This window comes from Sediminitomix flava, assembly GCF_003149185.1.
Lineage (GTDB): Bacteria > Bacteroidota > Bacteroidia > Cytophagales > Flammeovirgaceae > Sediminitomix > Sediminitomix flava.
The window spans coordinates 1-57,671 of the sequence record NZ_QGDO01000010.1; the positions used below are offsets into that span (position 1 = coordinate 1).

Here is a 57,671-nt window from a genome sequence, read left to right on the forward strand (position 1 = left end):
TAAACCTCCTTCTTGTTTGACTACTAAAGTAAAGGCTGACTACGTAAATGAATTACGGTCTACTACATTGGGCGACTTAAGTTGAGATACCTATAGATATATTTAACAAATAGTAAGAATAGTTAAAAATTACAGAATACTATTTTGATCATTCTAAGTAAGAAGGTAACTTTTAGTTGGTCTCATACTTATCAACATTTCTGCTTATGGATAAACTTGTACTGAAACTCGATGCTACCATTGGTTACTTGGTGATAGGTATTAATCGGATGTATAAAGAGAAAGGTAGTATCTATAACTTCCCCTACAATGCCAAAAGTATTTACCCAAAACAATTACTAAAAGGCTTTAACTCACTTTTGGAATTATGTTTAATTGCAAGAGTTAGACCTCCTAATAGTTTGCATGAGCTTATTTTTGAATGGGTTGAAGACTGGATTTCAAAATGGCCTATTTTTGAAATACATGAATTTGAAAAAGAACATTACAATTATTCAATTCTTTCAAATGGAATCCTAAGTGAAGAGGCAATAGAAATAGTTTATGAATTTTCTCACGTATCAGCTATTGAAGATGAATTGAACACCTCTTCGTTCATTAAGGAATTAAGAGCATCCTCACAAGATCAAGGGATGTTTGAAGCTTATCGAATTGTTCGAAAATGGATCATAGAAAACCCATATATGAGTGAAGAAACTTATCTCAAACTCATCACAAGATTTAATAAATACGAAGATCTCATTCGAAAGGCTTATCAGAAAGTTGAAAAAGGGATAACTTATAACGTTTGCCCAAACTGCCACAATATCATGAACACCTACATCAATGAGCGATATCAATGCGATTGGATTGTATGTAGAAGGAAAGACAGCGGCAAAAAGAAGCCAAAAGAAGAAAAGAAGGTCCAATTTATACTAAAAAGAGCCTTTAAAAAATTTATTCAAAGACCTGGGTTGATAGAACTAGATTTGTATGATTCATTAATCGACTTAGGCTATAATGTAGAACTATGGCCACATCTAGATACTTATGATTTAAAGGTTACACATTCCGATAGTGAGTTAGCAATCGATGTCAAAGACTGGATGAACCCCAAAGCACTGGCGGCTCAATTAATTCGTCCTTCTACTTTCCTAGCTCCACAGATTCCTTTCTATATTTTAATACCCAATCACCATCGAGAGACATCTAATTACATCGGTATTGTAAAAAAGAATAACCGACCATTTTTCGAAAACTCTAATAATCAAATCTATTTTGTTAATGACTTTTTGAAGCAATTACCCTCTTTATAGAAATATGATTCCAGAAAGATATTATCAAGCCCTAGAACCATTTTTCTCCAAAACAAATGGTCCTTTCAGAAGAAAAATAAAAGACTGCTACTATTTTGAAGTAGCTCTCTACTTATTAGACCTATTAGAAATCTCAGACCCAAATGGCTTTAGATCTCTAATGAGCGGCTATCAATTTCCATGCTTAGATTTAGATAATTGGAAAGACTCAAAGCACTACGAGCTTGTTACTCGATTGCGTTACAAAAGAGAATTCAATAGGATGAGCAATAAATATGAATGGGAAAAAAGAATCAAAGAATATCAAATTCTTCCTAAGATCATTCGCAGGTATGATATTACAGACTCCATTCAGAAATTAGAAACAAGTATTTGCCCTGACCGTGAAAGCTTATTTAGAGAAGAACTTAACAGTATCCCAAAGTCAAACTTAAGAGAAGTTAAATTTGCTGAAAAAGGCAAGCAATACCATGTAAAGTATAAAAAAGATAAAAAAATTGATGTCAATATTCTAGACCATCATATAAGTACACAAAGAATCGCCCAATTAGAATTTGAAAATGAAAATCCTAAATCGTTTGATATAAATTGGATTGAACTTGAAATTATAGCACGGTGGATAGACAAACGCTTTGAAGAATTAAATTTACCCTCTAGGAATTATAATACTAGGTTAGAAAAAATACGATTAAAAATTTACAACAACTCTTCCGAAACCTTTGAAAAGACTCAAATTTTATCCTTAGAAAATGTAAGTCATATGATTGGGATGTTGGGTTCTGGAAAATCAACACTCATGGATATTTTAGCGGTCTACATTGCACAAAAAGGATGGCATATCACTTTAGTAGTCAATGATGTAATAGATGCTTTAAATAAATGCGACTTTTATTCCAAGCTTGGGCTTTTGGCTAATCCAATATTGAGTACACAAAAAGAACGTAAACTTGAACACCTCAGAAGAGCATATCAAAGCATTCCACAAGAAGAATACAATAGTCATAAAGCCTTCGAATGGCTGAATACTTCCTGTGCTTTAAATCTAGATGATGAAAACGGTCAAGGTCTTGATGTTTCTCATTATCCATGTCAAGACTTAAGCCGGATTGAAAGTGAAAAGTCCAAAAGATATGTTTGCCCCCTTTATGCACAATGCAATTTCCATTCATTAGAACATAACCTCTCAAAGGCAAATATTTGGGTAATTACTCCTGCTGCTCTTTTATACTCAAGACCCTCACCTATGGTAAGTCCTACTAGGTTATATTATTGGGAATTGGCTTATCAGAAATCTAGTCTAATTATCTTCGATGAAGCAGACCGAGTTCAATTGCAACTTGACAATTATATGTCCCCCTCCGAAACCTTAGTAAGTGATGGTAAAAGTTGGTTGGATCAATTACATAAAGAGGTTAATGATCTTTTACAAAAAGGACAACATCAGAAATATTTGGTAATACCAGATTGGGTAAAGGCTGTCAACCGTTCAATGGAGGCCTACCGACATTTACAAGAGTTTCTTGCCATGGATTTTGTTAGTAATAGACTTCGTAAATATCCTTTTTTCTCCTCTTATACTATTTTATCTTCTGTCGATCATTTATGTAAGGGAAAAGAGTCAGATGATACTCAAGAATTATCCGAGTGCTTTGCTAAATATCTGGCGACAAAGGAGCCCATGAAAAACATTGATTTTGAAAGCGAATTACAACAACTGACCGTGCACCTCTTTGCTGGAGAAGAATTTTCTGACTTAGAAGTAGAAGTTTGGAATTGGCTATCCAAACAGGCTGAACTTAACAAAGTATATAAAACCTCATTTGAAGAGATTGATGTACGAAAAGAAATCGTGACTTACTTATGTATTGCTTTAATCATAAGGGTATTACAGTTTAATCTAAATCGGGTAATTGTCGATTGGGGAAGTGCTCAAGCTACATTCCCAGAACTTAAAGAACTCTCTTCAGATATTATGCAGAGTTGGCAAAGAAATTTAAGTGCTAGTATCCCAAAGTCTCCTATTGGAAATATCATCGGCTTTAAATATATCTTAGAAAAAGAGAAACAAGTCAGAAATAATGTTGGTGATTTGCAATTTATCAAGCTATTGGGAATGGGGAGATATTTTCTAAGCCACTTTAGTACCCTAAAATTGGATAGTCATCAATTGAAAGGGCCTGCTACCTTATTACTTTCAGGGACAAGCTCTTCAGGTGAGAGTCCAAGTTATCATATAAATCTTCCCGTAAAGTACATCTTAGAAAATCCTGATTACAGCAAAAGCTTAGATATAAAATTTCACTTTGAATTTTTCAGAGATCAAGAAGGGAAAAGTATCAAGGTATCTGGTCTACATGGCCCCTCACGCTTTGATGCCTTAAAAAAATTACTAAACTGCTTATTTGAAATTAATGAAGGAGAAACTTTATCTCTCATCAAGAAAAGACTTTTGAATTTAGAACAAGGAAGGCAAAAGATTTTGTTGGTCGTTGGTAGTTATGAAGAAGTACGAATAGCTCTTCAGCATTTTTCAAAGATCAAGCATAATTTTGAGAGACGCATTGTTGGTTTAGAAAAAGATGGTTATCATTCCCTAGAAAATGTTGAAGATCAATATATTGGATCAAGGTTTATTTCCAGAGGCAAAGTAGATCGCTTTAAGGACTTTGATGCCGATGTATTGATTGCCCCATTATTAGCTCTTGAGCGTGGGCATAATATTTTAAATGAAGATCATAAAGCAGCTTTTGGTGCTGCCTATTTTTTAGTACGCCCCCACCCTATTCCATACGACTTAAATTTAGGTGTTCGAAGGTTAAGTAAGTGGGCTACTAAACAAAGTTCAAATCGTGGGTTTGGTAATGGAGTATCGTATATTGATATTCATAAGAAGTTTACAAACCTTGCATACCAACGTTGGTATGCCGTAATGAAAGATAGTAATACCTTATCAAGGCTACCTGATCATGAACGTGATGAAATTGTTTGGGATTACTTAGTCACGATTTGGCAGCTTATCGGACGTCTAATCAGGGGTGGAGTATCTTGTGAGATCCGTTTTTGTGATGCGGCTTTTGCCCGTATAACCTCTGGTTTAGATAAACCAAAAGGACAAACTTATGATGATAGCTCTACAAGTATACTTCTAAATTTCAGGTCAATACTTTCTGATTTTTTTTCAGAAAAAAGTGAGGCTCCAAAACAACAAATAACCATTACAAAGGCGATGTACCGCCCTTTATATAAAGCTCTTTTAAATATTTCTGGTATCTAACTTTTTAATCAAGAGAATAATGACAAATAACCCGAAAAAAGGTCAGCCAATGGCATTTCATTTATTAGATGACTGCCAAGAACTAAAGCAAGTTATATGGACACTTCAATTTCCATTAGAATGGCAGGGAATTCTAGATTATGTAATACATAAAGAAAAGGATAGTGAATCTAACAAAAGGTTACCTATCCGATCTCTCAATCAGATCTTAAAATCCCTTATTCCCAATATCTTCGCCACCAATGATTATACTGAAACCGTTTGGCTCTACTGTAAAGAGCCTATACCAAATGATTTGCTTTTAATGTTTGTGCAAATTTGGGTGAAAGCGTCTTTCAAAACACATCCGTTGGTCTTAGTTTTAGATCGCTTAAAAGCAGATGATCTCCAATGGGAACCACTAGATGTAGATTTTTCTAATTTGAACACATCTATGTTTCAGAATGAGAATAACCACAGGATTCCAGATTATATATTTGATACCCTGCCTCATATCATTGCAAATTACTTAGTACAAAGCACTCATGAGAAGTCTTTGACCATTTACGACGATCCACTTAGATTCAAAAAGATTCATTCTGACAATAGAAATGTACAATTGGTATCTTGGCCTCCACTATACGATATAGGCTACAAAGAGGGAAGATATTACTATAGCTACTATATTTCCTTTTCTCTATACCTTAGCCCTTATCAAGAAAAACCTGAAGTGGTCATGACATCGGGGATCAAGCGCTATCTATCAAATAGATTTCAGGATACATATAGTAAAAATAAACGAAGTGTCATTATTGATCCGAAAATGAATTGGCCAGTAAAATTATCTGACCCATATTCACTCTGCTCCATTTCCTATAAATATGATCACGATAAATCAGAAGTTGTACCTGATGGCTTGTTCTTGGAAATTCTTCAAATGCTTCAAGAAGACCAAAAGAGTAATAGCATCCCCGATTACCAAACCATTTTATCAAATGTAGATCGTTATATAAACCGTTATACCATTGTGTACAAAGACAATGAAAATGCACATGGAATCGGGAAAGGCTTAAGTCCTGCTGATCGTAAAAATATATTTGAACCTGTACGAGATCGACTAAATAGCATCATGAAACCCACTCCCGCTCTACCGGTCATCACATTAAGAAAAAACCTGATCACAAAAAAAGAGGCCTACAATCCTTTTTTTAACAAAAAAGCTGATGTTGATTTGCATCAACAAAGAGTTGAGATCGTTAAGAATGTAAGAAGCGATTTTCGTTTAAATGTATTGATGATTAATAATAGCAGTCCATTACGTCACACTATAGTAGATGAATTGATTACACTTTTTGGAGGACAATGGGAGGAAGAAAGCAAAACATTTACTTCAAAAAATTTATCTATCACCCTATCTTTTGAATTGATAGGGGAGATTATAGAAGGAGAAGTCAAGTCAACTCCAGAAGTTAAAATACAAAAAGAGATTATTCGAAAAGCGAAAGAACAGGCCTTAAAACGATACCAAGGTTTTAACGCATGTATTATTGAAATCTTACCTCCAAAGCATTACTCGGGAAGAATTGATCCTAAAAATGGAATAAAAGAAGGTTTTGCCAAAGCTGGTTTACTTAGCAAATTTATCATTCGTGATGATGCCAATATCAACCATAAATCTAAAGCTGCAATACTTGCCTTATTAACTCAGCATGGGGTTACCGTTCCCAAACTCAATTTCATGTTGCAAAACAACGATAATTCTTTTCCTAAGCTAGAAGAATATATTGGAGTGTATATACTTAAAAGGACATTCCCATGTTTAGTGAAGGTTAATACTATTACAAGAGAGGTTAGAGTCAAGACCTTATACGGAAAGAAAGGCTGGAAAAAATATAATAACGTTCTTATTGAATTAGCTCATTACAATTGGGAAAAACACAATGAACTTGTTAACCCAATACAACTAAAATCTGAATTTTCGAGATGGATAATAGAAGAAATCAGAAACATTCAGTCAGTATCATTATGGATGTGTCTTGCTGAAAACTTAAGATCTACTTGGAAAATACTTCAAGACCAAAACTTACCATTAGATCATATCGGAGAAAACCCGACAGAGTTGTACCCGATTGCTGAACTCAATACTAAAGTCCGATTGATTAGACTTAGACATTCGGAAAATTGTAAGATTATGCCTCTAGACATTAACGATGAAATTAAGCGAGGAAAAGGTGGAGGAATATATATAAAAGATGAAAGAATATTATATACTGTGGCACAAAGTCCTTCAACGGATCGCAGCAATATGGCGACTACTCGAAAAGATAATATTAAAGATAATCACCAACTCCAGCAACCTTTAGAGATTGCTTTATTTGCATTACAAGAAGAGGATAAAAAAAATGTTGATCAAATCCCCTATTGGGCCGAAATTATAGAGCGACTTCGTAAAGCAAATCTAGCATTTGGAGAAGCGACTATTTTACCTCTACCCTTACACCTCGCAAAAAAAATGAACGATTATATCTTTAAGTAAAATGTTCGAGATATTCATTAACCATCTACATCTCTAGTTTTATCAGTACTCCAAGCTCTAAACCTCCTACCCGAAAGTATCTACCTCAATATTTTTTCCTACTACTAAGGATACTCTTGTTGTAGGATTATTGAAATACGACCTTAAATCCGTTTTATATCACTGATACTTATGTCAGGATATATATTGTATGAACACAAACATATTCTTTACTTTAATAATTCAATACCTTCTAAACTACAGATTTGAATTATCAGCTTTCTAAAACACGTTGGATACCTCATTTTAAAACATGATAATGAGGTTTAAATAACCATAATATATGTACTGTTATACATGTTAACATATAATGTTCTTTTCTTTATTCATGATTAAAAAGTCAAAATACTTGATTTTATCGCATCACTAAAGTTCTGTCTGTACTGAAAGTACAACGTCTCCCCCCTTTATTGAAACATATAAAAAAGGAGTCCTCAAATGAAGACTCCTTTTTATAGACTAAAAAGAGTATTGTATTATTTCACATCAGATAAATTCAATAATTTAGGGATGTCCCATCTTGGTTTATAAGAGTGATATTTCTTTTAAAAACTACAACTTCTTAAACATCAACATGTCTTTCATGAATATCTGTACATGATAAGCTTGTGATGGTTCTTGCTAAGTTTATGATCCCAACCGCTTCAAAGCATAAGCCATCATATAATGCCGACATTAAAATCTTTGGATTTGAATTTCCATTAAATGGATTATTGCTCATTAAACTCGTAAACGCAAGACTTTCCCCCAATGAGGTCAAGACATTTTGAGATGTTTTAAGACCTAATTCAGCTCTGTCGTAGTTCTTGTGCGTAGATTTTTTTAATTCTTTATCTCCTTCAACTGCCAGATAAATAAAAGAAGCCAAATGTGCCAATCCTGCTATTGAAGTAAGTGCTGTTACTGCCTTCTGTCCTTTTTCATATTTATTATAGGTACAAACGAAGCCTGCAATATCAAGAATATTTAAAGTCCATTGACAGCACCAAATAATAAATTCTATATAAGCTGAACTTCCCTTTTTCGGGAATGAATCCAAGCCTACATACCAAGGTGAAGAAATGGATTGGGCAAAAATAGATGAAGATATAATGGTTCCTGAGAAAAAGCGTTGAACTTCATCAAATGGAATATCTTTCTTTCCAAAAAATTTATCTACCTCTTCTCGATAATTTCTTGAAACCACATCGTAAGGCAACAAACAACGATTAGCCATAAAATCTGCTGCCCCTATATTCATGTAAGCATAAGAGTAGAAGAAACCAAACACATGACTAATTACGTATGATGCTTTTTGGGCACTTTTACTTGGTGAGGATACTTCTACTTCCTCCCCCATCATAGCCGACATCATCACTTGACTTAATCGCATATCAGGTATTGAAAGATAATTGGAATACGCCTCCAAAGATACCTGATAGTCCTCGTTCTGAATATCATTTTCTGTTGATACGAATGGCGATAAGGCTGTACCTGTTTTAATCAGGGTAAAGAATTTATAACCTAGCGTAGATGGTACTGCTCCCATTAATGACACCAGATTCAGATAGGTCAGAGTAGAGCCTGTATTGATCACTTTTTCATATAATGGCGTGATCAGAGGTAGATTGATTCTCGAATTCATTATATCAGAGATTTTCTCTACCATGGTTACGAATAACTCTATTCCGGCATTCAATGACTTTAGAAGCATACTTTTCAGAGATGACGAAACAGCTTCCATAGTCACCTGCATGGTTTCAATTATACCACCATTACCTTCTTTGGACTGGAACAGATCATAAATAGGCATTAGAGCGTCTGTTACTTCATCTGGTTTTACGATACCTTCTATCTCATTAATGAACTCCTGAACCACATCTTCAAGCTCTTTTGAGATTTGTATGCCAGCATCGACTCTGCTCATTGCATTGGTGATCTGACTCATAAACCAGTTTCCTTGAGGAGTATCTCCATAGTACTGTTTATCTTCATCATTTTGAGGAGCATTTTGATCTTCACCTTCCATTCCAGGATTTCCGTATTTGGCATTCGCCTGATTTCCATCATTAACACCATCATTATGAGTAGACTGGAATACATCTCCCTCAGGTACAGCAGGATCTTCATTCAACACACTCTCATTGAGGCTGTCAAAAGCAAACTTGGATTTTCTGATAACATCAGGAAGTCCCTCTAGAGTAGTATTAAACATTTCTATAGCGGCTGTCTGGGTATTCAAGATATCTTGCCAGCAGAAGAAAGAACCAAGCCATTCAAACAGGTCTCTAAAGAATACTTGTACATGAGCAAAAACACTTTGCAATACATCAAAAGCATCTTCTACTAAATTGATAAAGCCTTCCCAAACATAGGTTACCTTCTCTTTTACAAAAGTTACCGTCGCTTTAATTCTCTTGAAAAGACCTCGTTGATGTTCTCTAGCTTCTTCAACAGTTTCAATTGTGATAGATTCACAATTGTCTGTCGATAAGTTATTATTGATGGAGGCAAAAACATCCCCAAACTTACTTTCTATCGGTTCGGGACTATCAGATTCAACCGAATAATTAAGGGGTATAGTCGGATTATCAGGGTGACCGTATATTCCTTTTTTTGCATTGGCACTCGCTATTTTTACTGTTTCAGCATCCAGTTGATGGAACTTCACTCCTGCACCTTTCACAAACTCAATCTGAAAATTATAATCCTTGCCTTGCGGATTCAGATACCTTAGTTCTTGTGCGTGCTCATGCGTAGTATAATGTACCTGCTTTCGGTTACATCTTGGACTAATCTGTGGACTCAAATCAACTCTTCGGCTTGCTTCTTCCGAAGGCATTGACATCTCCATTACATTATTTACAGCATCAGTAAATTCATCATCTACTACACTTTTATCTTTAAATAAATTGGAAGTACTGCCGTCTTCATTTTGTTTCTGAGCGTGTTTTAATTCATCTGTATTAATGTACTTGAGGTAATCCTGAATTTCCCCATTTGGCTGAACAACCAACACATCATCATTTTCCATAAAATCAGCCCACACTTTCATCTGAGAAGTATGCAGATTGGTAGCTATTACCGTAAATGTAGCCCGACCATTTCCATTTGTAATCATAGATAGAGGCTTATCATTTGGTGACAGATAATACACAATACCATTGACATCTACTCGGGTAGCATCATCCAAAGGAAGGAAATGTACTTTCTGACCTGCTACTCCGATTCCATTCAGATCACCGATGGTTACTTCCGAAGTATAAGATTCAAACTCTTCAGGTGTATCTAGATCAGCATCAGTGACCTTGTTAATTGTTTCTCCTTTGTAGTCTTTAGACCATTTATCTGAAGCTAGAACTACCAAGTGAGCGTCTTGGGTCGCACCAAAACATTGAACCCATCTTCCTGTCCAAGGATTACAACCCAATGAAAGGTATTGTATGTTTTTAGCAACCTGCTCATGAGACCATTTACTATCTGTTTTCAGATTGTACTGATAGGCTTTATGGTCATTATCAGTAACGAACAGACTCAATACATAAGAGGTATCTTTCTTTTTGGATAAAGCTACCTGTGCATCAGAAATGTTGGAAGCAATTTGGGTAGTCTTAGATTTCCCCGAAACGATTTGAGTATAACTCAGGTTTCCATAATAATCTCTTACAAACACCTCATCTTCAAAACGCTTGGGTACGTTTACCCCATAAACTGATTTGTAGTGATGATCATTATTTTTACGGTAATATTTTTGAGGGTTTTTATTACCATAAAGGTAAAAGCGAACAGAGTAATGCTCATCTTTTGTCTCATCTTGAATAGAGGCAAAGAAGCCATCACCTAAAGAGGTTTTCCCTATCGAAACATCAAAGATTTTATCATAATGATTGGTCAATTCCTTTGATGAATGATCTCCCTCCCAATCAATTGAAATGACCTGACTTTTTCTGTCACTGCTTAAAGTGTATGAAGCTAAAAGGCGTAGTTTTTCCTCTCCTTCATAAGAAATGATTCCAGCAACAATTTTCCGATAGTCAGTATCACTAGCTAATTGGTATACATAGGTCCACTCAAGGTTTTCCATTCTTCTATAATAGATTCTCCGATTGTGATCCATTATGAAAAATACAGTCTGACCATTCACATCTGAAGCACTTGTGATCTGATCAACCTTGATGATATTGTTGTTATCGTCTCTTAAATCCCATATTTCAGGAAGGTACACATCATCGGGAGTAGCCTCAGACTCAGAATAACGGTGCACACATCCATTACTACTTTTGATACTACCCACATGAAAATCAGGCGTTCCATCTTCATTTGCCTGACTGTTTCCTACGGTTAAATAATCAATATCATCAATCGCTTTCGAAGGAAATTCTTTTGGTATATAGATAGGTACTTTACGCCATTCTGAAGTAATAGCTTCTCTTTGTAATTCTGTGATATAGCCATTGGTATTCATGACAAAAACACTCACAAAATCTTTAGTGACAATGGACTGTACTTTCGAAATACTGTCCATAAATGGAATTGCATCTTTCCAATTGTTGCTACTGCTTGGGGTGGTATATGAATGCAACAATTGGTTTTGATCATTTACCCCAAATGCATGCCATTTGTCATCCTTGTAAGTCTCCCCTTTTACATTGACCTCTAGATTGGGTTGTACGATCGAAAAGTCAGTTATTTCAGATTGATGACTGAAAATCGTGTATTTCTTACTTCCGATCACATCATACAAACCTCCTTTTTCTGTCATACCAAAAGTTTCCGAGTAATTTTTTGAGGAAGTTGGAGGTGCTTGTACTTTGTTATAGTAGCTGTCTTTTTGTTTATACCCCAAGGTGACACCGTCTTTTGACTTTCCATCAAAGAAGGTCAGCTTGTGTTCACCTGAAGAGTCTTTGACAGATGCCCATACACCATCTTTAGGGTTTCCATCTTTGTCAACACCTGCCCCCACATTGATACAATAAATCTTACAGACGTCATTGGAGATATCACTCCAATCACTTGATTTATTCTTCCAATCAATCTGTTTTACTTTACTTTTATTGGTACTGTTGTAAGAAGCCATCAATACCAGTTTATTGTTCATGGCACCACAGCTAAGGTATTGGTGGTCTGCTCCACTAGGAAATTTACCTACTTGATACCAGCTTGAAGTCCCATTCTTTTGAAAATAAACCTGATACTCATTACTGCTTGTGTCTTTTGCTTGTACAAAGACTACCGATTTGCCATCTTCTGGGTCGATGCCACAAACTATTTGTTGCACATCCAGATTAGAATTATCAAAACTCAACTGTTCTTTGGACCAACCGGTGTCACTTTTGATGTTTTTGAAAACATGATAGACCTTGTTCGAATTACCATCCGAAACACCGTACAAATGAATTTGAGATTTACCTTGTTCACCCACTTCATGACCTACGGCGAACATACTCCATGCGCCTAGAGGGGCTGAAGGGATAGCATAGTTTTGCATCAGTTGCGCATTCGCTGAGATGGTTGCGGGTTGGTTGGGTCTAGAATTACTAGTAGACATTTTTTAGTAGATTTAAATAGTTAGTATTAAAAAAGACTGCTTTCCTGTAGAGGATTGGGTTTATTTATGCTCACAGTCTCTAAAAAGATTCTTTTTTACCTAAAAAGTATTAGCAGTTTTATACAAAACTAGCATTTACAATCGGATAGACAAGATGAAATACTAAATAAAAAAACGCATTTAGTTACCTTTTCATATCTGTTCTAAAAGAAGATTAACCTTCTAATAAAGCTAAAATGTACATACTTATAATCAATATTTAGTAGTGAGTTTTACTTTCACTCTTATTAAGATTAAAATATCTTCTTACAATCATTAAGATAGCTTTTGAATAATTAGAAGTAATACTACTAATTTGAGTTCAACACCAAAAATTAACTATGAAAGAAAGTACTTTTTTTTAAGAGCTATTTACTCAGGATAAAATTCCTGAATTTAAAAAACATAACAAATGTTCATCCTTTTAGTTAGGCGATTTAAAAAAACACTGCCATTAATTATTTATTTTTATACCTAACTAACAATATTATTGATTTGATCATCAAAAAAACCTCTTTTTACGTTCTTATACCCTTTCTTTCTCTTACGACTCACATCAATGTTATAAGCTTGCTTTAATTTACTTTTTGAATATTGCACAATTTCCTTATTGCTTGATTTATTGGGAATTAAAACTTTACATTTGTGACAGAGGATTCCGGATAACTCAATAAATTTTTAAAACCAATTCACTGCTTACTAATTTTTGATCATATGTTTAACAATAGTTTCAATAAGTAAAAATTGAAAGTTTATCATTGTTATTTTTTATGATTAAATAGATACAACCGACTTACAGAATACTCACTTTTAAAAACTGAGGTCTAAAATTACTTATTGCTATTGGTACTATATGATTGATCGTTTGAAGTAGCTAAAACTATTTTAAATCCCCGCTTAACATGCAAAAATGTACCTTAAGGCTAGTTTTATCACTAGCGATGGCTTTCTATTTTTTTTCAGTTAATGCACAAACTGCTTCTGAAAAAGCTATTATTACACAAAAGTATAATCAAAAAAAGCTAAGCACTTTAAAAGAAACATTTAAGAAAAAGGAAATTGCTACACGAGAAATTGCTTTTGCAATGGCTCAACAAAAAGGTTGGAAAAAGCTTAAAGTCAATTTAGACGGAACAGTAGATCAGCTCGTTGGAGTAACAACAGATGGCTCTCCAATTTACTACAGTCTCTATAATGCTGATGCAGCAAGGTCAACGAGAGCGAATCACTTAAACTCTGGCGGCTCTTTAGGACTAAATATTGACGGTCAGAACATGACTGCTCATGTTTGGGATGGTGGACCTACTCGCCCTACTCACGTAGAATTTGACGGTGCAGGAGGAAATAACAGAGTGACTATTAGTGATGGTGTAACCTCATTAAATGGTAATAGTTTCCATGCACAGCACGTAACAGGGACCATCGTTGCATCTGGTGTAAGAGCTGACGCAAAAGGTATGGCTCCTCAAGCAAAGGCAAAAACATATGACTGGAATAACGACTTATCAGAAGCTACTGCTGAAGCTTCAAATGGTATGTTAATCTCCAATCACTCATATGGATATAGAGCGAGCTTGGTTCCAGATTGGTATTTTGGAGCTTATATTGATGAATCTAGAGATTGGGATATCTTAATGTTTAACTCACCTTATTACCTGATGGTTGTTGCTGCAGGTAATGACGGTAGTGACAATTCATCTAATGCAAGTCCATTAGGAGGAAATTCTGCATTCGATAAATTGACAGGCCATTCTACAAGTAAAAACAATATGGTTGTTGCCAATGGTCAAGATGCGAATGTAAATAATGATGGAACACTGAACAGTGTTATCATTAATAGTGGAAGTAGCGAAGGCCCTACAGATGATTTGAGAATCAAGCCTGATATTACAGGTAACGGTACGGGAGTACTTTCTACTTATGATAATAGCGATAATGCCTATAATTCTATTTCAGGTACTTCAATGGCATCGCCAAATGTTGCGGGTTCATTATTGCTATTGCAACAGCATTACAAGAATGAAAGTGGTAGTTTCATGAGATCTGCAACGCTAAAAGGACTTGCACTTCATACTGCAAATGATGCTGGAATAAATGGTCCCGATGCCGTGTACGGATGGGGATTAATGAATGCAAAAGTAGCAGCACAAACAATTTCTGACAATGGCAATGCATCTTTAATAGAAGAGCTCACACTCAGCAGTGGACAATCATACTCTATTAATGTAGATGCCGACGGTGTAAATGATTTAATGGCTTCGATTTCATGGACTGACCCTGCAGGTACTGCAAATACTGGAACTGCTAACTTATCTACACCTGTTTTAGTAAACGATTTAGATATCCGTGTAACAAAGAATACATCATCATTCTTGCCTTACAAATTGACTGGTGTAAACTCAAATAGCCAAGCTGATAATAATGTAGACCCTTATGAAAGAGTAGATGTCGTAAATGCTTCTGGTTCGTATACAGTTACCGTAACTCATAAAGGTTCATTACAAGGTGGGTCTCAAAATTTCTCACTAATCGTTACAGGATTAGCTGGTCAAGCTGAGGAGTGTGTTGCGACTACTCCAACATCTTTAAGCATAGGTCAAGTTACGGACAAAAGTGCTTTTGCTAGCTGGTCATCAGTAGGTGGAGCATCTTACGATTTGAGATACAGACCAACTGGAGGAGCATGGACTTCTGTTTCAGTATCTGGAACTTCTTATACTTTAACAGCTTTAGCAGCAAATACATCTTATGAAGTTCAAGTAAGAAGTAAATGTACAGATGGGACAACTTCCTCTTATACATCTATTGAAACTTTTACAACTTCCGATACAATCATTGAGTATTGTGCTTCAAATGGTAATAGCGTTAGTGATGAATACATTGGAAATGTAAGTATAGGCTCAATAAACAATTCAACAGGAGCCAGTGCTAGTGGATATGGAGATTACACTTCTATCTCAACTCAATTACCAAAAGGGCAATCTAGTACTATTTCAGTAAGCCCTGTTTGGACTGGAACACAGTATAATGAAGGGTACAGTGTTTGGATTGACTTTAACCAAGATGGTGATTTTGACGATAGTGGAGAACAGGTTTGGACAAAAGCTGCAAGTCAAGATTCTCCAGCGACAGGTTCATTTACTGTACCATCAACTGCACTTGAAGGAACTACTAGAATGAGAGTTTCTATGAAATATAATGGTATACCAACCGCTTGTGAGTCGTTCTCCTATGGAGAGGTAGAAGACTATACTGTAGAAATCATTCCTGACGATGGAAGTGGTGGAAATCCTAACCCTGGTGTTACATATTGTGATTCTGAAGGTTCAAATGATTCATTCTTCTGGATAGATTTAGTTGAGGTTGGTAGTATGAGTAATTCTACCTCAAGAGATGGTGGTTACGGTGATTACACTTCTCTAAGCGGAGCTGAATTAGGATTTGGTGATAACACTATTAATTTCAGTGCAGGTTACAGCAATACGAATTATACGGTCTATTGGTCAGTTTGGATTGATTTAAATAAAGATGGAGACTTCGAAGATGCTAATGAATTAGTCATTCAAGGTTCATCAAACAGTGCTGGAACGCTTACCGCAACAGCAACAGTACCTACAACTGCTTCAGCTGGTGAAACAAGAATGAGAGTAGCTATGAAATATGGTTCTGTTTCTACTCCATGTGAAACCTTTACATATGGTGAAGTTGAAGATTACACTGTAAATATTGGGGGTACAAGTCCAGCTACCTTCACTAGTTCTTTTGCTCAAAGTTTGAATAGCAATTCGCTTTCAGCATTTACAGAAGAAACAGTATTCCCTAACCCTGCGAATCAAAAAATTCAGATTATTGCCCCTTCTTTTGATGATGAAATATCAACTGTAAAGGTATATGATTCGAAAGGAAGTTTAGTCAAGTTCCTCAAGGTTAGTGAAGTTCAAGATGGTATTGACATTAGTTCATTGAATGAAGGTGTTTATCTAATCCGTCTTCAAAATGAATTAGCAACCAAAACATTACGATTTATCAAAAGCAATAAATAGTAAACAATTAAATAAAATTTAAAGATTGTTGATACATTTTTGAAGTATCAGTAATTACTTTCTTTACACCCTCACTTTGGTTAAGTGAGGGTGTTTTTTTCGAATCATAATCTTTTAATCAACTATTTTTCATCAATATGAAAGAAATAAACTATCCCTTTTTTAGAAAGTATTACAGACTTTTTTAGAATCTGCAATAGGGGCTTTTAATTCGAAAATTAAAATGTATTTAGTAGATTGAGAATTAGACTGATTTTATACTAATTTTAAGAGAACAGAAGGCATGTTACACAGTTTTTTCACACTAGAATCAGCCTTTAACAAAACTAAATCAATTATTACTAATCAATTTTTATGAAATACTTTTTAAGCATCGCTTTTTATTTTCTTGTAGCATTTACCTATGCTCAAGAACAATCAATTTATCAAAAGCCTCCTCAAGAAATCTTAGACTTAGTAGACGTTCCAAGAGCCCCAAGTGTGCTGCTAGATGACAGTAAAGAAAATATGATTTTACTGTATAGAAATTCTTATAAATCTATTGAAGAGTTATCTAAAGAAGAACTTAGACTTGGTGGATTAAGAATTGACCCTAAAACTAATATTGGTAGCAGAGTTACTTATTTTAACAACGTTAAAATAAAGAAGCTCAATAAAAAAGGAGCTGAAATTATACAAGTAAAAGGGTTACCAGAAAACCCAAAACTAACCAATTTCAGTTGGTCACCAGATCAAAGTAAAATTGCTTTGACCAATACATCTTCAGATGGTGTGGAAGTATGGATTTTTGATATTGAAACAGCTTCTGTCTCAAAAATTACAGATGCTAACTTGAATGCAAATGTAGGAAATGTGATCAACTGGTTCGAAGATGGTCAATCTTTATTGGTTAAAATGGTTCCTGCCAATAGAAAACCACTTATCGATACTAAAACTGCAGTTCCTACTGGCCCAACGATTTCAGTGAACGATGGAAAGAAAGCTCAAAACAGAACGTATCAAGACTTGCTAAAAAATAAAAATGATGAACATAACTTTGAGCAATTAGCATTGTCCGAATTATATAAAGTTTCACTAGATGGATCAAAAGAAAAATGGCTAGATGAAGATATCTACACTAGTATTAACTTTTCGCCTGATGGAAATTATGTATTAGTTGTTTCAGTTGAAAAACCATTCTCATACCTAGTACCTTACAGACGATTCCCATCTAAAACGACTATCTACACTAAAGATGGAGAAAAAGTTGAAACGGTCTTGGAAGTGCCACTTATTGAAGACCTTCCAAAAGGTTTTATGGCTGTGAGAACTGGTAAAAGAAACTTTGGATGGAGAAATGATAAAGCTGCCACTTTAACTTATACTGTAGCACTAGACGGAGGTGATCCAAAAAATGAGGTAGAGTACCGTGATGAATTATTTGAATTAGAAGCACCATTTAATTCTGAAGGAAAAAGCATTTTAAAAACCATCAACAGACTTTATAGTGTAGAATGGGGTACTAATGATGTGGCCATTGCACAAGACTATTGGTGGGATACTAGAAATACAAAATCTTATATTTTCAACCCTTCTAATTCAGCTCAACAACCTGTCCTACTTTCAGATAGAAATTACCAAGATAGATACAGTGATCCTGGAAGTTTTGTTACAGAGAGAAATGACATGGGAAGCTGGGTTTTAACTATTGAAAATGGAAACGTATTTTCTATTGGTGATGGATTTACTGAAAAAGGACAGTTTCCATTTGTAGATCAGCTCAACCTTAAAACACAGAAAAAGAAAAGAATTTACCAATCTGAATATACTGACAAGATTGAGGACATCAGAAACTACGATCCAAAAAAGAAAGAGCTTTTAGTAAGAATCGAGTCAGCTAAAGAATACCCGAATTACTATTTTAGAAATTCAAAAAATAAGAAATTAACGCAAATTACTTCTTTTGAAAATCCATTCAAAAGCATTCAAGATGTTCACAAAGAAGTAATTACTTATAAGCGCGAAGACGGTTTAGAGCTTTCGGGTACTTTGTATTTGCCTGTAGGTTACGACAAAGAGAAAAAGGAAAAAATGCCAATGATTATGTGGGCATATCCTACGGAGTTTAAAGATAAATCTAGTGCTAGTCAAAGCACCAAAAACCCGAATGAATTTACCTATCCATACTATGGCTCAATGGTTTATTGGGTTACAAGAGGTTATGTTGTGCTAGATGATGCCTCATTCCCTATTGTAGGTGAAGGAGATGAAGAGCCAAATGATTCTTTCAGATCTCAACTTGTAGCTAATGCAAAAGCAGCGATTGATGCAGTTGATGAAATGGGTTACATTGACAGAGAAAGAGTTGCTGTAGGTGGACATAGTTATGGTGCATTTATGGTAGCTAACCTTCTATCCCACTCGAACTTGTTTGCTGCGGGTATTGCAAGAAGTGGTGCTTACAACAGAACACTAACTCCATTTGGCTTCCAAAGTGAGCAAAGAAGTTATTGGGAGGCTCCTGATGTATACAATACGATGTCTCCATTTATGCACGCAGATAAAATGAATCAGCCATTATTACTGGTTCATGGAGAAGCTGACAATAACTCTGGAACTTACCCAATGCAAAGTGAGCGTTATTTTAATGCATTGAAAGGCTTGGGTGCAACAGTTCGTCTAGTTATTCTACCAAAGGAAAGTCATGGTTACCGCTCTAAAGAGAGCATTCTTCATCTATTGTGGGAACAAGACCAATGGTTAGAAAAACATGTAAAAAACAAAAAGCCGATAAATAACTAATATTTGAAAGGCTTACAACCGAATTATATAGCACTATTGAGTAGATCATTACTCAATAGTGCTTTTTTTATTTAGAATGTTCTATAGTCGGTTTGTAAAAAGAGATTTTTTCTTTAAACACGTACAGATTAAAAGACAGCTCATTACCTGCTTTTTAACAGCTTGGCAATCAACCTAAGTAAATATTTTTCACCAAATGAACATTATTTTAAAATAATTCATAAATTCAATAGTGTTTTATTAAAAATATTTCATTTGATGTTTTTTTAGACATTCACTTTTTACTCAATATATATTTTGATTGAAGAGAATTAAAACATTCATCAACTATTCAATTTATCAAGATATTAGGTAGAGACATACATATTATTTGAATTTCAAATACATTTTTTCAAGTAAAAACTTAGTCAAAGAGACTTTGATTTTTAAGAGTTTAAATGGTTATCAAAATGAAATCGTCTCTATCAGATTACACAAGAAATTAGGAGCAAATGAGATCATATTTTTTCTATTCTAAATCTAGAATATAACAATGTATAAATCACTCCTAAATATCTTGAATTCACAATAACTACTTAAGCATTAGCTATTTTTTGCATACAGGTCTATACACCTCTTTCAGAATTAATTAAACAGCTGATTTTTAAGGTACTAATTACAAGAGCTTAACAGGTAAAAATAAATAAAACTCAAACATTAACTAATTAGTTTTGAAAAAGATAACTATCATTTTACTCTATCAAATTGTATTGCTTTTTAATGTTTTCGCACAAGAGGGAGATGCCAAATTTAAGAATATCGGTCTAGAAGATGGTTTATCTCAGAGTACGGTGTTTGCCATACTCCAAGACAGTCATGGTTTTATGTGGTTTGGTACAGAAGACGGACTTAACCGTTATGACGGCTATGAATTTAAAGTCTACAAGTCCGATCCTTTAGATAAAAATAGTTTAGCAAACAGCTATATCTATTCCTTGTTAGAAGACAAGAACGGGAATATTTGGGTAGGAACACGAATTGGTGTGACGAAATTTGATCCACAAAAAGAGATCTTCACAAGATTTATTCATAATCCTAACGAGACCAATTCCATCATAGATGGTCGAGTACTCGCGATACTTGAAGCACAAGATGGTAAATTATGGTTTACCATGAATAATGGTGTCAGTGTTTATGACCCCGTGAAAAATACCTTCAAGAACTACTACGATCAAAAAGATTTACCTTCTAGGTATGTGAATAGTATTCTCCAAACTAAAAATGGAACAATTTGGCTAGGAACTGACGAAGGTGGTTTGTGTAAGTTTCTTCCAGAATCCGAGAGTTTCTTGACCTTTACCCCAGACCCTTCTGATAAATATGCGATTAGTGATGCCGATGCTTTTGCCTTATACGAGGATAGTCAAGGTTTTTTATGGGTAGGTACTTATGGTGGAGGTTTAAATAAATTTGATCCTGAAACTGAAAAGTTTAAGCATTTCAGATTTGATGAAAATAACCCACACTCTTTATCATCAGATATCGTTTTTGACATAAAAGAAGATAAATCGGGGAGTTTATGGGTAGCTACAAGAGGTGGAGGAATTTCAGTGCTTAAAAAAGGAGAAAAAGACTTTACGGTTTTCAAAAATATTCCGACGTCAAATAGCAGTTTATCTCATGATGAAGTTTGGGCAATTCATATTGATGAAGCCAATCTCATTTGGCTAGGTACTGGAGAGGGTATATCTATTTACGATCCTAAACAATATAAATTTGAACACATACGACCTAATGAGGCTGATCCGAACGGATTACCGCATAGTTTTATTTGGGATGTGTTAGAAGACTCTGAGGGTACTCTATGGGTAGCTACCAATAATGGTTTCACTAAATATGATCGTGAGAAAAATACTTTTAAAGTTTATAAGCACAATTCTGAAGACCCAAAAAGCATTTCGTCCAATAGAGTGAAAGCCATCATAGAACAAAATAAAAGATATCTATGGTTAGCTACCAATGGCGGAGGAATCTGTAGAATGGATAAAAAAACAGAAGAGTTTTTAACTTTTACGACTGATAAAAATAATCCATCTAGTTTAGCGAGTAACCAAGTTTGGGATCTTTTTAAAGAAGGTGAAGATATCTTATGGGTTAGTTCTAATGTGGGTTTGAATAAATTCAATATGAAAACCTTTGAGAACATTGTTTACAGTCCGAATGCCTCAAAGCCAGAATACCAACTAAAATCTTATGGAGCTGAGGTTACATTTATCGATAGTGATGGAATTATGTGGATTGGCTCAGAAAATGGTTTGAACAGGTACGATCCTCAATCGAAAACCTATAAGATTTATAAACATGATGATGACGACCCGAATAGTTTGAGTGAAGACTATATAAACTTCATTTATGAAGATAAAAAGAAGAGATTATGGATCGGAACTGGAGGTGGTTTAAACCTGTTTGAACCTAAAACAGAGTCATTTAAGACCTATACAGAAGAAGACGGATTACCTAACAATGTCATTTACAATGCGATCGAAGACAAAGCTGGAAACCTTTGGTTAACCACTAATTTAGGGCTTTCCAAATTCAATCCAGATGAAATGACTTTTAGAAATTATACGGCAAGTGATGGGCTACAAAGCAATGAGTTCAACCGAAATGCCTATGAGGTTCTAAGCTCTGGTGAGTTTATAGTAGGTGGTGTGAATGGCTTTAATATTTTCCATCCTGATAGCATCAAAGACAGCGATTATGTTCCTCAAATCAAGATTACACAATTTGATGTATTATATAATTCAATAGGTGCTAAAGATAAAATAAATGGAAATATTATTCTAGATAAGTCCATCAATTATACCTCAGAGGTAGATTTAAATTACGCTGAAAATGTCGTGTCTTTTGAGTTTTCTTCTCTTCATTTTGCCCAGTCTAATAAAAACAAATACAAGTATAAATTAGAAGGATTTAACGATAATTGGGTAGAAGCAACCGCTAACCAAAGAAGAGTTACTTATACCAACTTAGATCCAAAAGAGTATACTTTCAAAGTTTTAGCTACAAACAGCGATGGCGTATGGGTAAAAGAACCTTTGGCAATCAATCTTACCGTACATCCTCCATTCTGGATGACTTGGTGGTTCAGAATTACAATAATTATGGTCTTTTTGGGAAGTGTATACAGTTGGTACAGCTATCGAATGAATAAAGAGCTGAGACAAAAAAGAGAGCTTGAAATCAAAGTTGCTCAGCGTACAGAAAAAATACTTATTCAATCGAAAGAATTAGAACAACAAGCTGAGGAATTAGCTGTACAGAGAGATTATCTGTCAGAAAAAAATGAACTGATCACTCAAAGTATTCGATATGCCGAAACCATTCAGCAAGCATTTTTGCCTAGTAAAGATAATTTAGCAGAACTTTTTGCTAATTACTTCTTATTCTTCAAAGGGAAAGATTTAGTTTCTGGCGACTTTTACTGGGCATATAAAACAACTGATTTTACTTTTATTGTGGTCGCTGATTGTACAGGTCATGGTGTACCCGGAGCTTTCATGTCTATGATCGGTACGAGTTTGCTTAACAAAATTGTAAAAGAAAAAGGAATATATGATCCAGCTCAAATCCTAGAAGAATTGAAGCTTCAAGTAACACAATCTTTGAGACAAGAAAAAGGTGAGAATTCAGATGGTATGGATGTTTCAATTTGTCGAATTGAAAGCATGGGAGATGGAAACATTCAGGTAAACTTTGCAGGTGCAAAATCTACATTGCTTTACTTTGCCAATGATGAAATGCACCGTTTGAAAGGTGATAATATTCGAATTGGTGGGATTTGGAGAAATAAAGATGACAAGAGTTTTTCAAACAAAAAGTTCTTCTTACAACCCAATGATACTTTATTCTTATTATCCGATGGGCTTGCAGATCAAAATAACTCTGATTCCAAAAAATTTGGTTCACAAAAAGTCGAAGAGTTACTTATTTCATTTGCCAAAAACTCAGACTTTAGTTTATGTGAAAAATTACTAGAAAATGAGCTAGATAGTTTTAGGCAAACAGCTCCACAACGAGATGACATTACTGTTTTTGGTATGAAAGTTTAATTCGTTTTTCTTAATTAAGAACGTTATTTTTCTCCATATTTCCAGTCAAAAGTACGCTGGGAATATGGAGTTTTTTTTATCCTCAAAAAGACCTATAAAATTCCGTACGTAAAAAGGGGGCTACATTAGAAATCAGTGTATTTATATATAGGAACAATACTAACACAATGATTTTTTATGAAAACTACAAAATACTTTTTGGCGATAACTTACTCAATTATTTGGATGCTAAGTGCATGTACCTCTAATGAAGAAATTCAACGAACTAAAGTCAACTTAGGTGGAAGTTGGCAATTTGTCATTGACTCGCTCAATACTGGAGAAAATGCCGATTGGGCTAAGATAGGTCTTCCAAAAAATAAAGTTCGGGAGGTCAACGTACCTCATACATGGAATGTGGAAAAGGGCTTAGAGAAATACTGGGGAACTGCTTGGTATGAAAGAAACTTCAATATTAATAAGAAAAACCTTTCAAAAATTCATCGCTTACAATTCGATGCGGTATATCATGATGCAATTATTTTTGTAAACGGTCATCGAGCTGGTTCACATCTGAATTCTGGGTATAATCGTTTTTTTGTGGATGTTAGCCGATATTTGAAGGAAGGTGAAAACCGTTTGACTGTAAAAGTAAATAACTCTATGAATCGCTCAAACATCCCTTTTCAAAATAGCTTTGATTGGGCAAATGATGGTGGAATTTATCGAAATGTCTACTTAGTATCAACCGCAGTACAAGGAATCGAGAACGTACAAGTATCGACTTCCTTTAAAGAAAATAATGGTACAGTAAAGTTCAAAGTAGACTTCATTTCACCAGAAGCACTATCGCAAGGGGGTATCTCTCTTAAAGCAGTAATCAAAGAAGAAAATCAGAAAACAACTAACATTATTTTTGATGATGAGCTAAAAGTCAAACTACAAAATGACTCTTTTGAAAATCTTATAGCTGTAGAAGATATTCATTTGTGGCATTTTGACAATCCCAACTTGTACAATCTTACATTATCGGTTTTTGAGAATGGCATAAAAAAAGATGAATACTCTACAACTTTCGGTTTTAGACATATAGAAGTAAACAAAGATAGCTATGTTCTCAATGGAGAAGAAGTCCGATTGGTTGGTGTAGAATGGATGCCTGGTTCAACCTTAGACCGAGGAATGGCAGAAAATTATTCAGATTTTGAGAAGAATCTAAAACTCATGAAAGAGGCTAATTGTATCTATACTCGCTTTCATTGGCAACAGGACGAATATGTTTTAGATTGGTGTGATCGAAATGGAATATTGGTACAAGAAGATATACCTTATTGGGGTGTTAATACACCTATGTCAGATACACTTTTGAACAATGGTCTTTTTCAGTTGCATGAAATGATTCAAGATCATTATAACCACCCTTCAATTATTGCATGGGGAATAGGAAATGAACTTTCAAGCCATCAAGCAACTACTACGGCTGCTTTACAAAAACTATATACCCAAGCCAAAACATTAGATGCTACCCGACTTGTAAATTATGTTTCTAACCAAACGCATTGGGGCTTTCCTAGTGAGAATGAAATGCTACCAGATGTTTCTTCTTCATTTGATATGATGATGTTCAATGAATATTTTAGCACATGGTACGGACAATCACTAGACTCTGTTCCAAATGCTTTAGAACGAATAAAACGTGAATATCCTCACAAACCACTCACAATCGCAGAATGGGGAATCTGTGAACCTCAGTTTAAAGGAGGTGATGAAAGACGTAGTTCTGAGATGCTTCAACAAATTCAAATGTATGGAGAAGCGGTAGGTGTAGCTGGTGCGATATACTTTTGCTTAAATGATTATCGAACACATATGGGAGAAGATTTCACGTATAATTATCCTCAAAGAGTTCATGGTATATGTGATATTCATTTGAATAAAAAGCCTTCTTTTCAAAACCTGAAATCAATAAGTGCTCCCATTATAATAAAAGACATTTTAGTTTCTTCAGAAACAACTGAAGTTGTTTTAGAGGGAAAAAAAGGCATCCCATCTTATACGATTCGTGACTACATCCTACGTTGTGGTGAGCAAGAAATACCAATCGATGAATTAAAACCAGGAGAGGTAAAGACATTTGAATTTAAGAATGAAGCCCCTTATTTCACGATACATCGACCAACCTCATTTGAGGTACTCAAATATACACTTTCAAATCAAACTTCTAATCCTCAAACTCTTATCCAATGAACATCTTTTTAAACATCAAAGAAGCTCGACTTTTACAGCTAAAGCATTTTTTAGTGCTTACATTATTCTTTATCATTTTTTGTAATATCCATTCAACTCATGCCCAATTGCGGATAAGTGAAAATAAAAGATATCTGATAGATGAAAATGGAGAAGCATTTTTTTGGATGGCAGATACTGCATGGGAATTGATACATCGTCTTGATAAAGAAGAAACAAAAATTTATCTGGAAAATAGAGCTAAAAAGGGTTTTAATGTGATTCAAACCGTAGCGCTTGCCGAGTTAAACGGTTTAAAAGAAGGAAATGCAGATGATGATTTACCACTTATTGATCTCGACCCTAGCCAACCAAACGAAGCATATTTTGAACACCTTGATTGGGTAATCAAAGAAGCCAATAAACTTGGTTTGTATGTTGCCTTATTACCGACTTGGGGAGATAAATTTAACCTGAAGTGGGGTGTAGGTCCAATCATTTTTAATGCAGAAAATGCCGAATTATATGGGGCATATCTTGCCAAACGATATCAAAATGACAAGATCATATGGGTACTTGGTGGAGACCGAAATCCTGAAACTACTGAACATAAATTGATTATCAACGCCATGGCTGAGGGTATTAAAAATATCTGCAAGGATAATCAGCTCATCACTTATCACCCCCAAGGAGGGACTGTGGCTTCTTCTTTTTTTGGAGATGAAGAATGGTTAGCTATAGACCTTTTCCAATCAGGTCACTTTCAGAAAGATTACCCCAATTTTAAACTAACCAAAGGTAGTTACCAAAACCCAAAAATTCGCCCTGTAATAGATGCAGAACCTTGTTATGAAGATCATCCTATAAATTGGAAACCAAGTGAAGGTTGGTATGAGTCTTTTGATGTGAGAAGAGCAGCATATTGGTCTATTCTATCTGGAGCAGCTGGACATAGCTACGGCAACCATAATATATGGCAAATGTGGGAGAAAGGTAGAACAGCAATTTCATCAGCTCGCACCCCTTGGCAACAAGCTTTGGATCATGAAGGAGCTTTTCAGATGGGCTATATGAGAACATTTTTCGAACAAATAGAGTGGCAAAAACTCAAACCTTGTGATGATATAATTTTAAGTCCTCAAACTGATACTACAAAATTAGGGCAAACTTGTAAAGGCTCTATTTCAGATGACTCTAATTTCGGAGTTTTTTATATCCCTTATGGTGATAGTATTAGGCTACGAAAAGATTTCTTACGGTCATCAACAGTAGAATATGAGTGGTTTAATCCTCGTATTGGGAAAAGTATGAGAGCTACAAAAAGAGACCTGAATATCAATAATATATTTAATCCACCAGGAAACCCTAAAAAAGGGAATGATTGGGTATTACTTTTAAGGGTTAATCAGATTACTCAAAAATAAGAAAACCCCAGCTTTGGCTAATATAAGTAGGTGGACAAATGTTTTTGGGACAAAACTTTACTGTTCTTAGAGTTACTCTAAGAACTCACAAATGGAAATCAGAGTCTTCAGACTCGAAAAATCTGCTAAAATATCGAGTCTGAAGAACTGCGTCCGCCTCTTTCATTCATAAATAAATCCTTAGACAGCTTCACTAATTCTAAGGATAGTATTACCTAAAATCATATGTCCACCTACTTAATTACATGAATTATGACTATTGGAACAATAGCTGTTTTCGTACAGTAATATTTAATTTAGATAGATGACTCATCTTTGACATAGAATGGAATATTAGCTGTCGCCGCATGACCTTTCCCATCAAAAACATAGACAAATACGCGATAAGCTCCCTTTTTTCGAGGGCTTCTAACCTTAAATTTATTTTTAACTGATTCAGAAGAAAATAGTATTTCAGGCTGAGGTTCATAATCTCCACCATCAGCGTAAGTATCTATCTGATCAGGAAGAATTTCCACCCTATATTGAAGTATATCATTTTGATTAGGGTCATGAGCAAACACCTCAAGTTTAAAATCAGAGTTTGGTTTCAAATATAAATTTTTCAAATCTGATCGTCCTTCAACATGTAACGAATCAAATCTTGGAGCTCTGTTATCTGCTTCCTTACCTGTCCATTTTTTATGCATCACATCCACGACTTCCGTAGCTTCACCACTTTTCAAAAACAGCCCGTACCAAGTAGGCGTACGTTCTTGTTTTTGCCCCCACAGAAATACATATGAACCTAAACAATGGGGTTGGTTTGAGATTATTGCCTTATCCCATCGTTCTGATATTGCATCAGCTTTCTCAGAACTTGTTTGTTCTATAGCAATACCCCACTCGGTCTGAGGTACTTCCCAATGTCCTGTAGCTCCCCACTCGGTAACCATATAAGCCCCTTCCCAACCAGCTTTATCTATATCATTTTGTAAGCCTAAAATTCCGCCGTACATCTGAATAGAAAGGAAATCGATCTCTTGGCAATGCTGTTTGATATAATCAACTTCTTTTTTCTGAATACCTGCTAACATAGTCGTTACCGGGTGATTCACATCTACCTCATGTATCATCTCGGCTATATCATTAACAGCATTCCAAACCTTTAAATTTGTAGAATGTAAATTCAATTCATTCCCAATTCCCCAAGCTAAGAGTGCAGGATGATCTTTTAGCTTTGTCACTTCATTTTTAATTCTTTGTATTTGCGCTTTAACAGCCACGCTATCATTATAGTCAAAGCCATGACGTTCTCTAGCTACTTCAATACCCATCAAGACCGTTAGTCCGTATTTTTGGGCAGAATCTAGAATGGCTAAACCATCCCATTTTTCAGTTGAAGTCGACCATGTTCTGAAAGAATTCCCACCATTTTTGGCAATTTCTGAAATTGGACCAAACTGTGTCCCTGCCCCTTTTACATAATAAGGTTCTCCTGCTCTGTACAATTGATATTTACCATCCGTTTGTCGTAGCTCAACTTTAATTGGTTTTCGAGCTGTAGAATAATGCTTTTTGGTTAGAGAACTACATGACGTAAAACAAAAAAGTAATATAAAAATGTATTTCATCTTTATTTCATAATCTGAAGTTTGTAATCAATTTAAAGGGAAAAGCCCTCAAAGAGGGCTTTAATAATATGAAGTAATAACTACTTGACGACTAATCGATGATGATTCGTTAGTCCTGATGTTAAAATAGTCATGATATAAATTCCTGAAGGTAGGTCTTGAATATTGACTTTAGCAGAAGGAGATACATCAACCTCTTTATAAAGCTCTCCTTCAAGTGAGTAAATTTGTATTGTTCCTTCAGATTGAAGTCCTAAAACAGAAACCTCATTTTCTGCTGGATTTGGAGCTAAAATGATCTCCGAACTTGATTCTACAGTCACTGATTTACTTACTCTAGCATTGGATGAACCACAGCCCAACCATAAATCATCAGCCACAGACATAGCATTTGAAGGTGCGTCTAAACGGATTAATGCCGAGGTCTGCCCTGTTCCTGTCACAAAACCAATCACATATTGCTCCCAGTTTGTACTATTTATGGTTGTACTTAACGCTGCTCCTCCATAACCTGAAACACTAATACTTCCTTCTTTTCCACCTTCTAAATTTCTTGCCCATACGGTAAGGTAATATTGTTGGTTAGCTTCCAGTCCATTTACCAATTGTTCAACTCTACCTCCCCACCAAGTTCCTACTCCATAAGTACCACTATTGAGGTGTGCTTGATTACTTTCGATACCATTATTCCACCCTGTCCAAGGGCTTAAATCACCTGTTTCAAACCCCGGATTTGTGATGAAATTTGTACTACAATTTGATGAACTCTCTTGTTGAAGATTTAAATAGTCAAGGTTTATCCCAGCGGTCAATATATTTACTCTTAGGATTTGCTGTCCCGAATTCAAATATATACCACTTGCATTTAAGGTTTGCCAAGACTGCCAACCGCTTGCATCTGTAAAATCAAATTGGTGGGATGTGCTCCCTATCTGTACTTCAAAACTTTTTGTTCCTCCGATCCCAGATGCGACACTAGCTTCTAATTGATAATTCCCTGCTGTGGAAACGTTTACTGTATATTCTAGCCACTCACCTGCAGATGTCCAACCTATATTATACCCTCCTTGACTACTATTTTCAATATCAACATCGTCAGTTCTGAAAGCACCACCATTATTACCTGAATCACTATCGTTATAAGCTTCTCCACTTCCTCCTAAATCGTACTTTTCAGCTTCTACTTTCCCTGGAATTGGGATAGGATAACCATCATAAGGTTGTTGGCCTACTGGATCGGGACCAGAACCCGAAATCTCACCATAAAATAGTCCACTTCCATTTGTTCCGACATAGACTTTCCCAAAAGTTTGTCTATCGGCTTTCATCATTGTTGGTGAATTTCCTACATAGCTTAAATCATCATTGATTCTTTGCCAATTTGTACCAAAATCATCTGATCGATACACACCCCATTGTCCATTATGAATTCCATAAACATAGATCGAAGGGATATTATTTCCATCTTTTGCTTTTCCGAATGAAAACATTCTAGCATTTGAGAAATAATTGATTTTGAAAAAGGAAGTTCCAGCATTATTGGATAACCAAAGTCCATCTGTCCATAGACTTACTCCCATTAAATTGTTATCATCTCCCCATCCGATACCAAGGTTTCCGTAGTTGCTGCTTGATGGAAGATCACTGTTGTGATGTACAAACCATGACTGACCTCCATTCGTCGATTTATAAAGTGTTCCATTTGGACGATCTAATAGGTAAAATGTATTTGGTTCAGTTCTATCCGATACAAGTGGGTCATCATACTGATACATATATGTAGTAGTTAGCGCTGTTGAAGGACCTCCAGATGATAGCTGCCATGAATTACCACCGTCGGTACTATAATATGGCTGACTATTCCCGAAAACATATACCAGTTTGTTAGGGTCATTACTTGCCATCGCAATTTTACCGTTTAAAGCTCCATTTGGAACATTTACAGCTGTAAAATTATCACCATAATCATTTGAGGTAAAAATCTCTGTATTTGCACCATACCAATCACTAGCAGACACTAAGGCAAAATGAGCAGGGTTTGTTTCACAATAATCTATGCCCGTACATTCAGCTTTATCTGTTAATCTTTTGGTAGGCAATTCGTTTTGATTGTCATGTCTGAAACCTACTACATCCCCTTGTCCTGAGAATAAAGCAACACCTTCATGAGGGGTACAAAGTGCTAAAACAACAATTTCTTCGTGTCCTTTCACATCATTGTACCAATGCGATGGTGTTTCCCAGATATTCTCCGTTCGCCAAACCTGATACCAATCAGTGCTATATACGCGTCCTGATTTATGAGGGTCAAAAATAATGGCTGCTGTAGCTGCTTGATAGAAACCTAAATCAATTGAATGCCATGTAGCATCATGTACGGTCATTGTTCCATTGAAGGCATCTAGTTCTTTCCAACTAACACCCGCATCTGAAGATATATACTGTTTTTGCCACCACAGTTGTGTTCCTGTACTTGCTATCAAATTATTTGAATTATTAGGATCTACATCAATACCATTAAACATGGTATAACCTGTTGGGTTTACGGCTAATTTTTGCCAACTACCATTGTATTTATAAATACCATCTTCGGTTGTAGCATAAACAATGTTTCCTGGAGCATTTTCTACTCGAATTACGTTTGAAGGGGAGCCTGCCATTTTGTAGAAACTATCACCACCATTATTACTATGGTAAACCCCATCGCTCCAAACTGCTGCATAAATATTTCTAGATCGCCCAGAAATAGTTGAACTCGGGTCAATCACAATACTTCTGATTCCTATTGGATTATTGTCAAAATCCCAATAGTTGCTAGGGTCTCCTACATAACCTGTAGGAACCGAAGATATCGTTGACCAGTTACTTCCAGCATTGGTACTTCTTATCAAACCGTTAATCCTTGTACCACAGTAAACTACATTACTATTATTTGGATCAACTGCAATGTTTTCGCCTACTTCACGGTATTTCATATTTGAAGCAAAAGTATCCTCTCTCAGCTTTTCCCAATGGATACCTCTGTCATATGATTTGTAGATACCTCCCGCATCAGTTGGGTACTTTCCTAGCGTAGCATAGATGATATCTGGATTATTTTGGTCTAAGGCTATTCCATCTACACCATAAAGGTTGTCTTCGTCGGGAGAAACCCAACCAAAAAGCGGAACCCAACGATTGTCAGACTCTTCCCACCTAAAAATACCTCCAATATCTGTACGCATATACATTAGCCCTACTTCAGTAGGATGAATCACGATACCTGTTACATAACCTCCACCTCCAACAATTACATTATCCCAAGTATAAGTCTCTTCTTGGGCAAAGAGTGAAAATGTACTGAACCAAAGTGCAATACAGATCGACACTAGTTTTTGTTTCATAGAAAAAGTGATTTAGTAAAAATGTAAATGAATAGAAAGTTGACAACCACGCAAGAGGTCTTTTCATTTCAATCATTGTTTAATTACCGATTGAAACGTGTTGAAAGAATAAAGACCTCTGCTTACTGTGACTTGTCTGTTATTGATTTAGAGAAATCTATATATTTAGATTAGGTTTTACTTTTTATAGACCTAAAGCATTCTGAATACCATCCAAAAACTTTACATCTGCTGACTCCCTATCAATGATATTGAAGCCTTGATCGTATTCCCAAATTGCCCATCCAATATTTTGTTCTTCTAATGCTTCTCGAACATCTTGCAAATATTGGATTCTACTGTCTGTAGGTGTAACGTAGTTATACACTCCTACTTCATTGCAGATAACGGTCAAATTATTTGTACTTGCCCATTCTCCTACAGCTTGTAATTTGCTGACAAGTGCATGCTTATTCCAATCATCATTTACATAATTATCCATTGACCAATAGGTTTCCATATTGCTATTTCCAACTCGGTCACGGATTTCATAGGCATTTGCTGCATCTACAGGATATTTTAATCCTTCAATATCCACAAGGGCAGACCATCCCCATGTAGCACCTTGATGTGTAAACTGCATAGGTGCATAGAAATGGAAATTGTAAACAATGTTTGGGTCATCTAAAATTGGCATTGAGATCACAGCTTTGACATCATCCCATTCATTTTCAGTATATCTCAAATTACCATCTACTATAATTGTATGAGCAGGTGCTTCACTACGTATCATTTTTACCCAAGCTTCTTGCACAGGATACCAATCTGATGCATTTGTAGCCCAAGGCTCATTTAAGACCTCTAAATAAAGATATTCAGGATCAAATTTACTTAAATGCTTTGCCATTGCACCCCAAAATAACTTTACACTATTACTGTAATTTACATCCCAATGAATTTTATCTTTAAAGCCCCCAGTAGGATGAAAATCAAAAAGCACCGCAATATCTCTATCTATAAAATCTTGAATCGCATTGTCTAATATTGAAAGGTATTCTGTACGAATTGTTTTTGGATCACCTTCGGTATAAACCACTTGCTCTTCTACAGAAATACGCACATAACCAAAGCCAGAGTTTTCAATAAAAATGAAATCATCTTCAGTGAATCGTTCTTTCAAACCTACAGTTGTTATTTCAGTTTGAGCAAACCAATGCCCAAGATTTAGACCTTTTTTTAGCCTATTAACTCTTGATTGTGGTAATTCATCTAAAGGCTCAACAGTCACTATATTTTCACCATCATTTGGCTCCTCAGGGTCTACAATTGGATCAGATGCTTCATTGCCACAAGAAAAAAGGCAAAGCAGTAGCAGCCCTACTATAAATTGTAAGCTCTTCTTCATTATAAAAATGTGTTTGTAGTGTGGGAAGGAAAAGAAAGGTAGCGGTTTTCAACTACCTTCCTTCATTTCAAACTAGTAATTCGGATTTTCTACTAGGTTTGGATTATTGTTACAGATTTCTTCACCCAATGGATAGTAATACATACGGTCTGTGTTAAAATACCTTGGTTTAGAAGCTTCCAAGCCTTCTTCACGAGCATCGCAGCAGTATTTTATGTATCTGTACGTATTCTCAGGCATTTGTCTCACTGTTACAATTCCATGATGTACCTGATTTAAAACATCTCCTGCAATACGCCAACGTCTCAAATCCCAGATACGATGAGTTTCAAATGCTAACTCTACCTGACGTTCCTTACGTAATTTATCCATGGTAAGAGAAGTAACATTTGCGACACCAGCACGTTCTCTAACTTTATTGACAGCTTCAATAGCAACACTAGTTTGCCCTAATTCTAAAGCTGCTTCCGCTTGGTTTAAATATATCTCAGCTAACCTAAACTCTACCCAATCTGTCTCTGATTGCATCTGAGGTACTCTTAAGTCATCTACACTTACAAACTTCTTGATAAAGAAACCTGTCTTTGTCCCATCTGAACGTTTAGGGTAAATATGCTCACCTACGTTTTGCAACCATACTTCCTCTCCATCTACATCCCATGCTTTCCATTCACCTGGGTTTACGTCCAATAATTGACCGTTTTCTTCAACGATATACATGTCTAAAACATCTCCAGAAGGATACATATTACCATCGAAATAGACAGTTGCATGCATTCTTGGGTCTTTATTCGCTAACACTTCTGCTAAAGGTCGATTTTCATTTTCCCAATCAATTTTACCATCCGATCCATCAATGAAATCATAAGCTTCTACGATTTCCAAGGTAGGATTTAGATATGAACCCCAACCTGAACCGTAGCCTTGAACAACACTGAAATAATCAAAACTGTGCCCTTTGGCTACCCCAGAAAATTCACGTTCAAAAATCACTTCTGGGTTATCGTCATCCAAGAAGATTGATTGGTAATTGAATGCCTTATCTTCATGTTTATTGTACAGCGAATAACCTCCTTCATTAATCACTTTATTTGAAGCTTCAAGTGACTTTTGGAAATAGGCTTCTGCTGAATTGCTGATCCCTAAAACTCCTCCTAAATCTGATTGTCCATATTTTGCGATACTGCCCGCATAGAGTGCTGCTCTAGATTGAAGTGACAAGGCAGCAAATCTATTTGCACGACCATGTTCTGTACCGGAAGCATCCGTTAAAATAACTGAGATTTCTTCACATTCTTGAATAATGAAATCATAAACTTCTTGCTCCGTATTTCGCTCAGGATAAAGTTCTTCTTCTGGTGCATTAATATCTTGTGCAACAGTAATTAAAGGAACACCACCATATCGTTTTACTTTCTCAAAGTAGACAAATGCACGTATAAATCTAGCTTCTGCTTTAAAGAGGTCTTTGTCTTCAGGACGAAGATCACCTTCCTCAATTTTCTCAAGAAATTCATTACAGTTTCGGATGATTTTATAATCCCAATACTCCATGAATTTATCATTTCTCTGATAACCATTGATATTCAAGTTTCGAGATTCTACCCAAGAATAACTTGCCATTGACTCATCTGAGATCACGACATAAGAGCCAGGTTCTCTTGCTGGCTCCGCATTTCCATCTACCCATGGTGCTCCAGAACCCCAAGGAAACCCAAAATGGAATAATCTTCGGGTTGGAGCTTGGTTATACAACTCCACTAGATTTGCTCTGATCAAATTAGGATCACTCCAAACTTGCTCTTCGCTGATAATATCTAGGGGTTCACGCTCTAAGATTGATGAACAGCTAAAAAGCGTTGCGGAAATAAAGAAAGAATATATATATTTTTTCATCACTTACTATTTTAATCTAATCAAAAAATACGCTTGTCTGAAGACCTAAAAACTAATGTTTAGGTTAGCCATAATTGTTTTCTGCTGCGGGTAATTCCACCCTCTACCTCCGTTAGGAGTTTCTGGATCATAAGGGTAAACATCTGTGAAAGTAAACAAATTGAAGCCACTAAGACCTAAACGAACCTTTTCCATACCAAGCTTTGTCGAAAATTTCATCGGCACTGTGTAGCCCAATGATACGTTTTTCAGACGGAAGTAGCTTGCATCTTGTAACCAGAAAGAAGATTCTCTGTAGTTATTTGCACTCCCTGCATTACTAACCGTTCTCGGGAATCGAGCATTAGGGTCATTATTTTCAGGAGTCCATCTTTCCATGAACATAGCAAGAGGTGTTGCGCTATTGTAAAATGCTTGCTGAGCTTCAGCTTGGAAAGCCACATTATGTCCTGATGCACCTTGCCACAACATTGTAAAATCAAAGCCCTTGTAACTCACACTCATGTTCAGCCCATAAAAAATCTCTGGAATACTTCCTTTTCCTATGGCAGATTTGTCTAAGTCGTTAATCAGCCCATCACCGTTAAGGTCTTTGTATTTGATATCCCCCGGCTGTAAATCATGATTGATGCCATTATTTGGGTCTCCGTCTTGATCTACCCAACTATCAATCTCTTCTTGAGAGGTAAAAAGACCTAAGGCTTCATATCCAAAGTAACGATTGACCAATTGTCCCGATTGCTGATAACGTGCTCTTGTTTCTTCATCAGCATAAACTGGTTCATCATAATGATCCCACTCTGCTCTTGCCAAAGATACATTTCCAGAAATACTGTATCTCACATCAGCTATTGTATTGTCATGTCCTATTACCAGTTCAAAACCTTTGGCTATTTGAGAGTTTATATTTTCCTCCGGTAACTCAGCACCAAAAGTTGTTGGTAAAGACTTCACTCGTTTAGCTAGCATCCCTTCTCTTCTTCTTTGGAAAACATCAAATTCAGTCCAGATTTTTCCATCAAAAAATTCCATATCCAAACCTAAATTGGCTATTGTCATTGTTTCCCAAGTAGCTAACGGATTCGCTAAACCTTTACTGTTTATTCCAGTAGTGGCAGTACCGTCTATGATATATGCTGAAGAGAATTGATAACCCGTTAAAAAGTTATAGTTACCGATGTTGTCATATCCTAATTGACCGTAAGATGCACGAAGTTTAATATTTTGAATCGCATCAACATCTTTCAAGAAAGCCTCTTCAGATATCCTCCAACCTACAGAAGCACTCGGGAAGAATCCCCAACGTTGATCTTCAGCAAATTTGTTTGAGCCATCATTACGAAACGTAAATTCTACCATGTATCGGTCATCGTACTTGTAGTTCAACCTTCCGACCAAACCAATTCGACCATCTTGCCAAGCCCAACCTTCTGTATATTGCTTGTCTGCACTACTCGCAAACATTTGCTCTACAGCAGAACTAATAAATGCTTGTCTACCTGCTGAAACAAAGTCTCCTTGAGAAGTAATGACTTCATTCAATAACAAGGCGTTCACTCTATGTTTACCGAACTCTCTTTCAAATCGTAACGAAAACTGAGCTGTTACCCTCTCTCCTCTTTCATAACCTTCATTGAGAAAAATACCACTTTCATCTTTCATTTCTACCTCAGAGTATCGCTCAGAAGTTTCATCGTAGTAAAAATAACTATAGTTACTTCTCCAATCCTTAGACCTTGTATTCCAAGAGTTATAATTCATGAATGCTTTTGCTGATAAACCATCTAGAAAAGGAGCTTTGTATTCCAATGCAGCATTTATACTTGAGTTGGTATAAGTACTTTCTGTATATCCCGAGATATCTCTTTGAGAGATATAGTTAGGTCCAATTTGAAAACCATTGTATACAGGATAAGATGGATCTGGATAAGTGGCAGGGAACATTGGGTTAGAAAATGCTACATTCGTCATAATCTCCTCCATATTTGCACCAGGATACTCTCTATTTTCAATTCGATGCGCAACATCCACTCTCAAATCTATACTTTCTGTAAGACCGATATTCAGGTTTGAACGCACGTTATGTTGTCCGTAGTTGGTATCATCACTTCTCAATACACTTGCTTGATCCATAAAACCATATGAAACAAAGTATTGAACATTTTCTGTACCTCCACGCACATTTACATTACTTTTAAAGATTGGAGCAGAATCACGAAAAGTTTCAGCATACCAATCTGTACTTTGACGAGTACCATCTCTGAATTCGTTAAAGTCTGCCTCAGTATAAGTATTTGGAGCATAATCATTTACTAACTCCATATACTGTAAAGCATTTACATATTCTGGAATGATGGTAGAACTTTGTGCACCATAAGAAGTATTCAAGTTTACTTGCATTCTTCCTTCCTTACCTCTTTTAGTAGTCACAAGAACAACTCCATTACCAGCTCTTGCTCCATATATGGCTGCTGATGCATCTTTAAGAACCGATATATTTTCAATATCATTGGGGTCTATTCGGCTAAAATCCATCTCAACTCCATCAACAATAACCAAAGGATTATCAAAACCACGAATCTTAATACTTGCACCGTCATTACCTGGCTCTCCACTTTCATTGGTCACAATTACCCCAGACAAACGTCCTGCCAATGAGTTTGTAACGGTAGTTGCTGGAACTTCAGCAATTTCAGAACCTTTTACTGCTGCAACCGAACCTGTTACATTTACTTTTTCTTGAACACCATAACCTACCACCACTACTTCATCCAATTGTGAAACATCTTCCTTCAGTGTAATATCAATTTTTGTTCGGCTGTTTATTGGTTCTATTTTAGAGGCATATCCAATAAATGAAAACTTAAGTGTCTCAGTTTGGGCAGAAACTAAAATAACGTACTCACCATTGAAATTAGTGATTGTTCCATTTTCAGTCCCAACTTCCATCACATTTACCCCTGGCATAGGCTGACCTACTTCGTCATAAACTACACCTCTAATGGTTTGCTTTTGCTCTTCTTGTTCTATAGAACTACTTTTGGTTTTAGTATATAAAGCAATCTGTTTTCCTTTTAAAGAATATGAAATGCTAGTCTTTAAAAAGATACTATTTAGCACTTTTTGGATAGATGCTTTATATGTCTGAACACTAACTTTCTGATTTAAATTTACATCATCAGGATTGTAAAAAAACCTGTAAGAACTCATCGACTCTACTTTACCCATGACAACTTCAAGAGTTTCGTTATCATAGTCTAAGGTAAATTGCTCAACATCATCTGCTTTTAGGATGGAAGTTGATAAACCTAATATAAGTAGCATCAGGGGTATAAATCTTCTGAAAGAAGAATCTACCCAACTTTTGGAATAGTCAATACTGTGCATACGCTTCAATAATTTAACAGTGATACCTTAGTGAGGTATAAAAAAGTAAAATTGCTCCTTATTTTTTAAAACAATGGCTAACGTAATATTAACCCCGTATCACTAGCCTATGCTAAGCACATAGGCTAATGAAATTTTATAAGGCCTTATTTTTTCATTAAAATAATCTCGTTATTCTCTTCCTTATAACTTAGCTGTAAAGTGGCTTCAAGTAGGTCTAAAACATCATAAAGATCTTCATTGCTTAAATCTGCAGTCAAACGTTCGTCAGCAATTTCAGAATCTTTGATCTTGATCGTTTTATTATACTTTTTAGAAAGATGTTTAACAGCTTCGCTCAGTTTGATGGCATTTAATTCCAATCTTCCATGACGCCAAGATGTAAAAAGATTCACATCTACATTTTTCACCCAATATCCTTTTCTCTTTCTATCAAAATTGAGCTGTTGACCAGGCTTTAGTACTACGGCTTCATCTTTATTCGGTAATTGAGCTGCAATCTTACCTTCAACTAAGGTAGAGGTTACACTCCCTTTCTCCGAATCTTGTAGTACGTTAAAAGATGTACCTAAAACCTTGATTTCAACATCTTCAACTTTAACTAAAAAAGGTTGTTTTGGATTGTGCGTCACATCAAAGAAACCTTCTCCCTTGAGTTCAACTAATCTTTCTGAGCCTTCAAAGGCATTTGCATAAGTCAAAGAACTTCCACCATTTAACCATACTTCTGTTTGGTCTGGCAGAACAATGTGTGATCGTCCTCCCTCTGGCACTACAATATGTGATAAACTTGGTGCAACCACATTGCTACTTTCATTTAAAACATAACCAAGGATTCCGAGCGCACATAACAGCGGAAGAAGTATCGCGGCGATATTTCTATACCCTATCCATAATGAAATTGAAGACTTATGGTCACTCGTCTCATTTTCTATATGTTTCCATACTTTCTCCTTAGAAAAAGTGTGAGGAATTTGATCGGCAATAGCCCATTGCTCTTCCAACCATTTTTCGACTTCACCATCTTGATGATTCTCATAAAACCATTTTAGAAAGTCTTTATCTTTCTTCCCTTCGGAGACATATTTAAAAAATTGAGACTTGTTTTCCACATTCATAATCGATTACTAAATGTCTTACAATAAATAATACGTACTAAATACGCTTTACCCCCTAATCACTTTTAATTTTTTTTAAAATATTTTAAAAATGTCAGATTTACCAATTTGTCGGACTATAAATAATTCAATTTGATCAAAAATTATTTATTGAAATAAAAGAGGAAAACGCCCCCTTAAATACATTGTGATCTGTATTTAAGAGGACGTTTTGAAAAAAATAATTAATAATCCTAATAACTCTATAAGAGTTGATTACAGGGCTTTTTCACTAGCTTTTACTCGTTTCCTAGCCAACTGATGTACATTGCTTTTAGCATCAATTGGACTAATTCTGAAGCTATAAGACATCGGCTTTGGTTTGAGTTGATATTTTTCTAGAGCCATTGCTCCCCATGAGTTATTTCCCGCTACACCACTCTGACCATAATCTATATTTAGATATACATTTTCACGAACATCTATGTCGGTGGTATGTCTTAATCGGAGCTTCTTTTTCTGTTCTTCATTCAGGTTTGGAGCATTATCAGCAACTAAGAAATCTTCTCGGGCATATGGAAGTGCTGTAAAATTGAAAGGAATACTCTCTGTTACAAATAATAATCCATCTCCATCTTTATTACTTACAGATAAATATTTCGTTTCGGTATGATTCCCATTCTCTTGTGGTCTTGAATATGCCCAATACAAATCTTCAGCCTCAGATTCATACCAATCAATCTCCATTGCGGTCTTTCGATCTATATAATTTTCCTCGGGTCCTCTACCATAATATCCTACGCTTTTTAATCCTTCCTCCAAAACTGCCTGTAAGCCAAATCTAGGAAGAATAGGAAGCTTACCTTGTAAAGGCTTAAACGTGGAATGAATGACAATATCACCCGAAGGATAAATTTCATATTGAAGTTGAATACTCGCATATTTCGTTGGAGAACCAATTTCAAAATTACAGTTGACCTTTAAATGGTTATTTACAGGCGTAAAGCTAAACTCTTTCAAACATTGACTTTGGTCTACATCTCTCCAAATAGCACACTTTTCCTCCATTTTCCAGCCATAATCATTATCAGTTATCCCTCTGAATAAATCAATCGTAAAACCTTCTTTGAAGTACTCATCTCCTCCGTAGTTCAGATGCGATATCTTTCCACTTTTCTTATCGAATTCTACACTGAAATTTTCATTTTTAACTTCCAAAAATTCATCTGTTTCACCAAATTCTAGGGAACTTCCCGTAGTTGTTAACTTTTCATACTCAGAAGCCAGTTGATAAGGTAATTGCTCTGAAGCATAAATATGATCAGAAGTTAATAGAACTAAAGGTTCATCTTTTAAAACTTCTAAATGAAGATAATAATCAGCGCTTCGTACCATGGAAATGGTACGTATAGGTAGATGAATGATGCCTTCATTTTCGGGTTTGATTTTAGGTAATTCAACGATTCCTTCTTGTACTACTTTTCCACCACTTTCCTTCAATTGGTATCTGAGTTTAAATTCAGATAAATTTAGGAAGCGATACTTATTTTTCACCTTCAAGCTATGCTTCAGAACATTTTCCCATTCAAAGCTAATATTCTGATAAACCTTCTTGACCTCTTTTAAAGCAGGCTGTGGTGTTCGGTCAGGGTCTACTAAACCATTCAAACAGAAGTTATCATCAGATGGCACATCATCGGGTCCAAAATCACCACCATATGCCCAATACGGTTTACCTTCTTCGGTATAAGCTTGCAATCCTTGATCTACCCAATCCCAAATGTAAGCTCCTTGTAGCTTTGGATACTTTTCAATCAAATCCCAAAACTCTTTTAAATTCCCAGTTGAATTCCCCATTGAATGGGCATATTCGCATTGTACATAAGGGCGAGGGTCATCTCCTAATGCATAAGCTTCCATCACATCCAGTTCATCATACATTGGAGCAATCATATCTGTGTTTCTCACTTTATCTGCTTGCTCATAAACAACAGGTCGAATCTTATCCCACTTCTTTAGCGAATCATAACATTTTGAAAAGACAGGCCCGTTTGAACTTTCATTTCCAAGTGACCAATAAATGATTGCAGATTGATTTTTATCTCTTTCATACATTCGCCTAACTCGATCTAGGTGCATAGCTTCCCACTCTTCCAAAAATGCAGGATGTTTCGAACGGTCATAATTCATACCTTGGAGGTCTGCCCCTATTCCATGAATTTCAATGTTTGCTTCATCGCACATGTAAAAGCCATTCTCTAAACAGAATTCATACATTTTCTCGGGTTGAGGATAATGCGATGTACGAATAGCGTTGATGTTATGCGCTTTCATGAGTTTTAAATCTTTTAGCATCATTTCTTCATCTACAAAATGACCTGTGACTGGATGAAACTCATGAAGATTGACTCCTTTAAGCAGTATTGCTTTGTTGTTTACCTTCAACTGCCCGTTTTCTATTTTGATATTTCTGAACCCAACTTTTTGCGTAATCACCTCTGAAGTTTTACCTTCTTTATCTTTGAGTTCGAGTAAAAGTGTATAAACGTTTGGTGTTTCAGCAGTCCAAAAATCCACCTCTAAAGCCTGATTTTCAATAAAAAAATCTTGATCACCCTTTTCTAATGTTTTAGTATATACAAGATTGTCTTTTTCTAGAATACTAACGTCTATTTCATCTACAGATGCTGATGTGTTCGCTTGTAATTGAAGAATTCCTTTTTGCGTACTAACATCAAAATCGGTACGTATGGAATAATCATCGAGGTGTGCTTTGGGTCTTGTGATCAATTGAACTTCTCTATGAATACCACTCAACCTCCAGAAATCTTGATCTTCAAGATATGAACCTGAAGAAAAGCGGTAAACTTCAACAGCTAACTCATTCACTCCTTCTTTCAGATATTTCGTTACCTCATACTCTGTTGGGGTTTTAGAGCCTTCACTATACCCTAAGAATTCTCCATTTAACCATACATAATAGGCTGAAGCAACACCTCCAAAATGAAGTAATACCTCTTCTCCTTTTTCTATCGAACGATAATCAAAAGTCGTTTTATAAGCCCCAACAGGGTTTTCTTCTGGCAATACATATACGGAAGTGTCTAGGGTAAAAGGATATGGAATATTGGTGTAAATAGGATAACCGAAACCTTGTACCTCTATCGTACCTGGTACCTGGATATCATCCCAGTCTTTGACACTGAAACCTTCCTTATAAAAATCAGATGGACGGTCTTGAGGATTACTGGAGTAATGAAATTTCCATGTACCGCCCAAGTCTTTCACAAAAACTGATTGATCAATATCTGCTGCTAAAGCTGCTACTTTATCTTGAAATGGAATAAAGGTAGCTCTTGCTGGAAGTCTATTGATATTGAATACCGTAGGATCTTGCCATTCTTTCAAGACATCACCTTTCTTTGGTGGATTTGAAAGCCCACAGGCATTAATGATCAAGGTTAAAAAAACGAGATAATATGATTTTTTCATAATGTTCTGTTTAGTTGGATAATGGTTCTGCGTTGATTCCTTCTCTAGTCATTTTGACTTCTTTGATACTCCCATCCTCATAATATTCTAAGTATTCTGCACATACTCTTCGCTCATAAGGGCTTGGTCCTTCTACATGGTAAAAGAGGTACCATTTATCCCCTAATTGGGCTATCGAATGGTGTGAATTGCGTGAATTGTTATCAAGAATGACCCCTCTATATTCAAAAGGACCGTAAGGAGATTTTGAGGTACTATAAACCAATAATTGTTTTACGGCTCCATCCCTTTCGATATGGATAGGATATGAAAAATAGTAAGTATCATCTTTTTTGTGTACCCAAATTCCTTCTCCATAATTCTTGAGCGATAGCTTCTGGGGTTCTTCCGCTAGCTCAATTAGATTATCTTTCATCTTAGCCATGGCTACCCCATTTCCTCCTCCATAGTATAAATACGCTTGATTGTCTGTATCTACAAATATGTGAGGGTCAAAAGAGAGCACTCCTTCTACTTGATTTTTAGTTATCAAGGGTTTGTCTAAAGCATCTTCAAAAGGACCATTTGGTTGATCTGAAACAGCCACACCTATTTGGAATTCGGCAGGAAAGAAGAAATAATACTTTCCTTTCCAATACATGGCATCGGGTGCAAATGCTGCTTGTTTTGCCCAAGAAATTTTTTCGAGGCTGAAGATTTCCCCTTCGTTTTTCCAGTTTACCAAATCTGTTGAAGAATAAGCATGCCACCTTTTCATTTCTTCCCAAGAGGTACTTCCTACTTCGTCCGTGGAAGGATAAATCCAATACTTTCCAGCCCATTCATGTATGGATGGGTCTGCATGAAAATCTGGAAGAATTGGTTTTTGTGCTAAAACCTTAGCGGAAATACATACGATTAAACATACAATAAAGTATTTCATATCACTAGATTTTCATCTTCTTCTATTAGTCTAAAACTCGCTTTCAAGCCTTCTTGTGAATTTGTGCCAATCCAAACTTCAAACTCACCAATTTCTGCTTCCCACTTTCTGTTTGCAGTATAAAATTCTAAATCCTTTTCAGTCAGTTGGAAGACTACATCTTTTTTCTCTCCCTTTTTCAGTAATATCTTTTTGAATGCCTTTAGTTCTTTTACGGGACGAGCAGCACTTGCCACAACATCTCTGATGTACAGCTGAACAACTTCTTCTCCATCATAGTCACCTGTATTTTCAAGACTCAAACTGAGATCTAAAGTCCCACCTCTATGTAAAGTTGATGAGCTAAGACTAAGATCAGAATATTTGAATGAGGAATAACTCAAACCATACCCGAAAGGAAACAAAGCCGTTTTCTCATTATCTGTATATCGTGAAGAGAACACCGTTTCATTATCATGTGGTCTTCCCGTCCACTGATGGTTGTAATATAGAGGTAGCTGTCCAACTGATCTTGGAAAAGACATAGGTAACTTGCCTGCGGGATTATAATCACCAAAGACAACATCTGCTATTGCATTACCAGATTCAGAGCCTAAATGCCATGTCTCTAAAATTGTAGGTACTCGATCTACAATTGGACTTAGATCAAGAGGTCTTCCGTTCATGAGCACTACCACAACGTTCTTATTCACTTTCAATATTTCATTCAACAGCTCTAACTGTAAGCCTTTGAAGTTAATTTCTGTTTGGCTTCTAGCCTCACCAGATTGATAACAATTTTCGCCCATAGCTAATACAACAACATCAGCTTGTCTTGCCGTATTTATAGCTTCAGTCATTCCTCTTCTATCCGAATTGTTGTAATTCAGAAAATCAACAAACTCAATTTCTTTCTGAACATAAGTAGGTCCTTCAGCTAAGCTTAAGTTTTCGGTGCCTATTTTATTCGTAAATCCTTCCCACAGTGAAACAGCTGAATGTTTCTTCGCCTCTGCTCTCCAATTTCCAATTGGGCTATCTTTGTCTGTTGCCAATGCACCAATTACAGCGATCTTTTGTCCCTTCTTCTGAAGTGGTAATACTTTGTTTTCATTTTTCAATAAAACAATAGACCGTTTTGCGATTTCTCGAGCTGATTTTTTGAAAGAAGGTGAATTTACCCACTTCTTCTCTCTTTCTTCATCGCAATAACGATATGGGTCTTCGAATAAACCTAGCTCAAATTTTAGTTTTAAAACTCTTCGTACTGCATCATTGATCAATTCTATGTTTACTTCACCACTTTCAACCAATTCCGACAGATTTTCGGAATAACAATTTCCTTCCATATCCATGTCAGAACCAGCTACAATGGCTTTGAAAGCTGCTTCTTTATCATTGGCTACAACTCCATGCTCATTCATTTCTCCTATTGAATTCCAATCCGATACAACAAAGCCTTCAAAGCCCCAACTCCCTTTTAAGATAGTTCTTTGCAACTCTAAATTAGCCGTACAAGGCACTCCATCTATCGTATTAAATGCATTCATAAAAGTAGCAACACCCGCATCTAAACAAGCTTTAAAAGGAGGAAGAATAACATTGTGTAAGGTGTGCTGAGTAAGCTCTACCGTATTGTAATCCTTTCCACTCTCAGCGAATCCATAGCCTGCAAAATGTTTCGCACAAGCCGCAACAGTATGTACAGATTTAAGATCATCGCCTTGGAAACCTCTCACTCTAGCTTGCCCAAATTGACACCCAAGATAAGTATCCTCTCCCGCTCCTTCCATAACTCTTCCCCAACGTGCATCTCTGGAAATATCAACCATTGGGGCAAAAGTCCAATTCAAGCCTGCAGCTGACGCCTCCTTAGCTGCGATACTTGCAGATAGTCGGGCAAGGTCTGGTTCCCAAGAAGCAGACTCTGCTAGAGGAATTGGGAAAATAGTTTGATATCCATGAATGACATCAAGGCCAAAGATCATCGGAATTCCTAAACGAGAATGTTCGACGGCTAACTCTTGTGCTTTTCGAATTTCTTTAACTCCTACAACATTTAGCATTGAGCCAACTCTCCCATCTTTAATTTTTTGGTAAAGCGCTTGCTCAGTTCCTCCTGTTGGAACAGGACCTGTCATTTGCCAAAGTGTAGAATATTGAGATAACTGTCCAACCTTTTCATCCAAAGTCATGATGTTCAAAAGGCTGTCTACTTTGAGTGTTATCCTATCGCTGTCAGTTCCTTTCAAATTCGATTCTGGATTACAAGACCAGATTGAAAGGGCAAAAATTAAGGTAAAAAGTTTGAATGTTTTCATCATTTATCATCAAAAAGAATAAAATTCACTTTCTACACTTATATACATCTTTAGCATCAATCACCCCCTAATATTAATCTCAGAAATTTTAAATCTTACACTAAGATCAACTCTTTAAATGGGCATTGAAATGTTAATAGCTCAGCATAAAAAATTCTTAAAGAAGCCTAAAAAAGATTTGTTTAGTTAAATTTCATTTACGTATATTGGTCATAATTAACGTCTGTATTACACTTAAGGAGTGTGAGTAAATATCCTTACAATTCTACAATTAGAACTTTTTTTTTGATGATTAACGAAGCTCTACTAGATAACTTTTTAAAGGGAGATCACTATGCTTTCCGTATTGTTTTCGAAGCATATAGCCCTCGTGTTTACGGGATGTGTTATGGCTATTTTAAATCTAGGGAAGATAGTGAAGAATTAGTTCAAGACATCTTCGTAAAACTTTGGAAATACAGAGCAAATATTGATGTAACGAGAGGAGTAGAGGCTTATTTATTCCGCATGACAAAAAATGAAATCATCAATAAAATCCGTAAATCAGAGCTTCAAACTGTCGGATATTCTAATGTAGAATCCCAACTCTACCAAGAAGAAAATCCTGAAGAAATCACTGACTTCAAGTTTAAATCTGAAAAAGTGAAGACTTTGATAGAAGAGCTTCCAGAAAAATCAAAAGCTGTTTTTATTGCTAGAAGAATGGAAAATAAATCCAATAAAGAAGTCGCTGAAGAATTTGGGCTTTCAATAAAAACTGTAGAAAATCATATGACACGTGCTTTGAGTTTCTTACGTAAAAGAATGGTTGAGGAAGACATTATGATTTGGATAGTGATTTGGTGTTGTAGCCAAGACTTTTTCAAAAACCTTTAGTTTTCCATTCTATTCATACTCCTTGAAGATTAGGTATGTAGATTTCGACTATTTATCCCACCCCAAACCTTTTCAAATAAAAATTAATTTATAATTATATGAACCAAGAATGGGATGATGTGACTTGTGATTCATAAGTATGAACTCTCACTAGCTTAAAAATTAAAAAAGCCAGCATTTTGAAATGCTGGCTTTTTTAATGTTTTATCCGAATACAAAACATTAAATTATTTCACAAGACCTAGATCAAACCCATCTCTCTGGACTTTAATAAGAGCTGAGCACTATTAGATACATCTAGCTTTTTCAACATATTTTTCCTATGAGTTTTTACCGTATGTGGGGAAATATTTAGTGTTCTTGAAATTTCATTAGAATTAAATCCTCTGTTAATAAATCCTAGAATTTCACGCTCTCTATTGGTAAATATTTTTTGGAAATAATTTATTTCTTGTTCATTTAAATCAAGTGTCCCAATGCCTTTTATTTCACAAATTAAATGATCAAGAGTTTTTGGTTTTAAATAAGTTATATCTTCCCAATACGATACCGAATGCGTCATGATTCCATTTTTTCTACCATTATCTACAACTGTTCGTTTGTAATGATAAATTTTTCCATGCTTCCCTTTTAGGGTTGCAATAGCTTGTAATTTCGCTACAAAAATATCATTGGTTGAGGTAGAAACATCATTCACCCATTCAAAAGATTGTTGAGCTAGACGTGCGTTTTTGTCATAGCTTTCTTTGTCCATCAGATCAAATAGATCAAGAAATGAATTCAACTCTGTTATTGTGTATCCTGCTATTTTTTGTTCTTTATTAAATCTTGTTTCTCCATTTAGATAATTAAATTCTAGGGTCGGTTTTATGATTTGTTCTTTACCAAAAGGGTCTACATAATCAATATTGGGTAAAATAATTCCGCTTTCATTTCTTTCTTCAAGGTAGCTTTCTGTGCTATCCTTAAATAATTGTTCATTCATTTCTAGTTTTAAATTTCAGTAGTATTAAAAAGTAAAAAATTATGCAAAAAAATAGCGTACTCTCCTTATGGTCGGTTAGAGAAAAAGCCTTTTAAACACACTAATTTTGATGATATGATCTAAAGTTTAAGATTAGTTAGAGATAAGTATCATCAGACTCATTTATCGCTATTGCATACAATATGCACAAATATAATTATTAATTAACTAAACTTATTTATTCACTATAAACTTTATATAATTTTAGCTAACGGATTAATGATTTTAAAAGTATGCCTCGAAACCATATCAATTTTATTATTATTCTAATCGTGTCTATTTCAAGGTACTATTCTAGCGTAGCATTACTTTTTTACAGAAAAGCGTAAGTAAAAAAAATCTTTGTCTTTAGACTCATATCGTCGTTTTGAAGTACAAAACACATGGCTTGCTACTGAAGGGGAATAATAGGCATTAGGGAAAATAAACTGTTTAAAATAAAAATACCCCAAAACTGTGATTATTCAATTTTGGGGTATGAAGTATTATTTTGGAAGAAAAATCAGTTCCTGATATAGTATACTCCGATTACAAAACAGTAAGAGGTTTTTTGGCCTTTTGAACTTGAAGAATCACTGAAGATATCTGTCCTCCATCATCAGGAAATTGAACTTTAAGCTGATTTTTTCCTTGCTTCAATAAACTAATATCAAACGGTATTTCAAGAGTTCCAAAGAATTGTCTTCTGTTATGCTGATTGTATCCCTTGATCAAATCCCCATCCGTATTTAACGGCTCATCATTTAACCACACATTAGGCTTCAAACTTGCATTTAAAGCTCGTCCAAGGCCAATTCTGAGTATTGCTTCTCCATGTCCTGTTTCAACATCATTTATCGAGAATGACAACTCTTTATTAGCTTCAATGTTCTGAAGGTAAGTGTCTGCATAGTATTTTGAACTCACAATTGTATTATCAAATTTGACAGACGACTTAAACTTGTAAGTAAGCACTACCGTTTCTCCATATACTAATCTTACTTTTTGAGGAGCTTCATTTAAAGTTTCAAGTGTAAGTTCTGGTGCTTTATCGATGAATGTTTTTACCCTTTTAAGTTCTACACTTTTAAGACCTTTTGCTTCTAAAAGATTCAAGTCTAACTCTTGAGTTTCATCGTTCAGGTTATTCAATACGACATACAGCTTTTTGCCATCTACAACAGCTAATTTCTGAATATCTACATTGGAAGAATTGATTCTTACTCGCTCACCTTTGATGTCTTTCCAGACCTCAAAAAAGTATTTACGAGAAGTTAATTCCCAATTTCCATTACTATCTTTTGTCCATAAACCCGCTTTAGAATATTTTGCTGTAGGATGCTGTTTTCCTGTAGAAAATGGAATACTTGTCACGATGCCATCCCCTCTTTCCATAAAGGACATAACCATGTGAATTTGCGACCTTACTGCTTGCGCATTTTCAATTGGATGATAATTTGAGATACCACTTTTAGGCTTCCAGTTCGGTTGATCAGAAACTAGCCTTCCATATTCGGTCACAGCAATAGGCTTTACAGTTCCTAGTTTTAAAAAACTGTAAGCTTCAATCATGTCAAGAATAGCTTCTGCATTTGAACCCGACCTTCTTCCTCCAGTATTATTCAAACCTTTGCCATCATAAAGATGAACTGAAAAAATATCTACATCGGCTCCTGCTATATCAATGAACTTCTTATACCTCGAATTCCAAACTGAGAAGTCATCTTTTTCAAACTCTGGCCATGCAGAACCATAACCCAAAAGTTTCATGTTTTTCAGCTCTGGAGTAGCATGAATAGCTTGTCCCATATCCCTATGAAATTCGCTTATTTTAGTGATAATATTATCCGTTTTGGCTTTATTCCTTTTTCCTGGATAATGATCATGTGCATGAACCATTGGCTCATTTAAAGGCTCAAAAAACATGGGAACAGACGGCCAACTATCTTTAAAACTTTGAGCTGTAAATGCTGAAATCTGTTTAGAAAAATCAGAGACATCTACAGTCGAATAGTCTACGGTCTTATCATAAAATAGATTTTTAGCAGTTCCTGTAGCCACATCATTGGTTACTTCTCTCACACCATCAAATCGATCTTTTACAAAAGGTATTTTCCCGTTTTTGACCATGCCTACAGGGTTCCAAAAACGTCTTGAACCCTTATAATCATATTCGATATTATACTCCTTTTTAAATTTAATAAAATCGGGGTCATCCTTCTTTTTACCATCAAACCAAATATGAGCATTTAAATATTTGCCTCTATCAAAAGTAGATTCACTCCCAATAAAGCGTTGTGTTTTGTGATCTATGGTAATAGTCCCTTGGGCAATTGATGTATTTTCTACTGCTAGAAATAGCCCAATTAGGTACAACATGCGTTTAAAAATTTTTCCTCTCATCTTCCTTTCTAAAAAATTATAGCCATTACCAATTAAATAAAATCGTATTTGGCCAATTAATACAATAACGGATACAAAACACTAGGCTTGTATCCGTTAGCTGAATTTTAATATTAATCAATAAGTAATTTGATTGTCTTCACTCCAAATTGAGATTCAGATTTCAGAATATAAACTCCAGATTTATACCCCTTCGCTGAGATATCTAAATCTTTTTGTTTTACAGTTTTATGGAAAAGAAGCTCACCATCTATGCTAAAGAGACTTACCTTAGTTTCAATATCCTTGTCTAAGGCTAAATGAATATTCCCTCCTGTTATTGGGTTTGGAAATACACTCACTTTACTAAAATGCTCATTTAACTGATCTTCAATTGCTGTAATTCTTGCCGAACTAGATACCTCAGCAAATCTCCATTGCGTATAATTGCCTGTATAGCTCTCTGACGGCCTTTGAACCATTTCATAATCTAAACCTGTGTCTGCACTAATATCGTCGTAAGAACTAGGCCTAAAGTACATTCCACTCCATCTATTTTTCAAATAGAACCATTCACCAGTACTTATTACCTTTTCCCATTGCGTCATGTGCCAAGTATTACTAGCATCTACAGCTTCTAAAGCAGATCCATCTACTTCTGAAACAGGCCTTATATATCTTCCTGTTTCTTTGTTTTTTAAATAGAAATAATTCGTTTCTCCTTCAACAGGAATCATTTGCCATTGTACAAAATCTGCTTTCCAAGAAGATGGCGCTTGAACCATCAAACTTCCCTCTACATCTTCTTTTGGTCTCAGATATTTTCCAGTTTCTCTATTTTCAATGAAGAAATAATTTGATGGCGCAACATAAGGTTTATCATTGGTATTTACTTGAAGAACAACCGAACTTATATGTCCTCCTCCATCAGAAAACTTGACTGAAACCGTATTATTTCCAGCATTCAAATAAGAAAGATTTACAGGTATTTCTAGAACCCCAAAAAATCGAGAACGATTGTTTTGATCATAACCTTTGATCAAATCTCCATCTGTGTTTACATCGTTTCCATTTACGGTTACTGTTGGCTTCAGACTCTTTCCTAAATCACGCCCCACTCCTACTCTCAATATAGCATTCCCACTTCCATTACCTCTGTCAATTCCATTAAAAGTAAAAGAATTGGCTGTATTTGCTGTTATTGCTTGAAGGTATGTAGAAGCATAATATTTTTTGCTAAACTCTGTGTGATCTGATGTTATAGCAAGGTCAAAATTGTACACTAGAACAATAGTCTCTCCATATTCCAAACTTAAACTTGAAGGAGCTTGAGTAACTGTTGTTTGAGTGAATTCTGGTTCTTTGTCTACAAATGTCTTTAACCTTTTGATTTTTACATCATTCAAATCTGATGTATTTAAGACATTCAAATCAACTGTTTGAGTAACATCATTTAAGTTGTTTAATACGACATAAAGTTGCTTCCCATTCACAAAAGCTTGTGACTGAACATCTACATTTGTAGAATTTATACTCACACGCTTCCCTTTCACATTTTTCCACACTTCAAAGAAATATTTTCTTGGTGTCAACTCCCACTGATTTGCGCTATTTCTAGTCCATAATCCTGCTTTTGCATACTCTTCTGTAGGTTCTCCTTTTCCTGTTGAAAACGGAATGGTAGTTACCATATGATCTGCTCTTTCCATAAAAGACATCACCATATGAATTTGAGATCGAACTGCTTGTGAGTTTTCTATCGGATGATAATTGGAAACGCCATTTCCTTTTGCCCAATTTGGCTGATTATCCACGAGTCTGCCATATTCTGTGATTGCCAGAGGTTTTACTTCACCCAATTTGATAAAGCTGTATGCCTCAATCATATCCAAGATTGCCTCTGAATTTGAACCTGATCGACGACCTCCGCTATTATTCAAACCTTTTCCATCATAAAGATGAACTGAAAATATATCTACGTCAGCTCCTGCAATATCTATAAACTTCTTGTATCGGGTATTCCAGATATCAAAATCATCTTTTTCAAATTCTGGCCATGCAGAAGCATAACCTGCAACTTGCATATTTTCAAGTTCGGGTACAGCACGTACAGATGCTCCAACATCTCTGATAAATTCACAGATTTTAGTAATTACCTTATCTGTTTTGGCTTTATCATTTCCAGGATAATACTCATTTGCATGAACCATAGGCTCATTTAAAGGCTCGAAAATAGTCGGTAACGGACTCCATTCATCCTTATAATTTTGGGCAATGTAATTGGCTACATTCTTAGAATACACCGAGATATCTGCTTCGGCATAATCCACATTAGAATCGTGAAACAGGCTATTTGGGTGTCCTGTATCCACGTGTGGAATAGGGATTCTCACCCCATCATAGACTTCTTTTACAGATGGAATTACTCCATTTTTAACTTTACCTAACGGGCTCCAAAAGCGACGTGAGCCCAAATATTCTGAATTGAGTAGATAATCAGTTTTGAACTGTGTAAAATCAGCATCTTCATTTGGAAACCAGAAATGTGCTTGTAAATACTTATCTCTGTCTAGTGTAGATACATTACCTATAAAACGTTGTGTTTTATGATCTACCGTAATTGTTCCTTGTGCATTTGAAAATGAGGTATAGAAGAGTAGACCTGCCAAAATAGACAGGAAACGAATTGTAGTAAATTGTTTCATGTTTAGGGGAATAATTAGAGATGTTATTGGTAAAATATAAAGTCCCTCTGCCCAGTATGAAAATATAGGATTGAACAGAGTCTAGAATCCGTGATTGAAGTATTGAGAATAAAATAATAAAATATAGACTTACCTTAAAAAATCGGCTATACCAAGATGGTATAGCCGATCAAAATTTACCATTTAGATAAAAACCTAGAACGATTATTCTGCTGGTCTGAAATTATCTTTTGCGATGAGAGAGAAGTCATCTACATAGATAGTTCCAGTATTTTTAATTCTGATTTGTACAGAAATTTCTTCATCTGCGTTAGCAGTCCATTCTTTGTTGATTGTCACCCACTCCCCTTGTTTGAAAGAGTTGATGCTTTCCCAAAATTGCTTATTACCGCTTGGTTTAGTGATCCATGGTGCTACGAATGGCAATGCACTACCTGGCTCAACATAAACTTTATAACTGAAAATATACGTTTTACCAGCTTCTACAGCAACACCTGACTCAGGAAGACATTGTGCGAAAGTCCAATCACCTGAAGATGATACCATCTTCATACTATAATTACCGCTTGCAACTTGTTCTGTAGAGTTGTATGTCAATTCACCAACATTGTCGAATGTAGGTCCCCAGTACACTCCACCATCTTCAAATCCGTAGATATCAGCTGAGAATAGATTTGGAATAAACATGGTTACTGGCAAATCTGTAAAGCTTTCAGACTGTCTAGTGTCAGTAGACTCTAAACCACCACTGTAAGACACTAAAATCTCATCATCAGAATAAACTGCATCAAACAGGCTTAACTCTATGATTGTAGCGTCAGAAGCGTCTAGAGCAACCGATTTTACTGAACCTGCTACGCCATTTATTTTCACTGAGAAATAATCTTTTGCATCTGCAGGAAGATTTGTAAACTCTCCGTTAAATGGAATTCTAATCACATGATCTATAGTTTCTACCAAATCTCCTTGCTGTACGAATGGCTTAGTAGACGGTATTACTTTGATTGGAATAGGGAATTTGTAACGATCTTGATCTGGCGGAATATTTAGCCCTGTTCTACTTGCCGTCAAGAATACACTTGCCATTCCTAATTTTTTGAAGGTAGGCTGGATTACTTCATCAGTATAAACATCACCCGCAATTTCCCACTTTCTCGTATCTGGAAGACCGATTGTAGTTACATCGGCAAACTCTAACACATCACCTGCTTCAACATAGATTGTATCAGTGTTTTCTTGGTCAATCAACTCAAACAAACCTGTTACCTCATCAAACTGTCTCACTTCCATCTCAACCTCAATGGTATCGAAAACAAATACACTAAATGTAGTATCTATCACCCATAGACCATCTTCGTAAACTGATTCTAAAGTATCAACACCCTTGAATGAAACGGAGTCTTTAAACGTATTTCTCAAGTTTACCTCAAAAAGGTCTGTTGCGCTTCCTTCTGTGAAAAAAACGTTAATTGTATTTTCAGTTGAAGTATTACCACCTTTATCTACAATAAATTGTGTGTAATCTTCATCATCTCTTGTGATTCTTCCTTCCAAAAACTCTGCACTTAAAGGAATTGTCCATTTATGGTCTACCGCATTGTGCGAAAGATCGGAGAAAGAGATAAAGTCATTTACGCCTATAAACATTGCAGGAATAGTGTCTTCACCTTTTACTACAAATGTTTCAGCTCTGAAATTGCTATTATAAAAAGCGATATCTGAAAAAGTATTAGGCTCTACATATTCCTCCTCACAAGAGTATGTGAAGAAAGCCAGCAGAGAGAGCGCTAACGTTATAAATTTATTTTTCATCACTGTAATATTTTTATTTTTCATGAATGGCTTTCAAAACAACCATGCATTTAAAAAGTAAGTATCTCAATGAAAATGAGGTCTATTTAGGTCAAAATAGACCTCATTATTCGTTTTAGTTGATATTAGGATTAGCCGTTTTTTCACCATTTGGAATTGGCCAATAAGCGTGAGCGTCAGCATTATAATTTGCTGCAGCCTCAGTAAAATCTGAGTATCCTCCGCCTTCAACACCGCGAACCAAAATAGCTGACCATCTAGTCAAATCTTTACCTTCTGAATTCACAATAGTATAAGGTTCAACTCCATATTCTTCTAAAGCAAGCTCTTCAAAACGTTCCTTGGTGATACCCCATCTTCTCATATCAAGATGACGGATAGCATGTCCTTCAACTGATAATTCAAGTGGTCTTTCGACGTACATCAAATGTTCCATCAAAGATTCGGCAGTATAGTCTACACCATTAAAATCTGCAGAAGAAAACTCACTAGAAGGTTGACCAATCAACTGAAGTGCCGATCTGTGTCTTACTTTATTGACATAGCTAAGCGCTTCATCTATTCTACCTGCATCAGTACCACCTTTGATTAAAGCTTCGGCATACATCAAATAAACATCCGCTAGTCTGATCACACGCATATTGATTCCCGAACGCTGAGAAGGCTGAATATCTCTTTCATTTGTAACCGTTTCCCAGTTTGTGTGCTTTCTGAAATAAGCATATTCTTGGTTATTAAACTGAGCTGCCTCTCCTGGAAGAACTTGGTAATATGGAAGAGATTCATCATCTGCAAGCGCCAAAGAATATGAGGTTCTAAGTGAAAATTTTCTCAATTCAGGATTACCATCTCCATCTTCTATTATCTCGTTATTTTCATCTCTTAACCAGTTTCTAGGATCATTTTTATCTACAGGGTCATTTCTGTAAGCATATGTCAATGACAAACTTGGCAATACTGCTCTCCATCCACCTACTGGGCTAAAAGAGTAGTTGATACCTGTTGAAACTTGCTCGTCATCCCAAATATTAATTTCAGACTTATATGCTAAAGTATAAGCTATCTCTAGAATTGACTCCGAGTTGAACTCTGTAGCTTCACTGAAATTATCATTGATATTTTCAGTCAACATATAGTTGTAATTATCGATTACATCTTTGAAATGCTCGGCTGCAGCATCATAATTCTCTGCATAAAGTTCTGCTTTACCCATTACTGCGGCAGCAGCACCTTTAGTTACTTTACCTGCAAGTTTCGCATCCCATTCTGTTGGTAGATTTTCATAAGCAAATGCCAAATCTGCCATGAAAAACTCTCTAATTACACTTTCATCCTGTAAAGGTTGGTAGAAATCTTCCTCATCAACAGGAACACTTTCGTAAAGAATTACACTACCATTGTTAAATGAGTTATGTAAGTAGAAATAGAATAAACCTCTCAAGAATCTAGCTTGTGCCAAAATCAAATTTGCAGTTTCTTGTTGTTCTTCAGTGTCCAAAGTTGGTAATATATCATCATACGCTTCAATTACCTGATTCGCTCTGAAAATACCTTTATACAATGCTTGCCACTTGTTGTTTGGAGCAGCAGAAGCATCATTGAAAGTTTGAAGGTAATAAGGTGCATTTCCGTTACTAGGGTTTGGTCTACCAAAACCAGGGTAACACATGTCTGTACGAATATATTCTTCTGGAACAGAAAGTACCTGTGCATGCTTAAATGCGTTGTACACAGCTGTAAGTCCCATTTCTAAGTCATTGTTATCCTTCCAAAAGCTGTCTGTAGACATTTCATTCGGATTGACTTTCTCTAAAAAGTCAGTACAAGATGCAAAAGGAATAGTTGCAATCAGTCCTAATGCGATATATTTATAGATTAACTTTCTCATTTGATTTCAATAAATTTTCGATTAGAATTCCAATTGAATACCAGCTCTGTAAGATGCACTGATCGGATAATTACCTTTGTCAATACCTCTTGTATTCAGACCGTCATTACCAACTTCAGGGTCAAATCCTGAATAGTTTGTAATTGTGATTAAGTTCTGTCCTGCTAGGTATACTTTGAACTTTGATAGACCCAATGCTTTTGAAGCATTATTAGGTAGTGTATAACCGATTGAAAGGTTTCTCAAACGAGCAAAAGAGCCATCTTCTAACCAATAATCAGTATATCCTCTGTAG

At 35.7% G+C, this 57,671-nt stretch carries 25 protein-coding genes (1 of these 25 running past the window's edge); 9 read left to right on the forward strand and 16 right to left on the reverse strand.

All coding sequences use genetic code 11. From position 1 onward, the window contains the following. Window positions 1-206: 206 nt before the first annotated feature. From BC781_RS23635 to BC781_RS23645, 3 genes are read left to right on the forward strand one after another with little or no spacing between them, the layout of a single operon-like run. Complete coding sequence (locus BC781_RS23635; protein WP_109622689.1) at window positions 207-1,295, forward strand: restriction endonuclease-related protein; 1,089 nt, start codon at window positions 207-209, stop codon at window positions 1,293-1,295. A 4-nt stretch (window positions 1,296-1,299) separates the two neighbouring features. Beyond that, entirely contained in the window at window positions 1,300-4,569 is a 3,270-nt protein-coding gene (locus BC781_RS23640; protein WP_109622691.1) for a pPIWI_RE_Z domain-containing protein, read from the forward strand. Window positions 4,570-4,588: 19 nt separating this feature from the next. Then, complete coding sequence (locus tag BC781_RS23645; protein ID WP_109622693.1) at window positions 4,589-7,084, forward strand: pPIWI_RE module domain-containing protein; 2,496 nt, start codon at window positions 4,589-4,591, stop codon at window positions 7,082-7,084. Between the two features lie 601 nt (window positions 7,085-7,685). On the opposite strand, the gene BC781_RS23650 is transcribed toward BC781_RS23645, so the two are convergent. Further along, on the reverse strand, window positions 7,686-12,653 hold the full coding sequence (locus tag BC781_RS23650; protein ID WP_146201768.1) for a hypothetical protein: 4,968 nt from the start codon (window positions 12,651-12,653) through the stop codon (window positions 7,686-7,688). Between the two features lie 980 nt (window positions 12,654-13,633). Between BC781_RS23650 and BC781_RS23655 the strand changes: the two genes are divergently transcribed. The 5 genes from BC781_RS23655 (at window position 13,634) to BC781_RS23675 (ending at window position 27,236) form a co-directional block, all read left to right on the forward strand. Beyond that, window positions 13,634-16,735: a GEVED domain-containing protein gene (locus BC781_RS23655; RefSeq protein ID WP_211323966.1), complete on the forward strand. Its 3,102-nt coding sequence runs from the start codon at window positions 13,634-13,636 to the stop codon at window positions 16,733-16,735. Window positions 16,736-17,089: 354 nt separating this feature from the next. Next, a complete protein-coding gene (locus tag BC781_RS23660; protein WP_109622699.1) occupies window positions 17,090-19,516 on the forward strand; it encodes an alpha/beta hydrolase family protein in 2,427 nt (808 codons plus the stop codon). Between the two features lie 710 nt (window positions 19,517-20,226). Next, on the forward strand, window positions 20,227-23,607 hold the full coding sequence (locus BC781_RS23665) for a ligand-binding sensor domain-containing protein (protein ID WP_109622701.1): 3,381 nt from the start codon (window positions 20,227-20,229) through the stop codon (window positions 23,605-23,607). Window positions 23,608-23,784: 177 nt separating this feature from the next. Beyond that, a complete protein-coding gene (locus BC781_RS23670) occupies window positions 23,785-25,833 on the forward strand; it encodes a glycoside hydrolase family 2 protein (RefSeq protein ID WP_109622703.1) in 2,049 nt (682 codons plus the stop codon). Continuing rightward, a complete protein-coding gene (locus BC781_RS23675; protein ID WP_109622705.1) occupies window positions 25,830-27,236 on the forward strand; it encodes an apiosidase-like domain-containing protein in 1,407 nt (468 codons plus the stop codon). Before BC781_RS23670 ends, BC781_RS23675 begins: the two co-directional genes overlap by 4 nt. Window positions 27,237-27,532: 296 nt before the next feature. Here the strand turns inward: BC781_RS23675 and BC781_RS23680 are convergent, their stop codons facing one another. The 9 genes from BC781_RS23680 to bglX form a co-directional block, all read right to left on the reverse strand. Then, window positions 27,533-28,849 (reverse strand): glycoside hydrolase family 2 TIM barrel-domain containing protein, encoded by a 1,317-nt coding sequence (locus BC781_RS23680; protein WP_109622707.1) that lies wholly within the window; start codon window positions 28,847-28,849, stop codon window positions 27,533-27,535. Window positions 28,850-28,929: 80 nt separating this feature from the next. Continuing rightward, complete coding sequence (locus BC781_RS23685) at window positions 28,930-32,232, reverse strand: carbohydrate-binding protein (protein WP_109622709.1); 3,303 nt, start codon at window positions 32,230-32,232, stop codon at window positions 28,930-28,932. A gap of 184 nt (window positions 32,233-32,416) precedes the next feature. Beyond that, window positions 32,417-33,616, reverse strand: a complete 1,200-nt coding sequence (locus BC781_RS23690) for a glycoside hydrolase family 5 protein (protein ID WP_109622711.1) — start codon at window positions 33,614-33,616, stop codon at window positions 32,417-32,419. Between the two features lie 72 nt (window positions 33,617-33,688). Next, a complete protein-coding gene (locus tag BC781_RS23695; RefSeq protein ID WP_109622713.1) occupies window positions 33,689-35,512 on the reverse strand; it encodes a RagB/SusD family nutrient uptake outer membrane protein in 1,824 nt (607 codons plus the stop codon). Window positions 35,513-35,557: 45 nt separating this feature from the next. Continuing rightward, window positions 35,558-38,836: a TonB-dependent receptor gene (locus BC781_RS23700; RefSeq protein ID WP_158281570.1), complete on the reverse strand. Its 3,279-nt coding sequence runs from the start codon at window positions 38,834-38,836 to the stop codon at window positions 35,558-35,560. Between the two features lie 209 nt (window positions 38,837-39,045). After that, complete coding sequence (locus tag BC781_RS23705) at window positions 39,046-40,011, reverse strand: FecR family protein (protein ID WP_211323968.1); 966 nt, start codon at window positions 40,009-40,011, stop codon at window positions 39,046-39,048. Window positions 40,012-40,272: 261 nt separating this feature from the next. After that, complete coding sequence (locus BC781_RS23710) at window positions 40,273-43,488, reverse strand: glycoside hydrolase family 2 TIM barrel-domain containing protein (RefSeq protein WP_109622719.1); 3,216 nt, start codon at window positions 43,486-43,488, stop codon at window positions 40,273-40,275. A gap of 10 nt (window positions 43,489-43,498) precedes the next feature. Next, a complete protein-coding gene (locus BC781_RS23715) occupies window positions 43,499-44,410 on the reverse strand; it encodes a family 43 glycosylhydrolase (protein WP_109622720.1) in 912 nt (303 codons plus the stop codon). Then, window positions 44,407-46,713, reverse strand: a complete 2,307-nt coding sequence (gene bglX / locus BC781_RS23720) for a beta-glucosidase BglX (protein ID WP_211323970.1) — start codon at window positions 46,711-46,713, stop codon at window positions 44,407-44,409. The genes BC781_RS23715 and bglX overlap by 4 nt, the downstream gene beginning before the upstream one ends. 285 nt (window positions 46,714-46,998) lie before the next feature. On the opposite strand from bglX, the gene BC781_RS23725 reads away from it, so the two are divergent. Continuing rightward, on the forward strand, window positions 46,999-47,586 hold the full coding sequence (locus BC781_RS23725; protein ID WP_109622722.1) for an RNA polymerase sigma factor: 588 nt from the start codon (window positions 46,999-47,001) through the stop codon (window positions 47,584-47,586). 241 nt (window positions 47,587-47,827) lie between these two features. Here the strand turns inward: BC781_RS23725 and BC781_RS23730 are convergent, their stop codons facing one another. The 6 genes from BC781_RS23730 to BC781_RS23755 form a co-directional block, all read right to left on the reverse strand. Then, window positions 47,828-48,571 carry a response regulator transcription factor gene (locus BC781_RS23730; RefSeq protein WP_211323972.1) on the reverse strand — a complete coding sequence of 248 codons (744 nt, stop codon included), beginning with the start codon at window positions 48,569-48,571 and terminating at the stop codon, window positions 47,828-47,830. A 567-nt stretch (window positions 48,572-49,138) separates the two neighbouring features. Continuing rightward, complete coding sequence (locus BC781_RS23735; RefSeq protein WP_109622725.1) at window positions 49,139-50,968, reverse strand: hypothetical protein; 1,830 nt, start codon at window positions 50,966-50,968, stop codon at window positions 49,139-49,141. A 137-nt stretch (window positions 50,969-51,105) separates the two neighbouring features. Continuing rightward, the gene (locus BC781_RS23740) at window positions 51,106-53,676 is read right to left on the reverse strand and encodes a T9SS type A sorting domain-containing protein (RefSeq protein WP_109622727.1); all 2,571 of its coding nucleotides are present in this window, start codon (window positions 53,674-53,676) and stop codon (window positions 51,106-51,108) included. 204 nt (window positions 53,677-53,880) lie between these two features. Then, complete coding sequence (locus BC781_RS23745; RefSeq protein ID WP_158281571.1) at window positions 53,881-55,488, reverse strand: carbohydrate binding domain-containing protein; 1,608 nt, start codon at window positions 55,486-55,488, stop codon at window positions 53,881-53,883. Window positions 55,489-55,603: 115 nt separating this feature from the next. Next, window positions 55,604-57,376, reverse strand: coding sequence for a RagB/SusD family nutrient uptake outer membrane protein (locus BC781_RS23750; RefSeq protein ID WP_109622731.1), 1,773 nt, complete (start codon window positions 57,374-57,376; stop codon window positions 55,604-55,606). A gap of 21 nt (window positions 57,377-57,397) precedes the next feature. After that, window positions 57,398-57,671: the final stretch of a SusC/RagA family TonB-linked outer membrane protein gene (locus tag BC781_RS23755; protein ID WP_245935656.1), read on the reverse strand. Its footprint extends 2,846 nt past the window's final position; the window shows 274 of its 3,120 coding nt (coding positions 2,847-3,120); its start codon lies beyond the right edge, outside the window; it ends in the stop codon at window positions 57,398-57,400.

Excerpts from the sequence above, each read along its gene's own strand:
- BC781_RS23675 (WP_109622705.1), top strand. The coding sequence starts at position 25,830 with ATGAACATCTTTTTAAACATCAAAGAAGCTCGACTTTTACAGCTAAAG.
- BC781_RS23640 (WP_109622691.1), top strand. The coding sequence starts at position 1,300 with ATGATTCCAGAAAGATATTATCAAGCCCTAGAACCATTTTTCTCCAAA.
- BC781_RS23690 (WP_109622711.1), bottom strand. The coding sequence starts at position 33,616 with ATGAAGAAGAGCTTACAATTTATAGTAGGGCTGCTACTGCTTTGCCTT.
- BC781_RS23715 (WP_109622720.1), bottom strand. The coding sequence starts at position 44,410 with ATGAAATACTTTATTGTATGTTTAATCGTATGTATTTCCGCTAAGGTT.
- BC781_RS23710 (WP_109622719.1), bottom strand. The coding sequence starts at position 43,488 with ATGAAAAAATCATATTATCTCGTTTTTTTAACCTTGATCATTAATGCC.
- BC781_RS23735 (WP_109622725.1), bottom strand. The coding sequence starts at position 50,968 with ATGTTGTACCTAATTGGGCTATTTCTAGCAGTAGAAAATACATCAATT.
- BC781_RS23725 (WP_109622722.1), top strand. The coding sequence starts at position 46,999 with ATGATTAACGAAGCTCTACTAGATAACTTTTTAAAGGGAGATCACTAT.
- BC781_RS23680 (WP_109622707.1), bottom strand. The coding sequence starts at position 28,849 with ATGAAATACATTTTTATATTACTTTTTTGTTTTACGTCATGTAGTTCT.
- BC781_RS23740 (WP_109622727.1), bottom strand. The coding sequence starts at position 53,676 with ATGAAACAATTTACTACAATTCGTTTCCTGTCTATTTTGGCAGGTCTA.
- BC781_RS23730 (WP_211323972.1), bottom strand. The coding sequence starts at position 48,571 with ATGAATGAACAATTATTTAAGGATAGCACAGAAAGCTACCTTGAAGAA.
- BC781_RS23645 (WP_109622693.1), top strand. The coding sequence starts at position 4,589 with ATGACAAATAACCCGAAAAAAGGTCAGCCAATGGCATTTCATTTATTA.
- BC781_RS23685 (WP_109622709.1), bottom strand. The coding sequence starts at position 32,232 with ATGAAACAAAAACTAGTGTCGATCTGTATTGCACTTTGGTTCAGTACA.
- BC781_RS23650 (WP_146201768.1), bottom strand. The coding sequence starts at position 12,653 with ATGTCTACTAGTAATTCTAGACCCAACCAACCCGCAACCATCTCAGCG.
- BC781_RS23695 (WP_109622713.1), bottom strand. The coding sequence starts at position 35,512 with ATGAAAAAATATATATATTCTTTCTTTATTTCCGCAACGCTTTTTAGC.
- BC781_RS23700 (WP_158281570.1), bottom strand. The coding sequence starts at position 38,836 with ATGCTACTTATATTAGGTTTATCAACTTCCATCCTAAAAGCAGATGAT.
- BC781_RS23750 (WP_109622731.1), bottom strand. The coding sequence starts at position 57,376 with ATGAGAAAGTTAATCTATAAATATATCGCATTAGGACTGATTGCAACT.
- BC781_RS23635 (WP_109622689.1), top strand. The coding sequence starts at position 207 with ATGGATAAACTTGTACTGAAACTCGATGCTACCATTGGTTACTTGGTG.
- BC781_RS23745 (WP_158281571.1), bottom strand. The coding sequence starts at position 55,488 with ATGAAAAATAAATTTATAACGTTAGCGCTCTCTCTGCTGGCTTTCTTC.
- bglX (WP_211323970.1), bottom strand. The coding sequence starts at position 46,713 with ATGATGAAAACATTCAAACTTTTTACCTTAATTTTTGCCCTTTCAATC.
- BC781_RS23670 (WP_109622703.1), top strand. The coding sequence starts at position 23,785 with ATGAAAACTACAAAATACTTTTTGGCGATAACTTACTCAATTATTTGG.
- BC781_RS23660 (WP_109622699.1), top strand. The coding sequence starts at position 17,090 with ATGAAATACTTTTTAAGCATCGCTTTTTATTTTCTTGTAGCATTTACC.
- BC781_RS23655 (WP_211323966.1), top strand. The coding sequence starts at position 13,634 with ATGGCTTTCTATTTTTTTTCAGTTAATGCACAAACTGCTTCTGAAAAA.